Origin of the sequence: Coleofasciculus sp. G1-WW12-02 (assembly GCF_040219735.1) — a bacterium.
GTDB lineage: Bacteria > Cyanobacteriota > Cyanobacteriia > Cyanobacteriales > Coleofasciculaceae > Coleofasciculus.
This window is the reverse complement of the sequence record NZ_JAVJRX010000102.1, coordinates 1-56,547: the sequence shown is the minus strand read 5'-3', so window position 1 is coordinate 56,547 and position 56,547 is coordinate 1. Positions and strand designations below refer to the sequence as shown.

The following is a 56,547-nucleotide window of genomic DNA, read 5'->3' as shown; positions in this document are numbered from 1 at the left end:
GTCTCAGGCAAGACCTATTTTGGGAAAAGAGCCTGGGCGCACTCGCCGATGTGACTGAATTTCCTTTTCCACATTACTTTGGAAAGGCTCGTACACCCAGGCTAATTGATGAGCCAAACACAGACCTGAATCCTTACCTTTATAAATACTGCTTTTAAGATGCGCTGCTTATTGATTAGAGCAGCCTATAGAACCCAGTTTTCTTAATATCTGGGGGATCACCAACAGAACCGAAATACCTTGAATCCACTAGCTTTTGCTCGTCTGAAGTTTACAGAACGTGCAAAATTCACGCTGAAACTTCACTAAACCTTTACGGACATTCATCCGGTGTAAATGCCAGAGTAGTTGTAGGTAGATAACAAGTGGTTTAGTTGGTTTGTTGATAGCACAGGAAAGATTTATGAGTGTATCTGATTTTACAGCAAAGAAACTGATTTTTACGAAATGGGTTTGGATAGAGCCAAAACAGCCGTCCTCAACCCCAACCCAACCTCCCCAACCGAAAAAACGGTTTGATTTGCTCAAACCAATTAAACGGTGGATTGATGGGGTTGAAGTACACAATCCCCAACTGGCACACTTGATCTGCCATCTGATCCCCGCTCAATGTCCCTTTGAGCGCGACATTAAACTATTTGGGCGTACCCTATTTCACATTCCGCCTCTGTGTAAGCTGAATCCCTTCTATGAGGAAGTGGTAGGGTTACGCTTCCGGGCGCTGTGCTATTTGGCAGATGAATGTGGTGAAGATATTTCCGCTTATTGTTAAAATTCCAAGACTGGGAATTTTAATGTTAGGCGTCGAACCCTTTATCACACAGCATGGCAATCATTGCTCTGAAAGCCTGGTATCTCCAGCAATACGAACCGATTAAAGAACTGGAGAAACGCCCTCACGATCTGCGGTTAAGCAAAAACAGCTTGCTCAAGTCCGGGTTAAGGGCTGACTTCTTAGACGATAGTCAGGATGTCAAAGAATCGGAATGGTTTGGGCGCTACCTGGATGGGGAAACGGTAGAGTTTTACATCGAAGGTAGCGGCGGCTATGCCATTTCCAATATTGATTTGATCTCCCACGAGATTTACTTCACCAAGCAAGAGGTGATGGCGCAACTCGATCCGATTATCTTTTTGAGTCATCAAACTGAATGCTCTAGTGCAAGTGTTGCGCTACGGGATAGCCTCAATGACACCCTTGAGGGTTTCAATCAGCGATCGCGTCTCCCCCTAACCCTACAACAGTCCCGTCGCCCTGCGGGTGAACCGATGCGCCTCAGTAGTACCCAGATGCGCCACATCCGTAAGAGTTTGCTGTTTGTCGCCGATGGTACTGCGATCGCGAAATTGGACAGAGAACAGACACCCCTCGTGATCCCCAGCCCTCAAGTCTGTGTCGAAATCGGTTACGCCCTAACCAGCAAGCGCCGAGAACAAATTTTGCTGGTGCAGATGGAACGCCAAGACTTACCAGGACAGTTTCCCTTTGAGGTTCCCCAGCACCAGCAGCTATTATTTCGCCAACCTGAGGATTTACAAAAGACTTTGCCTGTGGTACTAGAAACATTACTGCAACGGTTTAATGTATTAACGTGATTTATCTAGTTGTGGGAGGAAAGGGGGAGCAATAAGACCCACGCCATAATTTTTAATGGGGCGTTGGGATACACTGGACTTCCCCAACCTCAATGTTGTAAATTGACATTGGCTTCGATATAGATGCTCACAAAGCTAGTTGAAATTGCTGCAGTGTGAGTTGAGTAACGAATTCGATAATCAACAACCAACGCAAATCAAACTAACTAGTACCGCGGGGCTCGCGGGAATGGAAACTGCCTGTACAGACGGTCTACCGGGGACTCAAATGTATTCGTCTGAGTCTAGGTAAGTGTCGAAATCCCGCAAGGCTTCCGCCGTGAGCGTCAGCCGAACGGGAAAAACCAGGAAATCCAAGTTGTGAAGCTTGGAAGCCCACACCAAATCCAAGATTCTGGTGTGGGAGGATGTCACCTCTCGTGGTCAAAGATAATAATTGGGATGGATTGAGGAGAAAATTTCATGCCAAGAACTCCAGATGAGTTTGCCGTTCACATTCTTATCGCTGGCGGACACCGGGAAGAGGTGCGCTTTACCACAATTCAAGAGTTTCAGAAATGGTATAGTAGCGAACTCATGCCCAAATCGACCTCGAACGACTTTATCAGCGTCCCGATTAAAAATATTCAGGGCGAGTATATGGTAGTACGCCCTTCCAGCGTTTTAGCGATTCGGGTGGAACCCATCTTCGGGGGTAGCGTAGAGCGATTTTTGGATTAAGTCTTTTGTCATTAGTCATTGGCAAAACCCAATGGCTAATGATTAATGATTGATGATACGACGTGACAGTTTTGACCAGCATGAGAAAACAACTGACGAGTCTATCCCTGAGTTTAGGGATAATGCTGTTCAGTGGCAGCAGTTTGGCTGTTCCTAATGTTCCTCTAGAACGAATAAACCCCGATACTTCATCGGTGACACTGGACTCTCTAGGGTTCGATGAACAACTCTGGGGGACTCCTGAACAGCCGGGGGATCGGCAAGCTTTACTTAAGTCGATTGACCATAGTCTGCGCTATCTGGCGACGCCTAAAGCGGCGGCGACGTACCAAACCTATCCCATCCCAGGGATAACCCTGGAACGAGTGCGCCGTTCCCTGGTACGATTTCGTCAACTCCTACTCACATCCAGTTCTCCAGCCCAACTACAAGCGGCGGTGAATCGTGAGTTTGAGGTTTACCAGTCGGTGGGCAATGATGATCAAGGAACAGTCTTATTTACGGGGTACTTTGAACCAATTTATGCTGCCAGTCGCACCCCTAGTGCAGAGTATAGCTATCCCCTTTACCGTTTACCGACGAACTTCAATAACTGGAGGAAGCCTCACCCGACTCGCGCTGATTTAGAAGGAGTCGATGGGTTTGGCGGAAGTAGTTCTCTGTCTGGATTAGAACTCGTCTGGTTGCGCGATCGCTTCCAGGCATTTTTAGTTCATGTTCAGGGTTCTGCCCGTCTGCAATTGTCAGATGGTAGTCTGATGACGGTTGGTTATGCGGGTAAAACTGATTACCCCTATACCAGTGTGGGGCGAGAATTGGTCAAAGATGGTAAGTTACCCCTTGAGGGGTTAACGCTACCGGTTTTGATTGATTATTTCAGTCAATTTCCGAGCGAACTGGATCAATATTTACCCCGGAATCAAAGTTTTGTCTTCTTCCGGGAAACCAATGGCGCACCTGCTACTGGAAGCCTGGGTGTGCCTGTAACAGCCGAACGCTCCATCGCCACCGATAAGTCCTTAATGCCTCCTGGCGCTTTGGCGTTAATTCAAACTCGGATTCCCTATCCTAACGTCCAAGGGCAACTCGAATCCCGTTGGGTGAGTCGCTATGTTCTGGATCAAGATACTGGGAGTGCGATTAAAGGACCTGGACGAGTGGATATATTTATGGGAACAGGTGTTCTCGCTGGCGATCGCGCAGGAGTAATTGGCGGTAATGGAAACCTATACTATTTATTGTTGAAAGATTCTCGGTAACTGGGGATTGAGACATAAGAAGCGACGTTCTATCCGAAGGTAGCCGCCGCTAAATCAATGTCCATATCTTCAGGTAGTTCAAAACGAGATAGAAAACGCTTGAGCGTAGCAAAGCGATAACCCACCAACAAGCCCAGATGCAAAGGATTTTCGGGATCACCGTTTCCTTTGAGTACCTCAACTAATGGTTTGGGGGGTTGGCTGGGGTGGAGAATACGATTATGAGATTTTCCCAAGGAACAGCCTTCCCAAAACTGGATGCGTTTTTCTGAATCGGGTGAAAAGTCTTGGATATATACCTCAATCGCGTTTTCCAAAAACTGTAGCATTTGCTGAACTTGCGATCGGTTTTGTTGCCAAAGTTGACTATCCGGGTCATAATCTTGAATCACTTGACAGGTCAACTGAAGACTTTGTAAAGTCGCTTTGAGTTGGTATTGCTGACTTAAAATAAATCCATCCAGATCAGGTGATGACATAACGGTTCATTAAGAGTTAGAGGGATCAGCGCTATGGTGTTGGGCACTGCCTATCCCAATTTTGGCAAATGGAAGAGGCAACAGGTAATATGTGATTTCAATCATCATAACTTGAGTAAGCAACCCCGGTCTAAAGACACGGAGCTTCAGCTAATTAGCTGAGGTTATGCTTACCAGCCTAAGTATGATACTAAATTCTAGTTGGATGGCACTGCCTTAAGCCCTGAACTAAAGGATACTGTTGGTTGATTAAATAGGGGGTCAAACCCCTCACCCAACCCCTGCCCGCCTTTACTAGGAGGGAAGCGGAATATATTTTTATTTGGAGGGGCTTTCAGGCACCCCCTTCCCACCCCTGTTCCCGATTAGATCCCCCTCCCGTCTCCCAACCCCCCTCGGGAGGACAGAGGATGCGGGAGCTTTTTTTGCACGGGGGAAGCCAGAGGATGCGGGAGCTAGGTTTTTCAACTTTGCCAACCGGATCATTTATTTCCTGGTGATACAAGTCACCCATATTCCTATACGAGTCAGCGACATTCAGCTTAAGTTAAACAGCACTGACTTTGGAGTAATCTTATGGTTCATTCAATAATAATCTGGTTTCATGAATACCAGCCAACCCCCCCGGACGAGAGCGCAACGAATTGACTATATCATCGAACAGCGTCAACCGCTAGCTCAGGAAATACAACGGGTAGAAAGCCATCTCGCTCAGCTTTCTTGTGCCCTGCGCGAATTAGAACTGTATCGCCAACGGCTGGAGGTATCTTTCGGTGAGAGTGAAATGCAAGAGAAATTAAATACAGTTCATCTATCTTATCTGCTCCAACAGCTTCAAATTGAATCAGAGAATCTGAATAATCTGCAAAAACGCTTCTCTCGTCCTACCTTAAATATTGGTGTTGTCGGATTGATGGGACAGGGGAAAAGTACGTTACTTAAAACATTGAGTGGACTCACCGATAATGAAATTCCAGCACTAGAAGGAGGCGCTTGCACGGCGGTTCGCAGTACAATTGAAAATTGGCAAAGGGAATCCTTACCTAACAAAGATTCAGAGAAAACAGGGATTCAAGTTAATGGGGTTAGCTCTAGTTTATATGGTATTCAAGACCAAATAGTTTTACCTAAACCCACAACCTCTGTTCAAGTCGAAGTTACGCTGCATTCTGAATCATCATTTTTAAACGAAGTCATTTATCCCTATTATGACGAACTCGGTTGGGCGGAGAAACCCCCTAGTTTAGATGAGTTTGCCAATCAGATATTTCCCGAACAAGAACTAGGAGGGGCGAGTGATGAAGAGATGTACAAACGCCTGTGCTATGATTATCATCGAAATCTCAGTCAGTATCGCTCGTTGATTCGGTCAGGAAATCCGCGATCGCTAAAAATTAAGGCTGAGGAAATTACCGATTATGTGACGCAAAAACGCGATGGTACTCAGCAGAATAACTTAACCACGTTCAAACACCTAGCGGTGAAAGAGGTTAAGATAGTTTGTCCCTTTAAAAATCCTGATGTTGGCAAAATTGCGCTAGTGGATGTTCCGGGTTTAGGCGACTCCAAGTTAGGCGATGAAACGCTGATGCTAGAAACTTTGGGCAATGAAGTTGATGTGGTTTTGTTTATCAAACGACCTGATCCTCAGCGTTATCAATGGCAACGCCTCGATACCCAATTGTATGATAAAGCGGCGCAAGCTCTCAATGATCTAGAAAAACGGTCATTTATGATTTTAAATTATAGTCGGAGAACGGAGAATCTGAGAGCTTGCCAACGTCTTCAGCAAAATATTGATACGATTCAGGTGGTACAAACAGGAATTGCTGATTGCTCTGATTCAGAAGACGCCAACCGAGTATTTAATCAGGTTTTGGATTATCTAACGGTTAATATTCAAGACTTAGATAGGCGATACGCAAGTCGTTGCCAAAGTAACCTGCAACAACTGCATGAGCAGATTAATCGTGAACTGGAAAAATCGACTCAAGCGTTGAGTTATTATTCGGGAGAATCTCGCCAATTTAGGCGATTATTCGAGCAACTGTCTCAGGAACTTATCCAGGGACTTTTAGAACTGAGAAATCAACTAAAAGAGCAATGTGAAGCGATTGATCCAGATTTTCAGGTAGCGGTGCAATCGGCATTGAAAAACTGCCAAACGGATAAAGGGATTCCAGATACGGATCAGGAGATTATCAGTCGGAGTTGTGAGTTTGAGTTTAAGGAATCCTATCAAGCTATCTACCGAGTTTACATTAGGGAACTGCGAATTCATTTATCTCGGCATTTTTTACAAGTCGATAAGGGATTGAGGTTGTCGATTGATAAAGTTAAATCGTTAGTTACTGATGTTTTTGTGAATCAAGGCAGGTTGGGTGAATTAACCTCAACCAGAGGGGCGGAGTTTCTCAAAGATATGGCAGATTTAATGGCACAACGGGGAAACCAACTGGAGTTAGGGTTTAGAACGCTTTGGGAGTTCGAGTTTTCTTATGGGAGTGTCCTTTTACATTTAATTCGGAAACAATTGGATGAGATACTGCAATCGGATATTGATTTAAGTATTGCGGAAGTTATCGGTATTTTACCTGATCCGTCTAATGCTTCAGATGTGCTAATAAATTTGGAAAAGTTGCATGATAAATCGGTTGCGGCTTGTCAGGAGACGTTAAATAGTTGGCTGACGGCGCCGAGTCAAGCTCGTTATTATATGGTGCAGGAATTTATTGATTTGGTGATTTATGCGAGAGATATGAAGCGGGAGTGGGAAATTTTTCTGAGTGATGAGGATATTCGCGCAAAGGTTTGGGTAGAATTTAAGGAGTTAGAAACACGGAAGCAAGATCAACAGATGTGGCGTCAGGCGGTGGCAAAGGTGGCGAGGATGAATCAGGCGTCAGCGATGGTGTTTTTAAGGTAGTAGATAATCCCTTTTTGCTGGGGCGATTAAAATCGCTGCTACACAAACAAAGTCCGCCTGCGCGGACTGAATTATAAAGGGGGTAGATAACCATAATTTGGTATCAATTGTAGAGGTAGGTTTAGCTACATATGCAAGAACTAAAGCCCTGAACTCAAGTACTCTAAGAGAAGCCGATCCGCGTCTACGGGTTAAAAGCTAAAATCCGTTAAAACAGGTTCAATTTATCCAGTAAGCTTTAGCTTACTTTAGCTTTCAGCCGGAAATTTATTTCCTGGCTATACAAGAGTCAGTGACAGTCATCAGCAGTAAATTGTAGGGGCGAGTTTAGGGAAAATTTTAGGGGCGGGTTTAGGGACTAAATTCAGCTCCCCACCGATAAATGAACACGGAATTAGAAGTGGCTGATGGTAATTTTGACCGGGCGAGGTAGTTTTTACAACAAGGATTGGCGTTGGTGCCGATGACTCGCCCTGAAAGGGAACAGCGCGATAGGTTAGAGTCTCGAATTCAAGCGATTCAAGCTCAATTTGATGCTTAAACGGATAGGATTGGGGCTGGATAAAGAAAGTCTACTTACCCAAGTTTAATAAAAGTCCGCGTAGGCGGACTTTGTTTGTATAGCTGCGAATTCTATTCGCCAAGCTTTAATAGTGCAAGGTGTGTATTATTGGTGGGTTACGGCGGATATCAAATTATAGGGGTATTTCCTGGATTTAATTCCGCCTAACCCACTCTATTCCATCCCCCCTAGCCCCCCTTTGAAAGGGGGGAATAAAGGTGGTAAAAGAAGGGGAACCATCACCTAAAGACGCTTCTGGTATCACATCTGAAACACCGCTTCCTTCTTGCTCCTTTCTTTGCTCCCCTCTCCCTTGGTGGGAGAGGCGATGGGGGTGAGGGGGTTTTACCTTAAGTTGACACCAATGCACGTCAGTGCGCCCCTACGTGTATTACATTTTTCGCTCCATCTGAGCAAAATGTTCCAACAGCAATCGGTGAATAAAAATATACCCGCCTCCTACCTTCTGTAAAAAAATCTGCTGCGTCGCATAATCCAGAAATCGCGCATAATTCCAGGGAATACAACCACTAAAATACAGCACTAACCGTAACGTAAAATGCTGAATGCAAGCAATCCCAGCAGGCGAAAATAACCCAAACAGCAATCCAATCACTGCACCAAATAAAATCGGTACTCCCACCATTTGCCCCAAAACTGCCATGGTAAACACCCCAATCAAGCCAAAAATTAGCGCATTTTGTGCCGACTGCCATATCCCTTGATTGGGAACTGTACTCGTTTCAATCCCGCCCCCAGTTAACCCGCGCAATAATATAAAAATTAATCCTGTCCCTACTCCACTTAATCCATAAGTTAGCCCCTCAATTATCGCACTCCCACTGGGCGAAATTAGCCAAAAAATTAGACCACTGCTGAAACCAAATATTAATCCCACCGTCAACCCAATTCGTAACCCCGGTAATATATTCCGTTTCGCTTTTACCCATGACCATTTTAATGTTTCCACGGGTTCAATCTGATTCATAATCAAAGCCACAATTAACCCCGCCATTAACCCACCGCCGATTCCCATAATTAACCCGGCTAAGACACCGACGCTCTGTCGAAAAATCATCTCGACATTTAGTCCCCCGCCTAACCCGATAACTAATCCCCCGATTAAACCAACTCCCATAGCATACAGCCATTTTTGCTCCTTTGTTTCTAACCAACTCGGCTGCAATCGCTCAATTAAAAATACGGTTTCTGAGGCTTGATGCATCCGCTTTGCCAGCCAAATTAACCAATTAATTACCTGGTCTTTTCTATACTTCCCTTGACCCCGTTTACGCTTAAACATCCGCTGAATGTAACTGTCAAATAAGTGCTTCCGCCACTCTTCTAAACCACTCATTTGCGGTAACTCGTCCAGAGATATTCCCTGATAAGCTAGGGTAATAATACTTAACATTAAAGGAGATTGTGCTAAGTCTTGCAATGTGGTATCCGATCGCAGAACTTGGCGCACCGCTGTAAGTTGCGTCCCAGCGCTGTTCAGGTAGCGATCAATTTGGGCTAAAGTAAGCGGTTGTAGACAAATCGCGGCTTGTAAGTTCAGGCGGTGCTGTAAGGCTTGATAATCCCGAATCCGACTACAAACTACGAGTTCAGTTGTGCCATGTTCGCTACTAAATTGATTGATGGCGGTGACACAAGCCTCTCTTAATGTAATACTTACTTCGTCTAAACCATCCAACAATAGTAACAATTCTCCGGAATCAATCCAGGTTTTACCAATATCTTTAGACACTTGATATTTCGTATAAAGTTCGTTAACTAACCAGTCAGCAATGGTTTGTTTCCCCCCTGTCCAAGAGGATAGATTGAAGACCACAGGAATCGGGTGATTACTATCGGTTTCTGCCTGATCCAATACATCGCGAGTTAATTCTAAAAGAGTCGTGGTTTTCCCACTTCCCGGTTCCCCTAAAATCAGGAGTGATCGCCCCTCGCCCATCGCCAGAAACTTGTCACTGACTCTGATTCCCGGTAATAGGGTTTGCTGGAACTCCCCGGAACCTTCCCAAACCAATTCCCAAGGGCGTTCGACTAAATCCAGGCGTTCTTCTAATCCCAGTTCAATTAAGACGCGACCATGCAATGAGGTTTCTAATACCCCTTTGATCCAATAGTTTCTCACTTTATTGAGTAATATATGGCGAAATTGAACATCCTGGCGAGTTTGTTTAGTTTGGGGTTTGGAGGGAGAACTTGAGCGTGGATATACCCTATTTCCAGAGGATACGGGTTGAATTAAATAACTCGGTACGGGTTCGGTAATATTTTTTAACGATAAGTTACCTAAAAATGTGGTGGGTAACTGTAAATGATTTTTTACCAAATCATAAACGAGCTGAGAAATACAAATCCCTCCCGGTTGTGCCTTTCCTTCTAAACGAGCAGCAATATTCACCCCATTGCCCATGACATCGCTTTCACTGACAAAGACATCGCCTAAGTGAATGCCAATTCGATGTAAAATGATGTCATTCTCTGATAAAGTTTGGGCGGCTTGAGCCAGGGATTGCTGAATTTCAATGGCACAATCCACCGCCAAAACCGCACTGGGAAAATACATCAACAAGCCATCCCCCGTAGACTTAATCGTCTGTCCAGAAAACTGCTGACATAATCGCCGCATTAACTCTAAATCCCGGTGAATTAAATCCAGGGTATGTTCTTCATCCGCCGACATCTTGGCACTAAATCCCACACCATCAGTAAACGCGATCGCGGCTAGGGTGCGCTGAGTCTGAAGCTGAGACGGTAAACTATTTACAGTTCTCATGGGACGGGGTAAAGTATTGCTAGGTAAGGGGATTGTCGCACTAGAAGGCAAGGATGCGATCGCGTCTAACACCTCCCTCACAGTTCCATAGCGATCGCGGATATCTTGACACACCATTTTCTCTAAAATGTCATGAAAACGTGAGGGTTCGGCTAACTGTTCCCGCCAAATCACCTCACCCGTTTTCGGATTCGCTGGCAAATGATGGGGTAATACTCCAGTTAAGGCTTGAATCCCCAACATTCCCACCGCATGAATATCGCTACTAAAACGCGGTTTGCCAGCACATTGTTCGGGAGGCATATAACCAGGTGTACCAATAGCAATCGTCACCACTCCTGGGGAACCTGTCGCCGTACTCACCTGTTTAACCGTACCAAAATCAATTAAAATAATCTTGCCATCCGCTGCCCGTCGAATTAAATTAGAGGGTTTAATATCACGATGAATAACTTGGTGTTGATGAACAAAGTTTAAGATCTCTAAGATATCCCAGACTAAACTGATAACCTGCATCTCATCCAATCGGCGTCTCGCCGATAATTCGTGCCGTAAATCATCCCCTTTTATATGTTCTTGAACTAAATAAAATTGCTGATTATCTTCAAAATGAGCCAAAAGCTGAGGAATCTGGTCATGATTCCCCAACTGATACAACACCCGTGCCTCGGTATCAAACAGGCGGCGAGACGCCTCTAACACAGATGGATTTGCCACCTGCGGCTTAAGTTGCTTGACCACACAATGGGGGTGTCCAGGTAAATCGCGATCGCGTGCCAGGTACGTTTCCCCAAACCCCCCACGTCCCAACGGTTGGATAATTTCATAACGCCCACGTAGTCGTGTCCCAATCATAAGATTTGTGTAGACTCTCAGCAGGTTTTATTGACCGCACAAGTGATATAATTTTGCCATAGACTTTCCCAAAATCACTTTCCGTCTCAATCGTAACGCCAACAAAATTTTCTGTTCCCCTCCGCTGCCATCTTCCACGCAGCATCTAAAAAAAATGAACATCCAATTTTTGGGTTTTTCAGTCAACGGCTTCACGGTTGCGGGGGCGACTGTAGGGGTTTGGTAACCAAACCCCTACGGTTTGGGTGCATTTGCCGTAAAATTACATAATATTTATTATATGTAGGGGCGGGTTTCACTATTATTTTTTCTGACTTCACAACAGATGCGACTAAACCCGCCCCGACTATTACGGAATGGCTGTATTCATCGTTGCTTCCTGTTCCCCGTTCCCTATCTAATCACAAATGACAAATGACGAAGGACGAATAACAAACCCAACCAATCTCTGGACATCGGCTTACCATGCGCTATCTTATTTAGAGCGATCTGATAATCTCCCCCATCGCACTGAAGGTGAAGCCGTCGTCTTGGAAGAGGTTCCTCAAACAGTCAAACGTATCCTCGACTTAGGCACTGGAAACGGGCGTCTGCTGGCACTTCTGAAAATTGACCGCCCCCATGTCGAAAGTATCGCGATCGATTTTTCGCCCACAATGCTTGACGCTGCTAAACAGCGGTTTGCTGGGGATGAGACAGTAAAAATCAAGGCACATAATTTAGATCATCCCTTGCCAGAGTTAGGTAAATTTGACGCAATCGTTTCTAGCTTTGCCATTCATCACCTAACTCATGAACGCAAGCGTTCCCTCTATGCTGAAGTCTTCAACTTCCTGGAACCCGGTGGTATTTTTTGTAACTTAGAACACGTTGCTTCTCCCACGCCAGAACTCCATGAACATTTCCGCGCTTGCATGGGGATTGCTGACAAACCCGATGATCCCTCGAATAAATTATTAGATGTAGAAACTCAACTGAAATGGCTACGGGAAATCGGTTATACTGATGTCGATTGTTACTGGAAATGGCTAGAACTGGCGCTTTTGATTGGCAAAAAAAGCATATAGCAACCGCCATAGCGGTTAGAACACATCATTTGTTCCAGACGTTCCGGCGGAACGTCTGGAACAACAGTTCGCTTGTCCTAATCGATGTGTCTACTGCTATACAATAGAAAAGCGAAAATAAACTTTTGTATAGGGGCGGGTTTTACCGATAACCTTTAGTCGTTATCTGATAACTTGACTAAACCCGCCCCTACCGAATGTTCCAGACTTAGCCTGCTACGTCTGGAACATCCCCATCTCCCCTATCTCCCCTATCAACGGTGAAAAGTCACAAGCATTTACTGGTTCCACACTTCATCAATAGGCGGTGGTTCAGGGGGTAGGGGACGCGATGAAAGGGGCTTTTCGTTCGTTTCTGAGGACTGATTTAAGGTGTGCATCGGATTGTTACCCCGGATAGTTCCCACCCAATTATTTTGATTCTGGGGTGTCAAGGTGGATAAGGCATTGCCTCGATCGAGCAAATAACTCAGATGATGTAACCCTTCACACAATCGGTGTAAATGGGCGCAACGATACTCCGCCGCTTGCCAATCTCCAGCTTCTAGGGCTTCAGCGTATCCGCGCTGTAAAGCTCTAATGAGTCTGAGTTGGGTTTCAATGATGGGATAGTTTAGAGTCATTCCTTTAGCTTATGTTCACAATTTTACCTGGTACATACTCCCTGATGCGAGCTAATCGCTTTGGACTAGGTTTTTATACTGAACGTGGTTCTTACTCTTGAGGAAATACACGAATTTATCCCTCATCTCCTATCTCTCATCCTTTTCCCATGAGCGGGGTGTACTTCATCGGCTTGAGAACCACTATATTCTGACTCAATAATAACCCAACAACTATTGGTCATATCAATGATTTGATTAAAGTTATTTTATGGATAAAACATGGTAATTTTATGAGTCTCACCTGTTGCAGGAGAGACGAATACTGTAGGCGAGCGCTGGGGATATTACAAATAAGGGAGATCAAGTTCTGAAGGCTTTGGCTTAACTTAGGTGTATTTCATCGTTCATGACTTTATAGGTTATAGCCGGATAATTTTTATCAATTTATCCAAAAATTTAAAAATATCTGATCTATTCTTTGCTCAGAGTGATTTAATGCGGCATAATCAAGCAAGTGGGATGGCAAATATACCATCTTTATTAATCTTAAACTGAATTTCTGATCTCGAATGCAGCGAGTTGTTTTTTGTGACTTCGACGGTACGATTACGGCAGTAGAAACCTTTGCCGGCATGTTAAAGGATTTTGCCCCTGAGTTATCTGCCGAAGTGATGCCCCAACTCTACACCAGACGGCTAACACTACGGGAAGGGGTACGCCGCATCCTGGAATCAATTCCGTCTTCGCGATATCCGGATATCCTTACCCATACCCAATCTAAACCGATTCGCCCAGGTTTGGTAGAATTACTTGATTTTCTCGACGATCGCGGCGTACCCTTTGTGGTTGTTTCTGGGGGATTGCGCGGTATGGTGGAGACGGTGCTGGGTCGAGAAAAGCGGGGAGGAACGTCGCTGCTCGAACGGGTGGCAGGGGTGTATGCTGTAGATGTGGATACGAGTGGTGATTACCTTCAGCCATTGTCCGAGTTTGAGGGGGATAGGGAACTGGTTGCCAAAGTTCAGGTGATGGCAAAATACCCCGCACAAGAACAGATTGCGATCGGGGATTCGGTGACGGATTTTAATATGGCATTGCACGCCTCTGTCGTCTTCGCCCGCGATCGCCTCAGCCAGTATCTCGATGAACGTCAAAAGCCCTACCTACCCTGGAATGACTTTTTTGATGTGCGTCAACAGCTATCCCAGCTTTGGGGGAAAACCTAAAGAATAGTAGGGCTGTAGGGGCGGGTTTTACCGATAACATTTTGGCACTGTTCCGAAACTTGACTAAACCCGCCCTTCTCAGGAAATAGGGGGAGAGAAGATTAAGTTTCAAAATGTAAAGTTTTATCAAATAAACTTTGCCAAAACTTTATTAAAAAGCCTGTTCAGCTTCATCGAATTAAAAAAATATTATTCGTATGATGAAATGGTTTACCTGAAAATTTACAAGTGCCAGTGGCATCATGCTCTACCAACAAAACGATCGCGTAAAAATAATTAAAGGTTCTCTCAAAGGTCATACAGGAAAAATCGCATCTTGTAGCCATGAAGGTAGCTATTTTATTGCCAGAGACTTGACCAATCAAAAAACCGATTCATCTAACCTATACGGGCCGCTTCTTGGCGACGAAATTTCACCATTAGCCTATTAAAGTGACTTCACTTAGACAAGGGGAAAACAGGGGGAGAAAAAAATCACCCCCTTTATAACTTGGATACTTTTTCCTTCTGACCTAGAGCCCTGGAGTCTTCTGCGATAGAGTTCTAACCAAGGGTTAATAGTTCAGGTTTAAATATCATCGCCAGACCAAAGAACAGCATGAATAGTCCGCCAACCAGTTTCAGCACTCTCCCTTGGTTTTCAGTGAGTCGAGTGGACTTAAACGAATAGATGAAGTTGCCTAAAATCGCCAACAGCGGAATAATGTAAATCACGGCATACAAACCTGTCCACGAGAGATGACACAAGCCAATCGTATCCGAGCAATACTGTAGCAGTGTTGTCATGTAAACAGCAGGCAGAATCGCTGTACAGCCAAGTTCGACAATATTGACGAAGACGGCTAATAAAACAGTCCCGGCTAATGCCGCGAGAAACATTTTGCGATCGCCTTTAGCATTTCTCAGATTTCTGACGATCTTTCCCGCTCGTTTATGTATCGTTGATTGTTGTTTTTCTGAGAGGGATAGGGAGATAGATTTTTTGAACCAAAAATAATCCTTGATATTGATCAAACCCGCCCCGGTAATCAGAATTCCCAGAATCAGCAGAAATTGAGTGCCATAGTTTTCCAGAAAGACTGAACCTGCCAAGACCATCAGCATGATAAATATAAAATACATCACCGCTGACGTGATAATAAAGGTTGTCCCCACCAAAGTCATATCCTTGCGACTGCGGGTATAAGTGAGTAACGACAGCAGAATCACTAAAACTGTGAACGCACAAGGATTAAATCCATCGGCAAGGGCAATAGTAGAGACAAACAGGGGGAAGGGAAGCCCTTGGGCAAAGGTTTTAATTACAGCATCAGGCGTGAGGGCAAGAAACACAAATAGACTGACGATAGTTGTTGCCAGTAACCCGCCAATCCAATAACGTTTACCTTGTCGTTTCTCAAGTTGGTCTTTCAAAAACGGATAACTACATAGATACCAGAACGGGATTAAAAAGACCCGCCACGGGGGGCTAGTCTGTTGCTGAGTCGTTTGATCCGTTGTGGGTAAATTGAGTGGAGATCCGACTTCTGTTTCTATCGCCGCAATAATTTGGTTTTTGTAGCCGATATAAGCTTGATGAACTGGATTGTATTCCAAGGGTCCTTCGGCTTCACTATAGCCAATGAACATTTTTTCCCCAATCACCGTCCTGGGAACAGCGCCGGACGAGATTCCCCGGGCTTTTCGGAATTCCTGCCATTCCCTGGGATTGTCGTTGACCTCAATGGACGTAATGTCAACATTTTTATTGTGTTGATCAATATAGGTCATTAAGGGTTTTTGCTTGAGGCAATGGGGGCAGGTTTTGCTTTGAAAGAAATAGACATCCACGACATCATCGCCAGCTTGGGCAACGGACTGAAGAGAAGTCACGAATATCAGACCAACCATGATGATAAAGGACAGGATCACTCGGCAGTAAGATTTAACTATCATTTTTTAGCGTCCTTTTTACATGAGGAGAAATTTAGGAGACGATACTTCTACTGTAAATCCATCACCCAGAGAAGATCTGCCTTTAGAAAAAAGACGTAATAGTTCTATAGGGGTAGGGTATGAATGACGTTTGATCAGACTCAGCAGATTTCACCTTTGGGAAGGGTGAGATATTCTCCCTTCGTCTCAATCCTGAGTTTTCCTCGTATTTCCTCAGATAGATCAACCAGAGTTGTATATCTTTTGCCCAAGTCAAATGTGTTATTTATACAGCCTGATCCCAAAAGCGCTCAACACCCCTGGATGCCTATTGATCAGACACCTGCGATACCAACGATTTCAATAAACCTGCTTAATTGTAAAGCATTGTAAAGTTTAAATTTTGCCAAAATATGCCGAAAGATTGTCGTTAATGGCGTATGGTTTTTGCCAAAATACTGTATATCTAAGAAAAGTTAATTTTTGACTAAATTTGAAACGGAGGCATCACAATGGTTTACAAGCAGAATGAACTCGTGCAAATCACCAAAGGCTCTTTAAAAGGTCACACGGGAAAAATCGCTGCTTCCTGCCAGGAGGGAATCTACTTTATTCAAGGAAACTGGAATAGTCACGAAACAGGAACATCCAATCTATATGGACCTCTGTTAGTTGACGAAATTATGCCAGTGGCTAACTATTGATCCCCAACTGACGCCACTAGCAGTACAGGAGAGACGAATTGGTCATAGTTTCTTGATTACCTCGATTAATCTAAACATTGTCAGACCCTTCGATTTTTACAGATCGCGAAAAAGGTGCCACCTTAATCAGGTTGCACCTTTGTCATCGATTGAGAATCTTTACTGTTCCCCGTTCCCTATTTCCTTGTGCCTTGCTTTGGTCATTTTTGAGGACGAAACTGTTGCTCGACAATCTGTACCAGGGTTTTTTTGGGCAAGAGTCGCGACAGATTAACCAGCAAATGATTCTGCCACCGCCCTGTCACTACTGTACAATCATCAGCGTCTAGAGCCTTGAGAATTTCCTGCACCACTACCTCTGGGGAATCGGTTTTTTGCTGCTTTAAACTCTCAGGAGCAGATTGGTCAAAATTAGCCGCTGCGAAAAAACTCGTTTCCGTAGGTCCAGGACAAGCCGCCAGAATTTTAACACCCGTGTGCTGATTTTCTGCCCAAAGCGCCTCACTGAAACTGATAATAAAGGCTTTAGTCGATGAATAAATTGATAGATAAGGGAGCGGTTGAAACCCAGAAATTGAAGAGACGTTAATAATACTTCCAGAACCTCGTTGTTGCATCTGGGGGAGGAAGTGATGAGTCAAGTCTACCAACGCCAGGATATTAAGCTGAATCATTTTTAGCTGCTTCTGTCGGGAACTCTGACTAAAGACGCCATAGTCGCCAAACCCAGCATTATTAATCAGTAAATCGATGGTAATATTTTTCTGGTTGATCCTTTCAAAGACTTTCGAGGCAGCATCAGGTTCGGTAAGATCTTGGGGAATCACTTCTACTTGAATCCCATAAGTGGCTTGTAAGTCTTGGGCAAGTTGCTGTAGTTTGTCGTGGGAACGAGCGACAAGAACTAAATCTGTTTGGCGTTTAGCGAGTTCCTGAGCAAAGCTAGCACCCAGTCCTGCCGACGCTCCAGTAATTAAAGCAGTGGACATTATCCTCTATTGTTTTTAGAGATGTTTGGGTTTAAATTCTTAACTTAATTATTAGTTTAACGCATAAAACTTAAATTGAGAGTCAAGGAAGAAACTCAGAAGAAAAGAATATCTGACAACGGATTGTGGTTGATTTGAAAAATAGCAGCTATAATTGATAACTGGAAAAAATGCCTAATTTGATTTAGATTTAAAATGCCCCGATTGAACAAAAAATTTTCAGTTTTGGTCGTAGTATTGCTGACGGTTATATTTACTGTAGCCTGGGGAATTAACCGTCCAGTTACTGGAGACGATCAAACAGAGATTCTTTGGGATACATGGGGCGTACCGCATATTTACGGGAATAATATAGAGAATCTATTCCAAGGGTTTGGCTGGGCGCAAGCGGCGAGTCATGGCAACCTGATTCTACAGTTATATGGACAGGCACGGGGTAAGGCAGCCGAGTATTGGGGTCAAGACTATTTGGACTCTGATAAGTATGTCCGAACCATGGGCATTCCCACTAGGGCGCAGGAATGGTACGAGGCGCAAGATCCAACGATGCGGCGTTATTTGGATAGCTTTGCGGCGGGGATTAATCGCTATGCCTCCGAACATGATGACCAAATTGACGATAAGGTCAAGGTGGTGTTGCCCGTGGATGGGGTGGATGTGTTGGCACATTTGCAACGGGTGACTCATTTTAACTTTGTGGTGAATCCCCAGCGCTTGGAATCGTTGAAATCGGGAGAGTCTCAAGCCGGTTCTAATGGATGGGCGATCGCACCGTCTCATTCGGCGAGTGGAAATGCCATGCTACTGGCGAATCCCCACTTACCCTGGTCGAATTTTTACCTGTGGTACGAAGCCCAGTTAACCGCCCCAGGAATTGATGCTTATGGGGCGGCGTTGGTGGGAATGCCTATGTTCTCGATCGCGTTTAATGATCACTTGGGTTGGACAGCGACAGTCAATACCCATCGGGGTTGGACGGCTTATCAACTCACTTTGGCTGATGGGGGATATGAGTTCGATGGGCAAGTTCGTCCCTTTGAAAGTGAAACCCAAACCCTGAAGGTGAAGCAGGAAAATGGGACGATAAAGGAACAGGAACTGGTGATTCGGCGGTCGATTCATGGTGCTGTCGTCACGCAACAAGAAGGGAATGCGATCGCGTTGCGGGTGGTGGGGTTAGATCAACCTCAGTTAATGGCACAGTTGTGGGATATGGTGCGATCGCGTAACCGCCAAGAGTTTGAGACAGCCGTCGCCCGTTTACAACTGCCCATGTTTACTATCCTGTATGCTGACCGAGACGGGCATATTTTGCATATATTCAATGGTCAAGTGGCAGTGCGTTCTCAGGGAGATTGGCAATATTGGCAGGGTGTAGTTCCCGGCGATACCTCCGAAACCTTATGGACAAGGTATCATCCATATTCAGATTTACCTCGTATTCTTGACCCAGAAACGGGTTGGTTACAAAATGCCAATGATCCACCCTGGACAACCACATTTCCCCAAGTGATTAACCCCGATGATTATCCGTCCTATATGGCACCCCAATCGATGAGTTTTCGCGCCCAGCGATCGGCGAAGATGCTGATGGCGGAGAATCCAATTAGTTTTGAGGAGATGATTGCTAAAAAATTCTCCTCGCGTCTAGAATTGGCAGATCGGATACTAGATGACTTAATTGCTGCAACACGACAGTCGGGGGATGAATTAGCCAATGAAGCAGTGAATGTCTTAGCCAACTGGGATCGACAGGCAAATGCAGACAGTCGGGGGACGGTTTTGTTTGCTACTTGGGTACAGTTAATGCCTAATAATAATCAGTTTGCGACGAGTTGGAACCCTCAATCGCCTCTGACTACTCCAGATAGTTTGGCAGATCCGGTGGCGGCGGTGAAGAGTTTAGCAGAAGCCGCCGCTAGGGTTAAGTCGGATTATGGCAGGTTAGATGTCCCTTGGGGTGAAAGGGCGCGATTGCAGTACGGGGACGTGGATTTACCCGGAAGTGGAGCTTCTGGGCAGTTAGGCAGTTTCCAGGTGATTGATTTCGCACCGATGGATGAGACAAAGTTGCGATCAGTGGCTGGGGATAGTTATATTGCCGCGATCGAATTTTCTGATCCGGTTAAAGCAAGGGTACTCACGGTTTATGGCAATGCCACACAACCGGGTTCTGGGCATATAGGGGATCAGTTAGCCTTGTATGCAAGGCATGAATTGCGACCCGTTTGGCGGACTCGTCAGGACATCGAGGCGCATCTGGAATCCCGGACGGTGTTTTAGGGTCAATGGTACGCTTCTGTCAGCCTTTTTGGATCGCTTCCACCCTTGATATATCGCTTTATCCTCGATAAAATTTACTTTCGTTTTTAGTGGCTTTTCGAGCAGAAATTATTCTAATTACTGATTCTTGTTCTCTGTAACAATGAACGATGAGTAATATTCGCATTCGATAGCTTCTGCCAAGAAGTCGGCGAGTAGCGAGTAGGGTGGGCAAATGGATATAATTTTTGGTGAAATTGTTAAATTAACATAATTTGCCCACCCTACCAGATTGGCGATCGCACTATTGATTAGCGAACCAGGTTTTCATCCGTTGTACAGCTTCTGTACGTTGTGCGGGTGTTGCTTCTGCATCATAGCCGATAGTTTGCCACCATTCACTCCAAACATCTAAGCCATCTGTTGCCCATTGTTGGCCATCAAAACCAAAATATAATTTACTAATCCATAAAACGGCTTTTTCCGCCCGCATTCGAGTCATTTCATCTTCTGAATTTAAATAGTCTAAAAGGGGAGGGAGTGCAGGTTTACCAATATTTCTGAGACATTGCACGCCTGGAGTCATATCTAAATGTAAAGGATCAGGGGCATCATTAATTGTTTTTAAACAAGCTTTTAATGCTTGAGGCTGTCCCATTTTTTGTAGGTTTTGTGCAGCTTGTACTCTTACATTTTCATCAGAACTGTTTAAATCTTGGAGATATTTTTGCACAGAATCAGAGGAATTTTCAGAAGTTGATGAATAAGAATGATTAGAAGGAGTTGAATTCATGGTTGTAGGTTCTTGAATTGTAGATGTGGGGGTGGATTTTGTTGCCTGAACTTGATTAGTGCAAGCACTATTTAGCAGGATGGTTAGGAATAGAAATCCTAAGCTAATTCTCCCGCATAATTTAGGATTTGTTTTGATCATACGCCCCCACTTACCCCAGGAATATTCAATTGCCAACCAGGTTCAATATGATTGGGATCTTTGATTTTATTTTTGTTAGCTTTAAAGATTTCATTCCATTTATTGGGTGTGCCATAATATTTCTGAGAAATGCTACTTAACGTTTCTCCTTTCATGACAACGTGTTGATTTTTATAGAATTTATTAAACTCATCTAAAGCTTCTTCAAAAGTATCAGAAACTCCAGGGGTAATATGGAAAGCTTCTTGAGAAACTTTATCGTTTTTAACTTCAAAATCCCAATGAATTGTTCCGTAATAAATGCCTAAATCTACAGATCTTGCTACAGTTTCAAAATTAAAGTGTAAAGCCCCTCCTGTACCGGGAAAATCTTTTAAACTTGCTGTTTTAATTGCTTTAGGTTTCTTAAAGCCATGTTCATTTTTAACTGGTATTTCTTCCCCTGGCCAAACGTAATCTTGAGGGACATTTGCATCAGCTTTATTCGCCCGAGGAGTGGCTCTGGCATCACCCGCTAAATGGTCAATAAAATAGCCACCTTCTACTGCTTTGGGAATTTTTATGGTTGTTCCTTTGGGGATATTAGCATCAGGATCAGCCAATTTTAAGACTTTTTTGTTTTCTGGATCATTGTAAATCTCTGCATGACGATTTGGATCGCCGTAGTAATTTCTTGCTAAGGATTTTAGAGTATCTCCAAACTTAGTAACATGAACTTTACCACTGTCTTTGGTCATCATTTTATTGCGATTTTCTTCACCAGGAACTTTTGACCAATCAAAATCTTTGTTAGTTCCTAAATCTAGAGTTTTAACAATTTGAGAAAGACGAATATCATTGGTATTTCTTCCTTTATTTTTATCCGGTGTAAACTTAACAACTCCATTTTCTCCTGATTTTCCTCCAGGGTTTTCTTTTTTCTTCATATCTATCTCAAATTCCCCTAAAGGAACATCTCCTTTTCCTTTAATATCTCGTTGAATGAGGGAAGAAAAAGGGCTATATAGAGGTTGAATGTGAGGCTGTATGCCTTTTTCCTGGGGAGTACCTTTTTCCCCGATTTCCAGATTTCTCTGAACTACACCCGTCTGATGCACAACATGAGTCAACTCATGAGCCGTCAACTCATTATTCCCCGGCGACTTCCCCGCCCCAAAATAAACATCACTCCCATGAGTAAACGCCTGAGCGCCCAACTCCTGATTCATCTGCACCGCTTCACCACCCGTATGCACCCGCACTCCACTAAAATCAGCACCAAAGCGCGGTTCCATAAACCCTCTCACCCCCTCCGATAATGGAGAACCTCCACCCTTAGACGCATTCAAACGACTCTCTAAATCCCCAGATGCTTGATTTCCATCTATTTGAGCTGCCCGTTGTATCATCTGCCCCATTTGCACACGCGGATCAATTAGCCTTTGTACCACAGGTGTAATTGACTGCGCTCTTTGCCATATTTGATTGGGGTTATTGGTGTCCAACCGACGCTGAACTGATGCTGAACTATCAGGAGGCGCTGACATTGAAATCACCTGAGACGCTACTCGGTCAGCTTCTTGCTCGTAAGCATCTCCTGGCGCTCCTATGGTCAACTTGGTTTGAATGCCAATTTCCTCTAAGTCTTTCCCTGCTTCTCCCGCCTGTTCTTTCTCTTCTTTGGCACAATCAGCACATTGGCGTTGAATCGGGTTTTCTGAGACTGGGGCAAAAGCTGTTCCCATCTGAGGAGTAGGAGTTTGTGTTGTGGGTGGGGCGACATCAAACCGGGCTGTCCATGGTGATTCAGACTTACGCTGTACTGTTGACTCTTCGGCTTGCTCCTGTTCCTTGGCTTGAAGTCCTCGCATCACATTCGCGGCGAGTCTATCGGCTGATGCTCTGGAATAGTCCCCGATTTCTTGGGGTGGGGCAGATGTCTGGTTGGGTTTGGGTTGAATTGAAAAATGTCCCATTTTAGCTGGACTCTTGCCCTTTTTCTGTACCTTCGCAGGAGTCCAGGATGAATTTTTCTTTTGTACAGGTTTATACTCCATGATGCCGCCTCAGTTGCCCGATAATGTAAGGATTGGAGCCGATTCCCTCAAGAATCCTGGGTGATTCTCCGAGAAGCCAATACCTGTCCATTCCGAGAAAACGCCGGAAAGCGGCTTGACCTAAGACATCTTGAGTTGTGGCTAAATTATAAACTATTTTGTCTAAACCGAATTCAACCGGAAATATGTTTTAACATAAGAGCCATCCAACCGGAGCAAGGGGAGAGATTGTTGAGTTTGTTGAACAATTACAAGTGCCATTAATTTTCAGCACCCAGGAACGACAACCGCAACGTCAACGCCCGATGATTACCTTAGATGTAGGTCAACTAACTCATGCTGAACAACGAGATATCTGGAAATCCCATCTCGGTTCACTGACAACAGAACTGAATGGACAACTTGATACCCTAGTCTCCCAATTTAATCTCAACGCCGCAACAATTCAAGCCGCCTGTTTATCGCTGAATAATATGGACTATATGCCTACATCAACGGATGAACAGCCTGATGATGAACAAAACAATAAAGAACTTGAAAAAACGTCCTCATCCTCAACCCGCCGTCGCTCATCGAAAACTCAAAAATCTCAACCCAAAATAGAAAGTAATTCATCTCCCCTGCAAACCTCACTTATGGGATTTCTGTAAGGTTCAAGCGCGTCCCCGTTTAGATGATTTGGCGCAACGGATTGATGCTGTAGCGACTTGGGAGGAGTTGATTCTACCTGACTTGGAAAAAAAGACGTTACATGAAGTTTCGACTCATGTTCAACAACGAGCGAAGGTTTATCAAGAATGGGGATTCGCGGGAAAAGGCGGGCGTGGATTAGGGATTAGCGCTCTTTTTTCCGGACCGAGTGGAACTGGGAAAACCATGGCGGCGGAAGTGTTGGCAAAGGAGTTAAGCCTTGACCTTTATCGGATTGATTTGAGTGCGGTGGTGAGTAAATATATTGGTGAAACGGAGAAGAATTTGCGACGAATCTTTGATATTGCGGAAACCAGTGGGGCGATTTTATTGTTTGATGAAGCGGATGCTTTGTTTGGTAAACGAACGCAAGTTAAAGATTCTCATGATCGCCACGCAAATGTGGAAGTTAGTTATTTATTGCAACGAATGGAAGCCTATCAAGGATTAGCAATTTTGACGACAAATTTGATTGAAGCCTTAGATCAAGCGTTTATGCGTCGAATCAATTTCTCGGTTAAGTTTCCCTTTCCAAATGCCGACGATAGATCCGCGATTTGGCAGCGCATTTTTCCCCAAGAAACACCGACTCAGAAATTAGAGATGCAAAAGTTGGGCAAGTTGAATATGGCGGGGGGAAATATCCGCAGTATTGCCTTAAATGCGGCGTTTATTGCGGCTGATGCGGGTGAACCTGTGATGATGAAACATATTTTACAAGCGACGAAAAGCGAATGTCTTAAGTTGGGGAAAATTTTAACCGATTCCGAAGTCAGGGGCTGGGTTTAAGTTGAATGGCACGCTCCAAGGCTGGTGGGCAGTGCCCACCCTACGGTATATTAAGGGTGGAGGCGATCCAAAAATGCTTATAGTGCCATTAAGCTTAAGTCAGTACCATTCAGTTTAAGTTGATGTTGGTTTATCGTATAGGCTGGGTTTTCTGTGCGATCGCGTCCCAAACTTTGACCTAATATGCATATAATACACAAAATGTCAACTCTGGCAATTTAGCTGTGCCAATTTTTGGGTCATCGAACCCCTTTCCGGGCATACCTCTATATTGATTGCTCCATCATCTCTTGCCAACAGCCATGGCGAATCTACTCATTATCGAATCAGGCGGTAAGGTCAAAAAACTCAAATCCATTCTCGGTGCTGGCTGGACGGTTAAAGCCAGTATGGGTCATGTTCGGGAATTAGCTGATGATGGTCAAGATTCTCTAGGGTTTGATTTGGAGGGTTCCCACATCCACTGTCGCTATGTTCCTCGCAGTTCACAAGCCAAGAAAATCTTATCGGAGTTGCGCTCTGCTGTCCGCCAAGCCGACCGAATTTACCTAGGGACTGACCCAGACCGAGAAGGAGAAACGATTGGTTGGCATTTGACCGAAGAATTACGATTGAAGCATCCCCTGCGGGTGACTTACACAGAGATTACTAAATCCGCCGTAGAACGCGCGATCGCACATCCGAAAACCATTGACTCAAACCTTATCGCCGCCGGACGTGCTAGGGATTGTTTGGATAAATTGGTGGGATATAAGGGAAGTCGATTAGTTTGGCGCTTGAATAACGGCTGCAAGTCCATGGGACGGGTGCAGAGTGCTACCTTACATCTACTGGTGAAGCGAGAACAAGAGATTCTGGCATTTAAACCCCAGGATTATTGGGTAGTGTGGGTAGAATATCAGGAGGGATTTAAAGCCCTTTACGCGGGTCGAAATCAGCCGCCCCAAAATGCGAGGAACACGAAGAATCAGCCGGATGATACGGGAGAAGATCATCCAGTATCGGAGGGGAAGCGGGTACTCTCTCAGGACGAGGCGGATCAATTAGTCACAATCGCGCGTTCTCATTCCCATCATGTCGTCACAGTAGAGGGGAAGACAGTTAAACAATCTCCCCCAGCCGCATTTACAACTTCTACGCTTCAGCAATCTGCTGGTGCTAAACTCAAGCTGAATCCGGAAGTGACGATGAAAATTGCCCAAAGCCTCTATGAAGCTGGGCATATTACCTATATGCGGACGGATTCCGTGGCGTTGTCTCCAGAGTTTTGTCGAGGGGCAAAACAGTGGCTTTTGCAGTATGACCCGGATAATGTACCCTCTAGAGTAGCCGCCCATCGCTCTAAATCCGGGGCGCAAGAAGCCCATGAAGCGATTCGTCCTACCCATGTTGAACGCACACCAGAGCAATTATCGGTTCAACTCCCCAGGGATGAGGCAAAACTGTATGATTTAATTTGGAATCGCGCGATCGCAACCCAATGCTGTCAAGCTCAATTATCCAAAACTCATATTCTTACGCAATCGGGAAACGTATTTTGGGAAGCTAGGGGACAGGTGTTACTCGTACCCGGTTATACTCGGTATTGGAATAATATTGCCGCCGATTCCCAATTACCACGGGTACAGCAGGGTCAACCGCTTAGCTTAGATAAGGCAGGTGCGGATAAGAAACAGACGCAGCCGCCACCCCGTTACAGCGAACCCAAACTGGTGCAGGCGATGGAACGTTCTGGAATTGGTCGTCCTAGCACCTATGCGCCGACAATTAAGACGTTGAAAGCGCGTAACTATGTTCAGTTAAGTAAAGGGAAATTGCAGCCAACCCAACTGGGGATGGAATTGGATGTATTTTTGGCACAGGTGTTACCTGATCTGATTCAGCCAGAATTTACGGCTAAGATGGAATCGGATTTAGATGCGATCGCGTCAGGTAAATTGGATTGGGAGTGTTATTTGACGGGGTGGAATCGGGATTATTTTGCTCCCGCGCTCAACTCGGCGTTTGCCCAAGTTCCAGAGATATCCAGTCAAACTCAGTCTACTCCGAAGGGTGAATCGAAACGGCGTCCGAGAACGGAATCCACGGATTATCCCTGTCCTAAATGTCAGCATTTGATGACTAAGGTGTTTTCTCAGTCTCAGAAGCTGAAAGCGGATCATTTCCTCAGTTGCGATAATCGCCAAGGGGGATGTGGGGTGGTAATGTTTTGGAATGCCAAGGCTGGGGAGTATGAGTTACCGCGTTCAGATCGCCCTGCACCGAAAGCGAAGCCAGCCAAGCCAGCCAAGCCAGACAAGTTAACGGAGTATGCTTGTCCGAGTTGTGGGAAGCCGTTGGAGTTGTATGAATATGAGAAAGAGGGTGAGTCTAAGAAGATGCTGCGTTGTGCGAATCCCAAGTCTCGCCAGGGGAAATGTAAAAATGTGGCTTATTTTTGGACGAAAAAGGGGACGTTTTGGAGTCCCAAGTTTGGGGAAGTGAAAACGTGATGGATGATGGCGATGCAGGGCTTGCTGTATTAAGGTGGAAACTATACAATAAAAGGCTTTCAAGCCATTTCTCGACAAAAACTGCTTTCGTTTTGACACCTAGATGGGCGATAAGCTTATTTTTAGTTTGTCCAAAGTCGCAAATTAAAGTGACATACCCCCGCCTCCGGTCATTACTGTTTCTCCAGTGGGCTGCGAGAATCCTTGTGATGGCTCGATAGTAACAAAAATTGAAGAGTCTCCGTTTGGCTTAGGACGTTCCCAACTCAGCAGCTTAGTGATGCCTTGGGTAACCTATACTGATCCAGAAATTGCACATGTGGGAATGTACGAACATGAGGCTCAGGAAAAGGGGATTGAGGTCAATACGATCAAGATTCCGTTTAGTAGTGTAGACCGCGCGATCGCAGATGGTGAAGAAGATGGATTTGTTAAGATTCATCACCAGAAAGGTTCCGATACAATTTTGGGAGCAACCATTGTCGCTCGTCATGCAGGTGAGATGATTAGTGAAGTGACTACAGCGATTGTGAATAAGGTGGGTTTGAGTGGGTTATCGGGTGTAATTCATCCCTATCCAACTCAAGCTGAAGGCATTAAGAAAGCAGCGGATGCTTATCGCCGTACACTGCTTACACCAACCTCGAAAAAAATCTTGGGATTGCTCACTAAGTTGTCTTAACGCTTTTTATCGAATTCTTGAGGACTATTAAAGGAACGTTTCACTGTTTAGGTATAGTTAGGAGTTGATAAAAGCCCGATGAATAGCGATCGCCGAATTCCAGTTGTATTACTCTTGCTACGACTGAGTGTGTTTCTGGTCATGCTGATGTGGACTTTAGATAAATTTGTGAACCCTGACCATGCCGCCGCAATTTTCCAGAATTTTTATCCTTCCCGTCCTGAGAAGACCCTCGCTTTCAGCGATGGGATGAATCAGGACATTCTTGCTCTTGGATATAGACCTTAAGCCTGTCTATCGTAACACCTCCGCAGCTAGAGACAAAATAAGAACCTGTCCATAAAACCTTCTTCTTGTAAACAGGAGCTAATGTCGGCTCAAATTCTCGCCACATCGTCTTGGATGATGTGGCTTTCAAATTAGCAATCAGGCTGCTCAGTAATTTGTGAGGCGGATAAGAAAGAAGGAGATGCACATGCTCCTCTTCTCCATTAAATTGAATGACTTCTGACTCCCAACTGCTCGCTACAGACTCGAATACCTCTGACAGCCTTACCAACATCTCCTTTGTGAACACGCTTCTACGGTATTTAGACACAAATACAACATGAACAGTAAGATTGTATACAGCCCTGCGAGTCCTCTTGTATCTACTTTCTGGATGCATTGACAATGAACGACTAGAGTGATACTCTTAAAATTAACACATCGATGGGTCGAGACGATGCTAGTTTACGAATTTAAAGCAAAAGCACCTAAAGCTCAACTTAGAGCTATAGATGAAGCCATAAGAATATGCCAGTTTATTCGCAACAAATGTTTGCGATATTGGCTCGACGCTCCGAGGGAGGAAAAGGTTGATCGGTATGCTTTAAACAAGTACACCAAGGTTTTAGCCGAAGACCCAGAGTATCCTTTTGCTGCTACTTTAAATTCAATGGCGCGTCAAGCTTCTGCTGTTGGCGAAGCCTTCCCGAAGGGTACGTGCTTGGGCTGGCATCAGTCGATTCTACGATAATTGCAAAAAGAAGATCAAAGGTAAGAAGGGCTTTCCAAAGTTTAAGAAAAACTGCCGCTCGGTCGAATATAAGACAAGTGGCTGGAAGCTCTCTGATGATAGAAAGTATCTGACTATCACCGACAAAACTGGTATTGGTCGCTTAAAACTGGTTGGAACACGAGACTTGCATTTCTACCAGCAGTCCCAGATCAAGCGGATTCGCTTGGTTAGACGGGCTGATGGTTACTATGCTCAGTTTTGTATTGATGTAGAGCGTTGTGAAAGCGTTGAACAGACGAATAGGCAAATTGGCTTAGATGTTGGACTCAACCATTTCTACACCGACTCAAATGGAGACCAGGTAGGTAACCCTCGTTTTCTCAGAAAGTCTGAGAGAAGGTTGAAACGACTGCAACGCCGACTCTCTAAATGTGAAAAAGGTAGTCAGAATCGGAAGAAAGCCCAGCAAAGGCTGGGTAGACAACATTTAAAAGTCAGTCGCCAGCGTAAAGATTTTGCGGTTAAGCTAGCAAGATGCGTAATGAAATCTAACGATTTCGTGGCGATTGAGGACTTAAATGTTCGAGGACTGGTTAAGAACCATAGATTAGCCAAGTCAATATCAGATGCTGGTTGGACAATATTTCGCGAATGGCTGGAATACTTTGCCAACCTGTTTGGTAGAGAATTGGTAGCAATAAACCCTAGCTTCACTTCGCAAGATTGCTCTTGCTGCGGCGCTAGGGTTAAGAAGTCTTTGAGTACCCGTACTCATGTTTGTAGCTGCGGCACTGTCCTTGATAGGGACTGGAATGCTGCCATAAATATTCTAATCAAGGCTAAGACTAGCGTAGGGCATACGCGAATCTCCCAGAAATACTGGGTAAACGCTTCTGGACAGTTAGCCCTCTGGAGTATTGATGAGAATCAATACTCTAAGGTTTCTGGATGAAAGAAGAATCCCTCGTCTCAGGCGAGGGAGTGTCAATAGCTATGTGTGGGAACCAGATAATCAAACCCCAAACAATCGCTTTTCTGGTATCAGTCATCAGTTTCCTCACCAAGAACTCAAGCAAGTGGGTACACAGATTGTAGATTTCAATGGTCGGCAAATTAGTGCCCGTTGGGACAATGAACTGGAAACCGTTAGGGTTGAAGAACTAGATGGAACCCCTATTCCCAGTTCGACGGCATTTGCTTTTGTGTATCCAGCATTTTTTACTGAGTAAGTGAGGTATAAACTTCAACTAATAGTCGCTCACTTTAGGGGCCACCAGGATACTTTATCCCTAGTCGCACTGTAGACTTCCTTTAACCCTTCTGGATCAGCAACGCGGACGATATCGCTAGAGGTATCCTTGGCGGTTGGGGAGGCTAATAATCCAACTTGTTGCATTCCCTTGAGTACCTGTTCTACGGTACGATGGTTAAGCTGACTGGCATGAGCAATCACATCCACAGGCAGATCAAATACATAAACACCATTGGCATCCGGTTGATTCCCTAGCGATCGCTCCTGATACACCAAGGCTCGCAACAGCGCCGCAACAGCTTGAGGGGGATAGGTGCTGCAATTGAGTAAATGGTACTGAAACTTCTCCCGCAACTCAAACAGCAAATCGTAGCGATCGCGAAATGTCTGGTTTTCTTTATAAATGGACTCAATCACGTCCAAGGGAATCTGGAATACATCTGTAGTTTTATAGGCTTCCACCAAACTCGGAAAGGATCTCGACACCTGTCCATAGCTAAATGCCAAGTTCCTCATCCCAAAACAACCACCGGGATAGCTAATGGATATCACCCGATCTAACGGCGTACTGCGAGTAATCACCGGTCCGCCATTGACAATTACATACAGGAAATCCAAGGAAACGCCGGGACGAAAGGCGGTATAGACGGGACGACTAGAGTAAAGCTTTTCTCCCTTGATATCTAAGGTTTTCAGATAATCATCCAACCAGTCGGCGTCTAATTCCTTAAATAGGTAATTACTCTGGAGTCGTGTTGTCAAGTCAGATTTAGGCGGTTTGGCTGCTTTTGCCATCTCTTAATCCGGGCTGCACATATATTACCAGCTTACCCAGCCTGCTCTTAAAATAGAAATTGATTGAAATTCATTTGAAATTCATTTGGCATCCCATCCCTAGTTCTCACCTAGAGGCGACCCGCTTCCACAAATGAACAACGAACGGGAGTCCGCTTAATTAACTCGGGTCGCCCTATCTATGCTCAACTTCCGCTGAACATGGTACGTAACCGTCCCGGAAGATTGCGGTGGTCTGAATCTTGATGGCGAAGCAGCTTTAACAACGGTTCTGGTACATTGGTACTGAGATTAATCTGCAATTGGGGACCCGAAAGGGCGAGTTGAATAATAATCTCATCGGGAATTTCCAATTCCGTAATCGGTTGACCATTCTTGTACGTCCCATTGTTGCCAAAATTAATCAGTTTCCATCGGTTCCCCACACACCGCAGTTCTAGATGGTAACGCGAGACAACCGAACTCCGTAGCACAATATGGTTATCCGCACATCGCCCAATTTTAATAATCGGTTGATCTGTAAAGTGCCATTGTTGAATTGGCACACTATAAGACGGTGATCGCAGTGATACCGTAATAACATTTGGAGCAAGATTTGCCCCAGACAAAGATTTATGATTCAATTGATGCACCCCTAAAAATCAAAACTTGATAGTTAGTTTAATAATGACATGCCCAAGAGGGATCGCAAAGAGGGATCTTAAAGTTGGATCGTATAGTGCAATTCACTTCCAGGACATGGCTTTTCGGGTAAACGTGACGAGAAGTCCCAGATATTCCGTGACTTCCCCTGATCTCCCGCTAAGAAAGAGAGTTTTACCGACAGAGTACGCGATCGCAAGAGCGATATTGCTGTTGGTTATCACCTGAAATAGGCTTAATCCACAATTGAGCTAGGAGGCTCACTATCACTAATTCGATAGCTGATATATTCAGTTTACAGAATCTGACCGAGTTTTTCACACCGTGTTATTACGGAGCCAGTCCAAACGCCATTGGAGTGAATTCCCCGATGCTAAAATACCCGTCCAATAATCAAAATCGAAGGAAAAATTTCTCCGCAATTGTAACAAAAGCTACCAAATCATCTCTGACTTAAGCAGAATGTCGCTATCCTTAGACGCCAGGGAATAAATGATCCTATTGGCTTGCTTCCCTCCACTCCCAGGGGAGAGCTAGGGAGGGGTCTGACCCCCCATTAAATAAATTTCATAATAAATTAGTAATACGCGCCGACAAAGCTGTAAATCAACCCAAACAGAACCAGCCACGTCAAAACAGTATAGATCCAATCTCGCTGTCGGATAAACATCATGCAGGAAAAAGCAACTCGGAGAATCGGAGTAGCAATGAGAACCAGTAATCCCAATTGAATAATACCCCGACGGCGACCGGACAACACCCCTTGGATGACACCAACAGGCGAGCGAAATTCAGCAGGTTCTCCTTGAAACATCCGGTAATTCACCGGTTCAAATCCGTGGCGAATTAAATAAAGAATTCCCCCCACCAAAACGAGACTGCTTGACAAAATTACGCCATAGTTCAGCAGATTACCAATCCACTGTTCAAGTTGTAGCGGATTAGCGGATTCCGTCGCCGATTCTTGATCATTAACCTGAAAATTACGGGATAAATCCGTTATCTCATATCCCTCTAAACCGTGATCATTTCCGGCGACATCGCCACATTCCTCCTTTTCTGAAACTCCTTTACCCTCTGACTTCTGTCTCACCTTTCGTTCACAGGTAGAATTCGCGATCGCAGGTTCGGGTTTCAGCAACTTGAAATTAACTCGATTCATTTTATCCCACCCCGATAAAACTCTGGTAGATCATCTTAAGCGCCATCACTAAAAGTACCAGACTAAAGACGATTCTCAAAATCTCTGTCTTGGCGCCGATAAGAACATTTGCCCCCAATAAAGCACCCGGTAATACCCCCAATATTACAGGCATTGCCAATCCAGGGTCAATATAACCCCTACTTAAATAAACTCCGGCTGACGCCGCCGCCGTTACCCCAATCATAAAATTGCTGGTAGTGGTAGACACTTTAAACGGTAAACCCATGACTTGATCCATGGCTAGCACTTTAAACGCCCCCGAACCAATACCCAGTAACCCCGATAATACGCCAGCAACCATCATCACACCAAAACCCATGGGAATAGAATTAGCGTGATACATCATCAATCCATCAGGGGTGGGATACGTTCCATTAAGTTTCAGATAAGTAGCCAGGGAATCAGGGGATTCAGGGGTGTCCGGCTTGGGTTGATTTTGCCAGGAAAAGTAGGCAGAATAAATCAGTGCGATCGCTAACACCAATGTCAAGGCTTTAACCGATACATAAGCGGCAATCAAGGCACCCATAATAGCACCCATTGTGGTGGCGACTTCCAGAAACATGCCAATTCGCAAATTCGCATATCCTTTTTTTAAATAAGAAGAAGCTGCACCACAAGACGTAGCAATCACTGACACCAAAGACGCACCCACCGCATATCGGATATCTACCCCAAATACGGACACCAACAGGGGAACAATAACTACACCACCCCCTAAGCCAGTAACCGCGCCTAAAAAACCAGCCGTGAATGAGCCAGCCCAAACCAGTACAGAAAATTCTAGGATATTCATAGGTTATTTGGTGGTTGTTCCAGACGTAGCATCCTACGTCTGGAACACAATGGGTTATCAGGTAGCAAATGTTGCAATTTTGGAGTTTAACCGGATTATGAAATAGGTATTCTAGTTTTTTTCAAGACGCTTGATAAATCATCGAGGTTAACTCTGGGAACGCCTTCACATCCTTGGGTTTAACAAACACCTGCTGACCGGGCTTTAGATTAAGTGTATCAAACTGTTCGCGACTCAAATGTGCCACAATCGTTTGTTCATCCATAAAGGCTAACTCAACCTGAATTTCCCAGCCCAAATGAATAACCCGTTTGACGATAGCCGGTGACGTAACTCCATTAGCCGAGGTTTGTACCTGAATATCATGGGGACGAACAAACATCTGAGTTTTTATCGCCGTCATATCATTATTTCGGAAAAGATGGGCGGTACTCGGTAGCACATTCACTGGACCAATAAAACTCATCACAAACGCATTAGCCGGATGATCATAAATTTGGTCAGGGGTGCCAATTTGCTCAATTCGTCCTTGATTCATCACCACAATTTCATCCGCCACTTCCATGGCTTCTTCTTGATCATGGGTAACAAAAATACTGGTAACGTGAACCTCTTCATGTAACCGCCGCAACCAAGCCCGAAGTTCTTTCCGCACCTTAGCATCTAAAGCACCAAAAGGTTCATCTAAAAGCAGTACCTGCGGCTGTACCGCCAAAGCCCGCGCCAATGCGACTCGCTGGCGTTGACCCCCCGACAATTGAGACGGATAGCGATCGCCTAATCCTTGCAACTGGACTAACTCTAATAATTCCTCAACCCGTTGCTTGACAAATCGTCGGGGACGCTTCCGAATTTCTAGACCAAAGGCAATATTTTGGCGAATGGTTAAATGTTTAAATAAGGCATAATGCTGGAACACAAAACCAATATTACGCCGACTGACATCTAAATGGGTTGTATCCTGACCATTAATTACAATTGACCCACTATCCGGAGGTTCCAATCCGGCGATCGCCCGTAACAGTGTAGATTTCCCGGAACCCGATGGACCCAATAGCGCCACCAAACTCCCTTCTTTTACCGTCAAATTAACTCGATCCAAGGCAACAAAATTACCAAACTGCTTAGAAACCTGTTCAACAATGATGCTCATAATAACTCCTGTAAATTTTTGATCCTTCGTTCAAGAACATAATTTTGGGTGTGTAGGGGCGGGTTTCACTACTATCCTTTCTTACCTCACCCTGATGTAACTAAACCCGCCCTGACTAACCTTTGCTGAGAAAACCATTTGACCAATGACCCCTTAATGATGAACCGGACGGCTTGTATTGCGCTCTAAAATCTCCTTGACAATCAGCGTCACAAATCCTAAAAGTGCCAAAATTGCCGCTGCACCAAAGGCGGCTTGGGTTTGATAATTTTTATAGGCTTGCTCCACAAAAATAGGTAACGTTTGAGTCCGACCTAAAATGCCACCAGAAACTACAGCAACCGCCCCAAATTCCCCCATCGCCCTAGCATTAGTTAGCAAAATACCATAGAGTAAACCCCAGCGAATATTGGGTAAAGTGACGCGCCAGAAAATTTGCCAGTCATTCGCCCCCAAGATACGCGCCGCTTCTTCTTGATCTGAACCCATATCTTCCATCACTGGAATAACTTCCCGCGCCACAAACGGTAACGTCACAAAAATCGTCGCCATTGCCATTCCAGGTATAGCAAAAAGAACGTTGATGTCTAAACTATTGAGTAGCGGCGCAAACCAGCCATTTCGTCCATAAAGTAAGACAATCATTAAACCCGCAACAACTGGAGAAATGGCAAAGGGTAAGTCAAGAATACTGATCAGTAAAGCACGTCCACGAAACTGATTACGGGCAATTACCCAAGCCGCACAGAGTCCAAACACCGTATTTAAAGGTAACGCGATCGCAGCCATAATCACAGTCATGCGGACAGCGTGTAAGAATTCCCGACTCCCCATCGCGGCGAACAATTCACCAATCCCTTGATGAAAGGCTTCATAGAACACAGCTAAGGCGGGAATGAATAAAACAAGGAACAGATAACCTAACGCGATCGCGATTAATAATTGTGTTTGGGGGTGGGTTTTACGATTCTCATTTTTTGTTACCTTGATGTTACTAAAATTTCCCCCATTTTCCTTAATGGAGACGCGAGAAAACAAATTACGCAGCATAACGACGCCCCCATTGTTGTAGTCCGTTAATCACCAGCAGTAGAAGTAATGAACCGACAAGCAAAACAGTACCAATTACAGTGGCTCCCCCATAGTCGTATTGTTCTAACCGTTGAAACACAAGTACTGGCGCAATTAAATCTTGGAAAGGAATACTCGATGAAACAATCACCACAGAACCATATTCTCCAACCGCCCGCGAAAAACCCAGCGCTACCCCCGTCAGAATGGGTGGAACTAGGGGAGGAAGTAAGACTCTGAAAAAGGTTTGATAGCTAGATGCACCCAAAGACCAAGCCGCTTCTTCGATTTCTTTTTCCATCTCTTGTAAAACAGGTTGTAATGTTCTGACAATAAACGGAAGCGAGATAAATACCATTGCCACAAATACACCCAAGCGAGTGAAAGCAATTTTGATGCCAAATGGAGCAAAGAATTGTCCAATCCAACCTTTATCACTGTAAACAGTAGCTAACACTAATCCAGCCACTGAAGTTGGGAGCGCAAAAGGCAAATCGACCGCCGCATCAACGAATTTTTTACCGGGGAAATCATGGCGGACTAAAACCCAAGCCACGAGAGTTCCCATCACACCATTTATCAGGGCGGCGAGGAGAGCGGTAACGAAGGTAACATTGTAAGCCGAGCGAGCCACGTCAGAAGTGGCAATCCGCCAAAACTCTGAGACTCCTAAGCTGAGGGACTTGCTCATCAATGCCGCGATCGGCAGTAATAAAACTAGACTGAGGTAAACGAAAGTGATCGTCCAGGGTATAGAAATGGTGGCAACCTTATTCCGCCCCCAGGTGGTTAAAGATTGAAAGTAATCTGCTGAATTAGTCATAGGAGGTGGAAGATTTATGATATTTCTCCAGGTAAGAAATGGGAACAACAATGAACCACAACAGAGGAGCTAATACGATAACCAGCCAAGATAAACGTAATTCCTCAGTCGATAAGTCAGTTTCTTGCTGAAACGTTTTCAAGTAAACGGCAAAACAGTAGAGGGCGACAGAACTGTAAAATCCTAGGAAAAGAATCATGATAGTTTTAATACTCCTTGACTACCAGCCATCTGGTTCCGCACTGGATTCATGCCAAACCTCGACATCCAAGTCCGAAAGGTAGATTAAGGCACTGTCAATTTGCTTAGCAGTACCCTGAAGTCTTAGGTCAAACCAACCATCTCCTTTTGCATTCCCTCCTAACAAGGCGGCATTAATCGTAATGTTTAATCCTTGTTGGGAAATTAGATTTGAGAGGAGGGGTTCCTGATGATATATCTGAGGAATGCGGACTCGGACACGAGTGTGAGTGAGTCTGTGGTTCTCAGAACTCTTGTCTGAGTTAATTGGAGTGGTGTAAGTGTTGTGAGTCATTGGAGTCGGTGGGCTTTAGGGGTTATTCTTTCTATTTGGATTGAGCGAGTTTTGCTTGCATTTTGTCGAAGGCGGCACCATCTTCAAAAAATTTGGCTTGAATTTGATCCCAGCCGCCCAAATCTTTCGCCGTAAACAAGTTTTCCACGGTGGGATATTTACTGGCAAACTCTTGAGCAACAGTTTCATCTACAGGACGGAAGCCGATTTTGGCAAATTCTCGCTGTGCTTCTGGAGTAAATAGAAATTTAACAAAGGCTTCGGCGATTTCGCGAGTCCCATGTTCATCGACATTGGCATCAACAACAGCGACGGGATTATCGATGGAAATGTTATAGTCCGTGGGAATAATAAAGGGGTGATTATCTCCCTGTTCCCTGGCGAGAAGGACTTCGTTTTCATAATTAATTAATACATTACCCTGACCTTGTTTAAAGAACACATCACTGGCTTCGCGAGCGTCTTTTGGCAAAACGGGGACATTTTTATAGACGCTTTCGACAAAGGTTTCGGCGTCCTTGTCGCTACCCCCGGCTTGGGTAATCACTCCCCATAGCGCCAGATAATTCCATCTGGCTCCCCCAGAGGTTTTGGGATTGGCGGTGATGACTTTGACGCCATCTTTCGTCAAATCAGACCATTGAGTCACGTTTACTTTCTCATCCCGTGTGACCAGAGCCGCCACCGATGTATGAACGATGGAATCATTGGGAAATTCTTGTTCCCAACCCGGCTCAATGAGTCCGGCTTTTTCAATCTTTTGCGTATCCAAAGCTAGAGCTAAGGCGACAACATCGGCTTCTAAGCCATCAATGACGGCGCGAGTTTGGGAGCCTGATCCGCCATAACTTTGGTCAAAGGTGACGGTTTGACCGGTCTTGGCTTTCCACTGTTCAACAAATTGGGGAATGATTTGTTCATAGGCTTTCTGGGTTACCGCATAGGATACCAGGGTTAACTTGACGGGACTGTCGGCGTCAGCGGTGTTACTGGGGGGATTGGAACAAGCTGCGATCGCGCTACTCATGGCTACCCCTGCTAGCACTAGAGCCATGAACCGTTGACGCGATCGCCAGAGGTGCTGAGTGGATTGGGTTCTCATAATGTAAAACTCCTATAACGAATCCGTAATTTTCGCTTTAATGTGCCTGCATTTTAATTCTAGTTGAATCTTAATTCATTTGCAATACATGTTTGATTTAAATTGACCGTGACCAGCGGTTAAAACCTTTATTGATACCCTTTTCACCAGCATTGGCAACAGGCGCAACACTAAGACTGGGTTACGCGATCGCGTAACTTCACCCCCTATGGCTATCTCTGCGGCGGTGTGCTAGTCATTCCCATCACTTAGTGTGGCATTTTGTTATAAAAAGTAGTTTTTTAGGCTATATCGCACTACTTGCCCGTTTATCTTACCAGGGGGTTTGGGGGAGTTGTAAGACCCACGCTGTAATTTTATTCAGCGTTGGGATATACAACTCCCCCAAGTTAATTTAGGTGGATCGCTGTCACCTAAATTAACATTTAACGGTGTTGCGTTAGCCTGTAAATGTTTTATAATCAGTTCATGCACCAATAAACACCGATGCTGACACTTAACTATCGCTACCGCATCTATCCAGACGCCAATCAACAGTTTATCCTGCTTGATTGGATGGAGATTTGCCGGAAAGCGTACAACTACGCTCTTAGGCAAATCAAAGATTGGTGCAATAGTAGAAAGTGTATAATCGATAGATGCTCTATCGAAAAAGAGTACATCATCCCGGCTGATGCTCTGTTCCCCAACGAAACCAGTCAGCTTAATAAGTTGCCCAAGGCAAAGAAGGAATTCCCTCGATTGAGCGAAGTTCCTTCTCAGGTTCTCCAGCAAGCTATTAAACAACTGCACACGGCTTGGAAACACTTCCAACACAGAGGGTTTGGTTTTCCCAGATTCAAAAAGGTTGGGCAGTTCAAATCGTTACTGTTTCCTCAGTTCAAGGAAAATCCGGTAACAAAGGAGCATATCAAGCTACCCAAGCTGGGGATAATCCCAATTAATCTGCACCGTCCTATCCCCTCTGGATTCACGGTGAAACAGGTTCGTATTATCAAGAAAGCCGATAAATGGTACGCATCTATCAATATTCAGTGTGATGTCTCTGTCCCAGACCATAAACCACATGGGTATCCCATCGGTGTTGATATTGGGTTAGAGAAGTTTTTAGCAACTTCTGAAGGCACTCTTGTAAGACCTCCCAGGTTTTTTGCCGAGCTACAAGGCAAGTTGAAATTACTGCAACGCAGGCTAAGCAGGAAACAAAAGAGGTCAAAAAATTACGAGAAAGCCCGAATTAAGGTGGCTCTATTACACCACAAAATCGACAACACTCGCAAAGACTTCCATTTCAAACAAGCTCATGCCTTGTGCGATGAGGGTGACATGATCTTCATGGAAGACATTGATTACCGCATCACCGCTAAAGGGTTCCTGGGAAAACAGATGTTAGATGGTGGCTTTGGTCAGTTCCGTGCCATCACTGAGTACATCTGCTTCAAACGTGGAAAGTTCTTTGCTGTTGTCGATGCTAGAGGCACATCAGGGGAGTGTCCTAATTGTGGTGGTGAAGTCAAAAAAGACCTGAGTGTAAGGATTCATCAATGTCCGAATTGTAACTATACGACGGACAGAGATGTTGCCAGTGGTCAGGTGATTAGAAATCGAGGGATAACCCTCATTAGTACTGTCGGGCAGACAGGAATGGAAACTGCCTGTGAAGTCGGTCTACTGGGGACGAAGTTCCCTTCGTCTAGGCAAGTGGCGAAACCCCGTAAGGGAACAAGCAGGAAAGCTAAGTCGTGAGGCTTGGAAGCCTACACCGTAATCTTGATTCGGTGTAGGAGGATGTCACGTTGTTCCCATTTGGCTGAATTAGTTAGACAATTAATCAAGCAGCAATAGTTCTAAACTCTAAAATCCAAGCTTCAAAATCTAAAAGCTACCCTGATTATCCCCAGGTTTAGAGGTAGAGTATTGGCATAATTGTCTACCAAAGGAGATTAGTTATGGTCGTGACTCGCGAAGTCATTATTCCCACGGGTATGGAAATCCTCTATGAAAAGTATCACTATTGTCCGGGTATTAGAATTGGAAATACCGTTTATGTCTCCGGTCAAGTGGGTCGCGACGAAAATTTACAGGTGGTTGAGGGGATAGAAGCTCAGTTTGTCCAGGCGTTTGAAAATGTCAATAAAGTTCTTTTAACCGCAGGCGTAACCTTTGAGGATGTTGTAGAAATGGTGACCTATCATGTCACAAGTCCCGCTTCGGTTCCAGGGGACAATGCGTCGAATATGGCTTCAGGATCACAATCGTTAATCATTCCCCATTTGTTACTTTTTATGGAAGTAAAAGATCGGTATTTCATTCACAAATATCCGACTTGGACAAAGGTGGGTGTAACCGCTTTATCTGACCCTAGACTCATCGTAGAAATAAAATGTACAGCACTGCGATGAAATAAATTTAATAAAAATCAAGTGTTTTGTAGGGGCGGGTTTTACGATTATCCTTTTTGACTTCACAGGAGATGCAACTAAACCCGCCCCAATTCTGGACTATCTCATAGTTACTGTACTACACCGTGTTGGTGGGCGCACGTCGGTGCGCCCCTACGGGTTCTGGGTATAAAACTAAGCCATCAAATTAGATTAAACACGCCCTGACTTTCTGCCCGGAAACCTTATTAACTATCCCAGGGAAATAATTTAATCAAAATTGATTTCACAACCCCAGAACTTCCCAGGATTTTTCGACGACTTCATCGGGATCAAAAGGCTTAGTCATATACAAATCTGCGCCGACTTGTTGACCTTTTTCTTTGTCAAACTCTTGCCCCTTTGCGGTTAGCATAATAATATAGACATCTTTGATATCCAGGTTATTTTTAACCGCATAACAAACATCAAAACCATTCATTTTAGGCATCATCACATCCAGGAAAACTAGATCAGGTTTTTCAGTCTTAATGGTTTCAATCGCCTCTTCACCATTTTCAGCAATCAGGATTTCTACCCCTTCGTCTTCCAACTCTTCTAAGGTTTGTGCCATTAACAGGCGAATGTGTGGTTCGTCATCAACAATCAAGACTTTTTTGTTCATATTAATAGATCACTTCAAACACATCTACGGGTTTTTTCTTGCCCTTAACTTGAACCGTGCCAACTTCCTTAAACTTAAACAGATTATGGGTAACTTCATAGACACTGCGACACACCAAAATTTGTTCCCCTTTGGCAATCGATTGTAAGCGAGAGGCAATATTGACCTTATCACCAATGGCGGTATAGTCCATGTGCTGAGGAGAGCCAACATTACCGACAATCACTTCCCCAGAACTGATACCAATTCCGGTGATAAAATTTTGTCGAATCCAATGGACAGGGATTTTTTTTATCCGCTTTTGCATTTCAATCGCCGTTTTAATCGCGCCTTGCTCACTATAAACTAAACGAGAGGGAGCGCCAAACATTGCCACAATCATATCACCCACAAACTTATTTACAGTTCCGCCATGGCTAAAAATTACATCAACCATGTGGGTAAAATACTCATTCAAGTATTCGACAATTAATTCCGGAGGTAATTCTTCGCATTTAGTGGTGAAATTTCTAATATCTGAAAATAAAATAGCAATATCTCGTTTAGCTGGCTCGAAGGAAAAATCATCTTTTTCTTCCAAAATTGCCTCAACTACTTTAGCGGATACATAACGTTCAAGATTACTTTTGATCCGCTCTTCTTTTAGTTTTTGTTCATGCAAAATCGCATTTTCAATGGCAGATGCTGCTTGGGAGGCGAGGGCAGTCAATAGCTTTAAATCAGCCGCCGTATAGTTAATCGGCTCTTGATGACTAATATTAATCACTCCAATTATACCATCTTTAGTTTTTAATGGAGCGCAAATTAGAGAATAAATTTGATTATAACCTTCAATAAATCGAATATCCGATTGTACATTATTAATAATTTCAGCTTTACCTGTCAAGATTAAATGACCCGCGATTCCTTTTCCCAAAGCCAAGGGTGCTTTTGGGTCATATTCTTGACCAATGGCGGCGATTAACTCAAACTCACTCGTGTCGGAATTTAATAACATAAGTGAACCACTGGTAGCTTTAATTAATCGGGTGGCTTCATCAATAATCAGATTAGCAACTTGTTTGAGATCGAGGCAAGCTGTTAACCGCCCTGAGATATTATAAAGCAAGTTAATTTCTTTATATTTATCCAAGGTTTCCCTTGCCAACATTTTTTCCTGAAGCTCTTTATTGGCAATATAACTCAGTAGAGATGCCAAAGATGATGCTTTTTCGCTACCTCTGATCCAACCAATAATATCATTAGCAAGTTTTACCGGATAGCTTTCCAGTTTCTCTTGGGTTGCTTCACCGAAAAGGAGACGACCTTGGGTATCCTGAATCAGAATGGGTGTCTCCATGACAGAACTCATCTCTTTGAGCAGAGATAAAACATCTTTTTTATTCAGCAACTTCTTTAGACTGATAGTAACCATCGGGTTTTTCATTCGCTAATAGGAGAAAAAAGACATTCTCCAGACCTTTCTCAAATCGCAGGGTTTTAACAATATTATATCGTTCAGATAGCTCAGAATTCACAATGATCATATCTGGCTTGACTGCAATGGCTTTTTCTTTAAAATCCTCTCCCTCAAAGACTTCAATCACATTATATCCTCGGGTGGTTAAAATATCAGCTAGAGTTTTAACAGTGGAGATATTTTCATCAATCACTAATATTTTCTTTTTTGAACTTCCTTGAGCGATTAAACAGTCGATTTCCTGAAGCAACTGTTCTGATTCAAATGGTTTAGTGATATATTTATCTATTCCTAACCGATATCCTCGTTCGTGGTCTTCAATAATGGATAAAATAATAATTGGAATATCCATTGTTGATGGGTCATTTTTTAATACGGCGGCAACATCAAAGCCATTCATTTCCGGCATCATTACATCTAGAGTGATAAGATCCGGTCGTTCTTGCTTGATGAGTTTGATCGCTTCTAGACCATCTTTTGCTTCTCGGACTTGATATCCCCGTGACTCTAGTTCTTGTCGCAAGAGTTGACGAATTAATGCTTCATTATCGACAACGAGTACAGTTTTATTAGCAGTGTTTTTAGTTGATGAGGGTTGGGTGGTGACGGTGCGTTGAAGCTGCTTAACTAACGTATCCATATCCATCATATTCACTTGAACGGGTAGATCAGTATGAATAGGAAGTGTAAAAGAAAACTTACTTCCTTTTTTTAGCTCACTTTCAACCCAAATTCTGCCGCCATGATGTTCGACAATTTGCTTGCAAATGGGTAATCCTAGACCTGTTCCTTTAGGCTTGTCAGTTAGTGTATCGCCGACTTGCTTAAATTTTTCAAATACTTTAGGCTGATCGGCAGGAGAAATACCCATACCCGTGTCAATAACACTAATAATAATTTCACTATGCCTTTTTCTAGCACGGCAAGTTATCGAACCTTTTTCAGTAAATTTAACAGCATTAGAAATTAAATTAATGAGGACTTGAATCAGTCTGTCTTTATCTCCAGAAATTTCCGGTAGATTGCTATCTACATTTTTAATAAATTGTATTTGTTTATCCTCAAATAAAGAGCTTGTCGCGGCTATTGCCCGTTCAATGATATCTTTGACTGATAAAGGCTGCATGTTCCAATCAACTTTTCCTGCCTCCATTTTAGCAATATCAAGAACATCATTAATTAATGCGGTCAATCGTTCTCCTTCAGATACAATAATATTCACATTATCTTTCACTTGGCGAACCGTGCGCTGAATTTTCTTATTTTCGGTCTGGATTTGGGGGAAAATTACCTCTTCAAGTTTTTTCTTGATAATTTTAGTAAATCCCAGTACAGAAGTCAGCGGTGTTCTCAGTTCATGGGAAACGGTAGAGATAAAATCCGTTTTCATCTGATCCACTTCTTTTTCAACAGTGATATCTCGGATCATAATAACTGATCCAAGAAACTCCTCAACTGCACCATCAGCCGAGGACACTTTATCAATAGCCGTGGCTACAGCTTTACCGACACGTCCCTCCGCAAGCTCAATTTCTGCGGTAAAGACTTCCCGATGGTGGTTCTGGGTTTGGGTAATTAATTCCACTAACTTACGGCTTAATACATCTTGACCATTTTTATCTGTAATATCGAGTTCTCCTAACCCTAACATTCTTAAGAGAGCGGGATTAAACTGGGATATTTTTCCTTGGGTATCGGTAACAAGTAAACCATCGACTAAATTATTAATAATCGCCGTTAAATGAGCGGTTCGTTCTTCGACTCTACCTTCGAGAACTTGATTAATACTTTCAACCCGCTGCCGGGTATCGGCTTCGGTTTTTTGTAAGCGCTTCGCTTCCGATTCGGCTTGTTTTAAGAATTGCTCACGGACGTAAACTTTAATCGCCATTGAGTTAAATAGATTGGCTAAACGTCCTAACTCATCTTTCCGAGTATCATCCAGTTGAATATTCAAATCGCCAGCAGCAATTCGTTCAGTTGCTCCCATCAACTCAATTAAGGGATCAGTAACTTGGCGACGCAGGACAAAATAGAGGACTAATAGTTCAATGACAAGTGCTAAAATTCCTAACCCCAGAATAAATCCGGCTGTGTTCCAGGCTGGCTTAGCTAAGATTGACTGGGGGAAAACGGTGACTAAATACCAATCTGGTTCATCAATTTTGGCGATAGCCAAGTATTCATTGTCTTTGGTATTTTCAATAATATATTGATTGGAGTTTCTCTGTTTTACCAATTGAAAAATACGCTGTAAATGAGGATCATCGGATTCCAAAACATTGAAGTTTCCTTTTTTTTGTTTGATTTCATCAATTTTATCTGGATGAAGAATCAGACGACCATCCCCGCTAAAAAGGATATTATAACCGCCCTCAATGTTATCCTCAATCAGGCGCTCCATCAGTTGATTTAGAGTCACATCATGTCCAATTGTGGCGATATGTTCACCGTCTAAGTTAACAGGCGTTTTCACAGAGACGAGCCAATCTTTAGCCTGAGGATCGTAGTAAAGTCCTGTCCATACCGTCTTTGACGCTGCATTCGGTTGCGTTTTGCCATGATAGGTTTTTTCCTCGTCTTGGAGATTGAGCTCAGTAGAAGCTCGTTGCACCCAAGGCGTTTTGGGCCAATAGATCGCGATAATATTATCAGGGCTGGTAATATAAGTATTGATAAAACGATGATGCCATACTGCGCCATAAGTTGTGGTTAAGTTGTAAAAGGCAAGAACTCGCTGTCGAACCTCGGCGTCGATGACCAGGTTTTTATCAATATAAACCCCCGCCTGCTCAAGGGTGTCAAACTTCTCCGGAGGCTGATCTGGAGGTCGATTGCGGATAACACCATCAGACCACTGGACGAAGAGCTGATTAAATTCACTGTAGGAGTTAGAATTCGGTTCTTGAAGTTGTTTTATTAATTCTTGCTTGAGGAGAGTATGATTGTCTACAGCGATAGAAGATAGAATACGTTCCCGTTCCCCTCGTTCCTCTACATATTTTTTGACCCGTTCTAATGCTTCCGATTCAAGAAATGATAAAGTGTGAAAGTAACTCCAAGTCGTTAATACAACGATAACTCCAGCCATCCTCAATGCTACATTAACCAGGGTTCGCCGGGTGATAGATTGTTGCCTGAAAAAGATAGGGAAAGCCATTTTAAAATTAGGTAAAAGTTTAAGACGGACAGTTCTGATGTTGATGAGAGGGATGGCAAAAGTGAGGCAGAAGGGAGCAGAGGGAGCAGAGGGAGCAGAAGGAGCAGAGGGAGCAGAAGGAGCAGAGGGAGCAGAGGGAGCAGAGGGAGCAGAGGCGTAGAGATTTAACCGGATTTTTCACGACTTTGGATATATTTTCATTTTGGATTTCGCCCTGCTCCTTAAGTTAGCAATTTACTGAATAAGATTCTGATGTTTTTTTAAAAAGAATTTTTTAACAACAAAGAATCAAGAAAATTTATTAACATCTACATCATCTTGATGAAATATCCGGATGAGTGACCTGTTCAATCTATTTCACTCTCGTCATTGCTAAAACATGGGTCAGCTAAGACGCAGGTCAATTACGTATTGCCAATTCCCTGTTCCCTGACAAACCCTCAGATGAGCTGAACTGAGGACGTGTCCCCATGTCGTGGGTTAAATTAAGGAATAGAAGATTAGACCACTAACAACGACGGCTGCCGAACTGGGCGCAAGACTACTATGAAACGCTATTTATCCCGCCAAATCTTATTTATACTCCTCGCGATCGCAGGAATTGTCTCACCTACCTCTGTCTCCCATTCCCAGAGTGATTTGCCCTGCTACTTGGAAGACAGCAATGGCAATGTCATTGATCTGGGTCACCTGTGTGGTAGTGGTAGCGGTACACCTTCGGTGATTCAAGTTCCCATCAAACGCCGGATGTCTGGGATTCCGGTCGTTGATGTCCAATTTAATGGCAACCGCCGCTTTGAAATGCTCTTCGATACAGGTGCTTCCGGGATTGCGATTACCCCCCCAATGGCACAAGTCTTAAACGTTAAGCCACAAGGCGTCGTCACCACCTCCACTGCGGGTGGTCAAGTTGAAGTTCCGCGAGGTCGCGTTAATTCTGTCGCCGTCGGGGGTATTGAAGTCACGAATCCGGAGGTGACGATTAATCAATACCTCGATATCGGACTATTAGGACAAGGATTTTTTGGTATCTATGATGTGACCATTAAAGAAAATGTCATCGAACTTAGATATCGGTAGAGAGGAGTTTTGAGTTTTGATCCTCCCCTTGGCTCAAGGACATGGTTTGTAGGAGTGGGTTTAGGGACTTTATGCTTGGCTATTGAGGTAAATTTTGGACAAAACCTGCCCTAACCAAGTTTTGAGTGCGATAATTATTTAACAAATGACCAATGACAAAGGACTAATGACCGATGATGTGGCAATCTTTCTGGAGTCGTAGCGTCTGGATCGCATTATTGAGTACATTAACCCTACTCAATAGTGCATGTAGTAAGAGTGAGGCGGAGAGTGTTTCGAGTCCTACTCCGACTCAAGCCGCCAGTCCGGTTTCCACCTCTTCTGCTTCTGTCTCCCCAGAACCGCAAGCGTCAAAACCCCTACCGCCCCCACCTCCTGAATCGGACACCTATGAAGAAGCCGTTGATGTAGCAACAAGTGCGGTTACGATCAGTCAATCGGCGGTGAGTCGGGAGGATTGGAAATTAGTGGCGAATCGTTGGGAAGAAGCGATTCAGTTATTAAAAGCTGTACCGGCTTCGAGTAAAAACCACTCAACCGCCCAACAAAAGCTATCTCAATACCAGAACCTGCTAGCGGATGCCAAACAGCGCTCCACACCGCCACCGCCTAAACCGAAACAAGGTGATAGTAGTCCCCAGTTTTTCTCAGTGCCGATTAAAAGCAAACTTCGGAATATTCCAATTATCGAAGTGACCTTTAATGACAAGCGGCAATTTAGCATGCTGTTTGATACAGGGGCGACTAATACCCTCATCACCCAAGAGATCGCGTCCACGTTGAATTTAAAACCTGTCGGGATCACTGAGATAAGTGTAGCAGACGGTGCGACTGTCCCAATGGCAGTAGCGATCCTGGAGTCCATGGAAGTTGATGGTCGCCTGAAACGAAAGATCGAGGTCGTGATCGCACCGCCATCAATGCCTGTTGGACTCTTGGGACAAGACTTCTTTGACGGCTATGACATTACGATCAAAGATGAGGTGATTGAATTTCGCAAACGTTCATAATTTTTTATGATTGATGACTTATGACTTATCCAGAATTCCTAATGAATTTCTGGGTAAACAAATAAACTTCATCCTGCTGATAAGTTAATTGAAACGTGGGTGTATTTTGTAACCGTTCTAACAAATAGTTGACCACCTCTGGACTACTTGCCCAACCCGGATGACGCCTATTCAATACTACATAATCAAATTCCCCTAACTCAGTCGTTTCTGCACCAGCTATCGCCAGCTTAACCACAGGGCGGTGGGTTAAATGGGGAGCAACTTGGGCAGGAACTAAAACAGCACCCTTGGTCTGAATTTGAGCAATTGCTTCCCTTGTGGCTTGCCAAGTATCGATGGATTCCAAATATATCGACCCAAAATAACCAAATTTTGCTAATCCTAAAAACGCAACGAATGCCCAAATAATCATGCCTCGTTTGTGGCGTAACCATCCCTTTCCGGCTGCTAATGTGGAAATAACGGCTAATAAGAGAAAAGGCAGTGCAGGTAGAGAGTATTGATGAACTAAATCTTTTTGAGGTTGGTAGTCGGTAATCAGGTTAATCACCAACGTGGGGACTGCACCGACTAAAGGAGTTAGATGCTGGGGTGAAAGTCCCCACATCAAGGGTAAGAACAACAAAGCCAAATATTCCAAGTTGGGTAAGGTAAAAATTCTACCCAGTATTAACCCTGGCTTGAGGAGCAGATTTTTGGCGATTTCTAGAACAGAGTCTCCTAAAAAAGCATAGCGCCAGACAGCCTCAACGCCATCGGGTCTAAATGCGGGAATAATCACCTGAGTAGCAATCAAAAACCAGGCAATTCCTGCCACTAAAGCCATCCCACCACACCACCGCTTTTTCTCAAAAACTAACAACCAAAACCCCATGGCGGCTACCGTGAGGGATAAAGCATCCCGACAAGCCAAAATCAAAAGAATTGCCCCACAAAACCAACCCTTCTGATTCAGCCGCGCCGCCAAAACTGCACCTAAAAAAGCGGGCAAGGCGATGACTTCTGCATGGAAATCAAATAGATTGAGATTAAAAATTAACGGATACAGGAGATAGACGATTGCCATTGCTGTTGCTTGTGACTCCTTTAACCCCGCTTGACGGGCGAGATAAAAAGTTGGTAAAGCACCGACGGTTAAAGCAATGGCTTGCACCGCAAACAGCCAATGAACATCGGGATGGATTTTGTACAGCAAAGCGAGTCCATAGAGAATCCAATCCGCGTGACCGCCCATAAAATGGTAACCCCAGAAGGAAACAACGGGGGTTTGTCTTTGGCTAATCAGGTAAGCCGCCTGGTCAAAATACCCCAAATCAAAAGCAGAGGATTGAAATAGGGCGTGCCGTAAGCTGCTGCATATCAATAAGATTAAAGCACTTACCGCGATCGCCAACCTAACCGTATCAAGCGACCTACCTGTTGCCATACTACTCCCAGGGAGTTAGAGTTTGCTTCTCCACTATTCCCCTAGAAGGGCAGGTTTCGTCAAGTTATCGAACTTAGCGGTAAAATCCGCCCTGACATCTCATAGCCTACACCCTAAACCCTGCCTACTATTCAAGTCGCTTTCCCATCCCTTCAGATGACTCAAAATCCCCTGAATAGGAGTAATCCCGTCTGAAATAGTCCGATAATTACACCCAAAATCCCGCCTAAATTAACAATCGCTTGTAATTCATTTTTGACAATCACTTTAACGGCAACTTCCAAGGATTCCGGCGACGTACCTCTTACCCGCTCAACAATAACCTGATCAATTGATAAAATTGGAATAATCTCAGTCACCAATTTTTCTAAATCTTCTTCTAGATAACGCTCCAAAACTAATGCCAGTTCTTGACTAATCAGTTCCATTGAGCTAGTCATAATCGCCGACTCTCGCAATCGATTTAAGATCAATACCGCCACCTTTTCCCAGTCAATGGATTGACTTAAACCCTGCAAAAAGTCGCTGCCCCGCTCTCGAATATAAGTGCGAACCGCATCTCGCATAGTTTTGCGTAACTGTCGCACCGTAGACACGGGCAAATTTTGTAGAGATAGAGTTTGCAGCCATAACTGTAACCGCTCACGGGCGCCCAAAGCCGTCAACAATTCTCTCAGACGCGCATTGCTTTCCTCTTTCTCGTCTAAGCAATAGGTTCGCAAACGGGTTAGAGTATTGCGTAGCCCAAATAAATTGGCGACAATCCAATAAGTGCCGCTTGTCTTCTCGCGAAACCCTTCATCAATGACTTGGATATTGCGATCCGTTAAGAAATCAATAATCCCTTGACGCAAAACATCAGGGGGTAATGCCACTTGGATAATCCACTGCGAAAGCTGTTGCGCTTGTTGATCATTCAGTTGAAACTCCAGCAAAATCTGGTCAAAAATTTGGTTAAGCTGGGCTTCTAAAAAATCCTCTCGACGGGATAAAACTTTCAGCAAGCGTGGTAGGGATTCTCCCAATAAGTCGTGGAGGATAGCCGCGAGAATCTTAGCCGTTTTCTGTTCCTTATCCAACTGGACTTGTTCCAAAGTCAGATTGAGCATCCACAGAATTGCCCCACGCACCCGTTCCCGATGCAGTAGACGCCGTGCTAGTCGTTGCATCTCCGAAGGGGTTAACAAAGAACCCATAATTGTATCGGCTACCCGTTTCGCCAAGCGTTCCTGGTTATGGGGAATTAAACCGGGTGTAAATGGCAACCGCCGCTTACCGATATAAATAGGGCGGTAGGGACGGAATAGCATTTTGATGGCTAAATCATTGGTGAAATAGCCAATAATTCCCCCTGCGATTGGAGGCAACAATAGCAGCCACAGGTTCGATAAATTCAAAACAGCAATCGGCGTAATACAGAACGGTTGACACTCCTACGGCTCAAAGCGCGTGGGATTCTGTATTCAACGTCAAAACTTGCTCTACCAGGCTTGCACCAAGTAGCGTAGAGGTTCCAACTCCTACAGCGTGACTTTGGGGATGCCCTCCCCTAGATTTTGCTTTGAGCAAAATGTTTATAGCCGCATTCCAATCTCTTTGCAGAATCAATCCACACTTACAAACGTGGGTTCTTGTGCTGAGAGATTTTTTCACAATCACTTTGCATTGACTGCATTCAACAGATGTGTATTGAGGTGGAACAGCAACAGCCAATCTTCCAAACTTGATGGCAAAGTGTTCAATCCACTGCCTAAATTGATACCAGCTAGCATCAGCAATTGACTTAGCCAGACAGTGATTTTTGAGCATATTGGCAACCCTCAAGTCTAGCCTTCGGCAAGCCGCTGGCGCGTCTACATAGGCTACTAAGTCGTTAGACTTGCAAACGTGAAGCGCTAGTCTTTTAGCGTGTTCGGTACGTTGCCTACTTACTCTTAAGTGTTTTCTGGAATACTGAGCTACTGCTTTACGGCGACCTGATGAACCCTTTTTCTTCTTGTAGATGGCTCGTTGGCTGTGCTTGATAGCAGTTTCCGCCTTACGCAGAAACTTTGGGTTAGGTTCCTGGTGTCCGTTTGAGTCAGTATAGAAAGACTCCAACCCGACATCGAGCCCAATTTCTTGACCTGTTGGCGGTTGAATATCAAGACACTCAACGTCAACAGCAAATTGACAGTAATACCCGTCAGCCCGACGCACAAGCCTAACCCGCTTAATGGACTTGACTGGATACTGATGGATATCCCATTTACCCAATAGCTTGAGTTCACCAATTCCCTTTTTATCGGTAATAGCGATACGGCGTTTTGTTGGATGAAGTTTCCAGCCGCTAGTTTTATACTCAACTGAGCGGTTATCGCGCTGAAACCTCGGATATCCTTTTTTGCCAGCTTTTTTAGACTTGCAGTTATCGTAAAACCGAGAGATGGCTTGCCATCCCCGTTCTGCTGATGCCTGTACAGCCATTGAGTTAAGGTCTTTGACAAAGGAGAATTCCTGGCGTAGTGCTGTTGAATACTTATTCAAGGCAAAACGGTCAATTTTGGCGTCTTTTGGCCCATCAATCCAATAACGAATTGCTTTGTTACGGATGAACTGCACCGTTGTGATGGCTTCATCAATAGCTTTGTCTTGCTGCGGCTTGGCTTTGATTTTGTATTCAAGAACTAGCATTGAATCGACCTCTCAATGTGCTTTTTCCATTATAGTAGATGTGTGTGTAATCAATTGTGTGTACTGATGAAAACACAAAGACTAGATATCAGATTAACTAAGTATGAAATGCGACAACTAAAGGAAGAGGCTACCAGGCGGGGAATGAGCAAGTCTGAGTTGATCACAAGCTTGATAGCTCGTTTAAGAGCACCTTTGTAATTTGGTCATCTACGTCCCTCCGATGACCCGCCTCATATCCCACGCTTAAAAGACGTGGGTTTTACGGCGCTTCTATAATCCCCAATCCCTGATCCCCATTTTAGGCTCTACAGCTCAAAGGGCGGTAAAAAAGCTAAATGACACCCCACACCTCCAACTCTGCCTAGGTTTCAAGCAGCTTACCCGCCCCATCAAGACTCTCCGGTTTCCTGAGGACCAAAACGCCCATCATCCCCCCAGCGATGGGATAGTGAGTGGCGTGGGCAAATCCAGCCTGGTGGGCAAGTTTAACTTGCTGCTTTCCGTTAGGAAATCGCTCTAAGCTGGGAGTGATGTAGGCATATTCTTGTTCTAAGCCCAAGGATTTGGCACGGGGTACGACAATTGTGTCTAGATACCATTGCTGAAACTGACGCAGGGGTGAGTGTTGGGGACGATGAAAGTCTAAGATAGCCGCCTTCGCACCCGGTTTGAGGACTCGGTACAGTTGTCGCAAACAACGGGGAATATCGGTAACGTTCCGCAAACCATACCCCATGGTGGCGCCGTGGAAAAAATTATCCTCGAAGGGTAAATCTAGAGCATCTGCTTCAATCCAGTGGATGGTTAAGGGGGGATAATGATGGGTAACTCTAGCTTTAGCGATCGCGAGTAGCCCAGGAGAAAAATCAACCCCATACACCTGACCCGTTACACCCACGTATCGGGCTAAAAGTTCAGCTAAATCGCCACTACCACAGCATAAATCCAAACCAATCTCACCGGGCTTTAGGTCACACCACTTTACCGCCATCCGTTTCCAGATCCGGTGTTGACCCAAACTTAACCACTGGTTGAGTTGGTCGTAAACCGGGGCGATGCGATCAAATAAATGGCGGATCTCTGATGGGGAATGGTCATTTGTCATGGGTCATTTGTCCAAATAATTCTCGCACTCAGTCGGTTTAGTGACATCCGGGTGAGACAAAAAAGATCATGGTGAAACCCGCCCCGACAACCTTCAAAACTCAAAACTCAACGACTTGTCGCGATCGCTAAACCCACCTGCTGGGCTGATAGGTGGATGAGTTTTAGCTCATCTTCACTCAGTTTACACGCCTGTTCTCGCCATTGGAGTGAGAGTAGCCCTAGAAGTTCGCTGCGGTGGATAATCGGAATCAGCAGGTGGGCTTGAATGCCGATATCCTGATAATAGTCTGTGGCAACTTTTGGAGTTGCACCAGGGGCGTTGATCCAGACTTGTAGCTGGTGGTTGGCGATCGCGTCTGGCAAGAGGGGATCGGAGTTTAGGGGGTTGACAGGAAATGCCTCTTTGGTGTAATAACCTTGCAAATCCATCAAGCGATCGCCCTCTACAAGTTGCAGGATACAGACATCTGTGCCAAAGCTGTCGCTAAATACTTGGGCGATTTGGGGCAAGCTGGTTTCTAGGCTATCTGATCTTTGTGCCATCTGCACCAGAGTTTCCATCAGTGCCATTTGAGCATGAGCTCGCTGCAATTCCTCGGTGCGTTGCTTCAGGAGTTCGTAAGTTTGAACTGCCCGTTCCACAACGGTTTTGAGTTCATTCGGGTCCCACGGCTTGGTGATATAGCGGTAGACTTGTCCGGCATTAATGGCTTCGACTAAGTCTTCGACATCCGTAAACCCGGTTAAGATAATCCGCATGGTATCAGGAAACTGGGGGACGGTTTTGCTCAAAAACTCCGTTCCCTTCATTTCTGGCATCCGCTGATCAGAAATAATCACGGCGACTTCTCCCTGATTAGCCAGAATAGAGAGGGCTTGAGCGCCACTTTCGGCTCTGAATACACTAAACTGACGCCGGAAGGTGCGGTAGAGGAGATCCAGGTTATCGGGTTCATCATCTACCACAAGCATTTTAGGTTTTTGCGATCGCTCCAAACTCATGAACTGACGAGTGATACTATCAAAATTAGGGTTCACCTTGTCCATAACACTACAACAAACTCCAAGTGTGAGTTTGAACGGGCGAGCCACAAGGGGAAGGCGATTTTTGCTTTTAGAGCTGCCCAATGATGTAAACTGTTCTAACTCGAATGTCAATGACTTAAGGGTTTATCGTCAGGAGGCGAGGGTTTCTAGAAAACTCTGTACCGACGACAAACTCATGTTAGGTCAATGCCATTTACGTTTATTTTTTTTATCTGCCCCTAGCTCAATATTAATTGGTTCGAGAAATTCAAGACATCTGGTAACTCAAAAACACGGCAACTTCTTCTTCCCATCATGACTGAAATATCACCCGCAAATCCTCACCATAACCCTCAAGCTAACTCAGAGACAGTAGATGCTGATGCACTGATTCAGTTGCTCAGGCGCAAAGAACGTAACTGGGTGGAGTGGGGAAAAGCTTGTCAACAACTCCAAAGCGCTGGCTATAGCTCCCAAGCCCTTTTTGAACAAACGGGCTTTGAGCCAATCCAACAGAATCAAGTCATTGTAGCATTTCAGGTCTATGAAACGTTAGTCAAAGCTGGGGTATCGGAGGCGGTGCGATCGCGCTTTGAACGGACAGGGAGCGATATCCTATATGAGTTGCGGATTCTCACTCAACCTGAACGGGCTGCAGCGGCTGAGTTTATTGTTGCTAGAAATCTGGATTCTGATGGCGCCCGTGAGGTGGCAAAAGCGATGAAAGAGTTATCCCGTCGCCGTAACCCACCCGAAGGATTTTCTAACCATCCTGGTGATGCTGTGGCGTACCAATACTGGAAACTTGCCCAACAACAGCAGAATTTACAGGAACGCTCGCGGTTAGTTGCACGGGGGTTAATGTTTGCTCATAGCCAATCCTCGCGTCAAGAAATTGAGCAGTTACTCACAGAACCCTTTGGGGGTAGCCGCCGTCGGGCACCCCGTTTGCCTTTCTATCGCGTCGAAGATAGTGAACAGTTACCGCGACTGCTCTCCTTGGTGGGTCAATTTCCGGTAACCACCGCCGAGTTCCAGCAAGTGGAGGCGGTTGAGACAAAGGGGGCTTTTCATATTATGGACGCTTCCCATCAGCAACAGATTGTCGCCATTCCTGGTTGGCAAATCGTCTCAAAGGCACAAGAACCTGTAGCAATTTTGTGTAACAGCACTCAGCTTCCCAAGCAAGAGAATGAAAAATCAGAAGCGGTGTTGCTCATTGTTGACCGAAAAAACACACAATGGGATGCCGATAGTTATTTTATGGTCGATCAATCGGGAACCTTAGCGATCGAGTGGTTTTCTGAACAGCCCGATATACCGTTATTGGGACAGATAATTCTCGTGTTGCGTCCTAAGAAAATTCTCGATGAACCCTTGAGTCGGGATCTGTGGCAAATTGATGAATGAAGGTTTAAGGGGGTGTAGGGTGTAGGGGGGAGTGATCGGTATCACCGATCTACCGGAGAATTATCACGTTATGTTGGTGAATTTTGAGGAATATTAACTTAACTTGACTTGATCGATGTTGTGCTGCAGTTGTCTATGCAATCTCCTATTCTTCTTCCGGGCGCTCTCTCGGAACTCTTTGCACAAGCGACCAGTTCTGGCTACATGACGAAAGCTGACCGTTACGGACTGATGGCAGCGATTTTAGGCGAAGATCTCACCACAGAGGACAAATGTGTCATCGATCGCTTACTGCGGGCGGTACGGCGAGGACGGCTGCATTTGGCAGATGAACTGTCTGCTGTGCTGGCGGATTCCCAGGTACCGTTCTCGGCGATGATTTTAGCTGGCGGAAAAAGTTCTCGCATGGGTCAGGACAAAGCCTTGATTCCTATTCAAGGTATGCCGTTACTGAGACAGGTTTGTACAATTGCCCTTAAATGTACTCGTGAAGTTTTTGTGGTCACTCCTTGGCCCGAACGATATCGGGAAATTTTGCCGAAAAATTGTCATCTCATCCAAGAAATGCTCCTGCTAGGAGAGGCTCAATCCCACGGTCCTTTGGTCGGCTTTGCTCAAGGATTGACTCAAGTGAAAAGGGATTGGGTTCTTTTACTTGCCTGTGACTTGCCCCAACTTCAAGTTGATGTTTTGCAAGGTTGGGTCACTGACTTGACAAATACTCCCAAAGATGCAATTGCTTTGCTGCCCCGAAGTCCCAAAGGGTGGGAACCTCTGTGCGGTTTTTACCGACGCCGATGTTTACCCCAATTGATTGAGTATATTAATCAAGGAGGGCGCTCCTTTCAAAAATGGCTCGCACAGCATCCCGTTCAGGAACTTCCGGTTCGCGATCGCCATGTTTTATTTAACTGTAATACACCAGAAGATCTGAAAATTGTGAATTAAGGGAACAGGGAACTCTCATACCCCCTTGACAAATTGCGTACAAGTTTAACTTGTCACCAATGGACTCCTCCAGTAATAAAACCTCTCAACCTGCGCTTATGGAGCTTTATAGGGTAGCGATGGTGAAAACCTCTGCGTTTTAACCAGAGGATGAAACTTTCGCGTTGCGTTCAGCAAAGCGACTAAAGTCGCCAGTCTAATCTATCCTGACAACACTCAACTAATAGTGTAGTATAGTGTTAGAAA

General features: G+C 44.6%; 43 protein-coding genes and 5 pseudogenes. 20 read left to right on the top strand and 28 right to left on the bottom strand.

All coding sequences use genetic code 11. The features are described from left to right. The first annotated feature begins 403 nt into the window (after nucleotides 1-403). The 4 genes from RID09_RS17215 to mltA all read left to right on the top strand — a co-directional run bounded on the left by RID09_RS17215 (nucleotide 404) and on the right by mltA (nucleotide 3,575). Nucleotides 404-772 carry a Mo-dependent nitrogenase C-terminal domain-containing protein gene (locus RID09_RS17215; protein ID WP_446337153.1) on the top strand — a complete coding sequence of 123 codons (369 nt, stop codon included), beginning with the start codon at nucleotides 404-406 and terminating at the stop codon, nucleotides 770-772. Between the two features lie 53 nt (nucleotides 773-825). Continuing rightward, the gene (locus RID09_RS17210) at nucleotides 826-1,596 is read left to right on the top strand and encodes a hypothetical protein (RefSeq protein WP_446337152.1); all 771 of its coding nucleotides are present in this window, start codon (nucleotides 826-828) and stop codon (nucleotides 1,594-1,596) included. 462 nt (nucleotides 1,597-2,058) lie between these two features. Next, entirely contained in the window at nucleotides 2,059-2,316 is a 258-nt protein-coding gene (locus tag RID09_RS17205; RefSeq protein ID WP_446337151.1) for a hypothetical protein, read from the top strand. Between the two features lie 80 nt (nucleotides 2,317-2,396). After that, nucleotides 2,397-3,575, top strand: coding sequence for a murein transglycosylase A (gene mltA / locus RID09_RS17200; protein WP_446337150.1), 1,179 nt, complete (start codon nucleotides 2,397-2,399; stop codon nucleotides 3,573-3,575). Nucleotides 3,576-3,604: 29 nt separating this feature from the next. On the opposite strand, the gene RID09_RS17195 is transcribed toward mltA, so the two are convergent. After that, complete coding sequence (locus RID09_RS17195; protein ID WP_446337149.1) at nucleotides 3,605-4,054, bottom strand: hypothetical protein; 450 nt, start codon at nucleotides 4,052-4,054, stop codon at nucleotides 3,605-3,607. Nucleotides 4,055-4,658: 604 nt separating this feature from the next. On the opposite strand from RID09_RS17195, the gene RID09_RS17190 reads away from it, so the two are divergent. Continuing rightward, entirely contained in the window at nucleotides 4,659-6,980 is a 2,322-nt protein-coding gene (locus tag RID09_RS17190; protein ID WP_446337148.1) for a dynamin family protein, read from the top strand. Nucleotides 6,981-7,933: 953 nt separating this feature from the next. Here RID09_RS17190 and RID09_RS17185 read toward each other — a convergent pair. Next, complete coding sequence (locus RID09_RS17185; protein WP_446337147.1) at nucleotides 7,934-11,188, bottom strand: protein kinase domain-containing protein; 3,255 nt, start codon at nucleotides 11,186-11,188, stop codon at nucleotides 7,934-7,936. A gap of 407 nt (nucleotides 11,189-11,595) precedes the next feature. Here RID09_RS17185 and RID09_RS17180 point away from each other — a divergent pair, with 407 nt between their 5' ends. Further along, nucleotides 11,596-12,255: a class I SAM-dependent methyltransferase gene (locus RID09_RS17180; protein WP_446337146.1), complete on the top strand. Its 660-nt coding sequence runs from the start codon at nucleotides 11,596-11,598 to the stop codon at nucleotides 12,253-12,255. 278 nt (nucleotides 12,256-12,533) lie between these two features. On the opposite strand, the gene RID09_RS17175 is transcribed toward RID09_RS17180, so the two are convergent. Further along, complete coding sequence (locus RID09_RS17175) at nucleotides 12,534-12,878, bottom strand: hypothetical protein (protein ID WP_446337145.1); 345 nt, start codon at nucleotides 12,876-12,878, stop codon at nucleotides 12,534-12,536. A 551-nt stretch (nucleotides 12,879-13,429) separates the two neighbouring features. On the opposite strand from RID09_RS17175, the gene RID09_RS17170 reads away from it, so the two are divergent. Next, complete coding sequence (locus tag RID09_RS17170; RefSeq protein ID WP_446337144.1) at nucleotides 13,430-14,086, top strand: HAD-IB family phosphatase; 657 nt, start codon at nucleotides 13,430-13,432, stop codon at nucleotides 14,084-14,086. A gap of 543 nt (nucleotides 14,087-14,629) precedes the next feature. On the opposite strand, the gene RID09_RS17165 is transcribed toward RID09_RS17170, so the two are convergent. Then, nucleotides 14,630-15,958 carry a glutaredoxin family protein gene (locus RID09_RS17165; RefSeq protein WP_446337143.1) on the bottom strand — a complete coding sequence of 443 codons (1,329 nt, stop codon included), beginning with the start codon at nucleotides 15,956-15,958 and terminating at the stop codon, nucleotides 14,630-14,632. A 554-nt stretch (nucleotides 15,959-16,512) separates the two neighbouring features. Between RID09_RS17165 and RID09_RS17160 the strand changes: the two genes are divergently transcribed. Next, on the top strand, nucleotides 16,513-16,704 hold the full coding sequence (locus RID09_RS17160) for a hypothetical protein (RefSeq protein ID WP_446337142.1): 192 nt from the start codon (nucleotides 16,513-16,515) through the stop codon (nucleotides 16,702-16,704). Nucleotides 16,705-16,904: 200 nt separating this feature from the next. Here RID09_RS17160 and RID09_RS17155 read toward each other — a convergent pair whose 3' ends face one another. After that, the gene (locus RID09_RS17155; protein WP_446337141.1) at nucleotides 16,905-17,693 is read right to left on the bottom strand and encodes an SDR family NAD(P)-dependent oxidoreductase; all 789 of its coding nucleotides are present in this window, start codon (nucleotides 17,691-17,693) and stop codon (nucleotides 16,905-16,907) included. A 195-nt stretch (nucleotides 17,694-17,888) separates the two neighbouring features. On the opposite strand from RID09_RS17155, the gene RID09_RS17150 reads away from it, so the two are divergent. Then, entirely contained in the window at nucleotides 17,889-19,976 is a 2,088-nt protein-coding gene (locus tag RID09_RS17150; RefSeq protein ID WP_446337140.1) for an acylase, read from the top strand. 58 nt (nucleotides 19,977-20,034) lie between these two features. On the opposite strand, the pseudogene RID09_RS17145 reads toward RID09_RS17150, so the two are convergent. From RID09_RS17145 to RID09_RS17135, 3 genes and pseudogenes are all read right to left on the bottom strand, one after another. Continuing rightward, nucleotides 20,035-20,163: pseudogene (locus RID09_RS17145) on the bottom strand (BrnT family toxin); the annotation flags it as partial. A 96-nt stretch (nucleotides 20,164-20,259) separates the two neighbouring features. Next, a complete protein-coding gene (locus RID09_RS17140; RefSeq protein WP_446337139.1) occupies nucleotides 20,260-20,889 on the bottom strand; it encodes a HEAT repeat domain-containing protein in 630 nt (209 codons plus the stop codon). After that, entirely contained in the window at nucleotides 20,886-22,925 is a 2,040-nt protein-coding gene (locus RID09_RS17135) for an eCIS core domain-containing protein (protein ID WP_446337138.1), read from the bottom strand. The genes RID09_RS17140 and RID09_RS17135 overlap by 4 nt, the downstream gene beginning before the upstream one ends. Nucleotides 22,926-23,152: 227 nt before the next feature. On the opposite strand from RID09_RS17135, the pseudogene RID09_RS17130 reads away from it, so the two are divergent. Next, nucleotides 23,153-24,404 (top strand): annotated as a pseudogene (locus tag RID09_RS17130) (ATP-binding protein); the annotation flags it as partial. Nucleotides 24,405-24,481: 77 nt separating this feature from the next. Here the strand turns inward: RID09_RS17130 and RID09_RS17125 are convergent. Further along, nucleotides 24,482-24,604: a hypothetical protein gene (locus RID09_RS17125; RefSeq protein ID WP_446337137.1), complete on the bottom strand. Its 123-nt coding sequence runs from the start codon at nucleotides 24,602-24,604 to the stop codon at nucleotides 24,482-24,484. A gap of 102 nt (nucleotides 24,605-24,706) precedes the next feature. On the opposite strand from RID09_RS17125, the gene topA reads away from it, so the two are divergent. Both topA and RID09_RS17115 read left to right on the top strand, forming a co-directional pair. After that, nucleotides 24,707-26,896 (top strand): type I DNA topoisomerase, encoded by a 2,190-nt coding sequence (gene topA, locus RID09_RS17120; RefSeq protein WP_446337136.1) that lies wholly within the window; start codon nucleotides 24,707-24,709, stop codon nucleotides 26,894-26,896. Nucleotides 26,897-27,134: 238 nt separating this feature from the next. Then, nucleotides 27,135-27,578: pseudogene (locus RID09_RS17115) on the top strand (FAD-containing oxidoreductase); the annotation flags it as partial. 238 nt (nucleotides 27,579-27,816) lie between these two features. Here RID09_RS17115 and tnpA read toward each other — a convergent pair. After that, complete coding sequence (gene tnpA, locus RID09_RS17110; RefSeq protein ID WP_446337135.1) at nucleotides 27,817-28,245, bottom strand: IS200/IS605 family transposase; 429 nt, start codon at nucleotides 28,243-28,245, stop codon at nucleotides 27,817-27,819. Nucleotides 28,246-28,302: 57 nt separating this feature from the next. On the opposite strand from tnpA, the pseudogene RID09_RS17105 reads away from it, so the two are divergent. Continuing rightward, nucleotides 28,303-29,530 (top strand): annotated as a pseudogene (locus tag RID09_RS17105) (RNA-guided endonuclease InsQ/TnpB family protein). A 28-nt stretch (nucleotides 29,531-29,558) separates the two neighbouring features. Beyond that, nucleotides 29,559-29,807 (top strand): annotated as a pseudogene (locus RID09_RS17100) (hypothetical protein); the annotation flags it as partial. A gap of 29 nt (nucleotides 29,808-29,836) precedes the next feature. Here the strand turns inward: RID09_RS17100 and RID09_RS17095 are convergent. From RID09_RS17095 to RID09_RS17050, 10 genes are all read right to left on the bottom strand, one after another. Next, nucleotides 29,837-30,625 (bottom strand): Crp/Fnr family transcriptional regulator, encoded by a 789-nt coding sequence (locus RID09_RS17095; RefSeq protein ID WP_446337134.1) that lies wholly within the window; start codon nucleotides 30,623-30,625, stop codon nucleotides 29,837-29,839. A gap of 185 nt (nucleotides 30,626-30,810) precedes the next feature. Continuing rightward, nucleotides 30,811-31,248, bottom strand: coding sequence for an FHA domain-containing protein (locus RID09_RS17090; protein ID WP_446337133.1), 438 nt, complete (start codon nucleotides 31,246-31,248; stop codon nucleotides 30,811-30,813). 596 nt (nucleotides 31,249-31,844) lie between these two features. Then, the gene (locus tag RID09_RS17085) at nucleotides 31,845-32,429 is read right to left on the bottom strand and encodes a DUF1634 domain-containing protein (RefSeq protein ID WP_446337132.1); all 585 of its coding nucleotides are present in this window, start codon (nucleotides 32,427-32,429) and stop codon (nucleotides 31,845-31,847) included. Nucleotide 32,430: 1 nt separating this feature from the next. Continuing rightward, on the bottom strand, nucleotides 32,431-33,267 hold the full coding sequence (locus tag RID09_RS17080) for a sulfite exporter TauE/SafE family protein (RefSeq protein WP_446337131.1): 837 nt from the start codon (nucleotides 33,265-33,267) through the stop codon (nucleotides 32,431-32,433). A gap of 121 nt (nucleotides 33,268-33,388) precedes the next feature. Further along, nucleotides 33,389-34,420 carry a sulfate/molybdate ABC transporter ATP-binding protein gene (locus RID09_RS17075; protein WP_446337130.1) on the bottom strand — a complete coding sequence of 344 codons (1,032 nt, stop codon included), beginning with the start codon at nucleotides 34,418-34,420 and terminating at the stop codon, nucleotides 33,389-33,391. A gap of 153 nt (nucleotides 34,421-34,573) precedes the next feature. Beyond that, entirely contained in the window at nucleotides 34,574-35,470 is an 897-nt protein-coding gene (gene cysW, locus RID09_RS17070) for a sulfate ABC transporter permease subunit CysW (RefSeq protein ID WP_446337129.1), read from the bottom strand. Next, nucleotides 35,460-36,314, bottom strand: a complete 855-nt coding sequence (gene cysT / locus RID09_RS17065) for a sulfate ABC transporter permease subunit CysT (protein ID WP_446337128.1) — start codon at nucleotides 36,312-36,314, stop codon at nucleotides 35,460-35,462. The genes cysW and cysT overlap by 11 nt, the downstream gene beginning before the upstream one ends. Then, the gene (locus tag RID09_RS17060) at nucleotides 36,307-36,513 is read right to left on the bottom strand and encodes a hypothetical protein (protein ID WP_446337127.1); all 207 of its coding nucleotides are present in this window, start codon (nucleotides 36,511-36,513) and stop codon (nucleotides 36,307-36,309) included. The genes cysT and RID09_RS17060 overlap by 8 nt, the downstream gene beginning before the upstream one ends. A gap of 21 nt (nucleotides 36,514-36,534) precedes the next feature. Next, nucleotides 36,535-36,849: an NIL domain-containing protein gene (locus RID09_RS17055; RefSeq protein ID WP_446337126.1), complete on the bottom strand. Its 315-nt coding sequence runs from the start codon at nucleotides 36,847-36,849 to the stop codon at nucleotides 36,535-36,537. Nucleotides 36,850-36,880: 31 nt separating this feature from the next. After that, nucleotides 36,881-37,951 carry a sulfate ABC transporter substrate-binding protein gene (locus RID09_RS17050; RefSeq protein ID WP_446337125.1) on the bottom strand — a complete coding sequence of 357 codons (1,071 nt, stop codon included), beginning with the start codon at nucleotides 37,949-37,951 and terminating at the stop codon, nucleotides 36,881-36,883. A 486-nt stretch (nucleotides 37,952-38,437) separates the two neighbouring features. Between RID09_RS17050 and RID09_RS17045 the strand changes: the two genes are divergently transcribed. After that, nucleotides 38,438-39,697, top strand: coding sequence for an RNA-guided endonuclease InsQ/TnpB family protein (locus RID09_RS17045; protein ID WP_446337124.1), 1,260 nt, complete (start codon nucleotides 38,438-38,440; stop codon nucleotides 39,695-39,697). A 203-nt stretch (nucleotides 39,698-39,900) separates the two neighbouring features. Then, nucleotides 39,901-40,353, top strand: a complete 453-nt coding sequence (locus RID09_RS17040; RefSeq protein ID WP_446337123.1) for a RidA family protein — start codon at nucleotides 39,901-39,903, stop codon at nucleotides 40,351-40,353. A gap of 265 nt (nucleotides 40,354-40,618) precedes the next feature. Here the strand turns inward: RID09_RS17040 and RID09_RS17035 are convergent, their stop codons facing one another. Genes RID09_RS17035 through RID09_RS17025 form a run of 3 tightly spaced genes read right to left on the bottom strand, consistent with a single transcriptional unit; the run spans nucleotide 40,619 to nucleotide 45,546 of the window. Beyond that, nucleotides 40,619-40,996 (bottom strand): response regulator transcription factor, encoded by a 378-nt coding sequence (locus RID09_RS17035; RefSeq protein WP_446337122.1) that lies wholly within the window; start codon nucleotides 40,994-40,996, stop codon nucleotides 40,619-40,621. Nucleotide 40,997: 1 nt separating this feature from the next. Then, a complete protein-coding gene (locus tag RID09_RS17030; protein WP_446337121.1) occupies nucleotides 40,998-42,410 on the bottom strand; it encodes an adenylate/guanylate cyclase domain-containing protein in 1,413 nt (470 codons plus the stop codon). Then, entirely contained in the window at nucleotides 42,376-45,546 is a 3,171-nt protein-coding gene (locus RID09_RS17025) for a response regulator (RefSeq protein WP_446337120.1), read from the bottom strand. The genes RID09_RS17030 and RID09_RS17025 overlap by 35 nt, the downstream gene beginning before the upstream one ends. 615 nt (nucleotides 45,547-46,161) lie before the next feature. Between RID09_RS17025 and RID09_RS17020 the strand changes: the two genes are divergently transcribed. Both RID09_RS17020 and RID09_RS17015 read left to right on the top strand, forming a co-directional pair. Next, nucleotides 46,162-46,695, top strand: coding sequence for a retropepsin-like aspartic protease family protein (locus RID09_RS17020; protein ID WP_446337119.1), 534 nt, complete (start codon nucleotides 46,162-46,164; stop codon nucleotides 46,693-46,695). Nucleotides 46,696-46,868: 173 nt separating this feature from the next. Beyond that, the gene (locus RID09_RS17015; protein WP_446337118.1) at nucleotides 46,869-47,705 is read left to right on the top strand and encodes a retropepsin-like aspartic protease family protein; all 837 of its coding nucleotides are present in this window, start codon (nucleotides 46,869-46,871) and stop codon (nucleotides 47,703-47,705) included. A gap of 25 nt (nucleotides 47,706-47,730) precedes the next feature. Here the strand turns inward: RID09_RS17015 and RID09_RS17010 are convergent, their stop codons facing one another. From RID09_RS17010 to RID09_RS16990, 5 genes are all read right to left on the bottom strand, one after another. Then, the gene (locus tag RID09_RS17010) at nucleotides 47,731-49,134 is read right to left on the bottom strand and encodes a DUF2079 domain-containing protein (protein ID WP_446337117.1); all 1,404 of its coding nucleotides are present in this window, start codon (nucleotides 49,132-49,134) and stop codon (nucleotides 47,731-47,733) included. A gap of 161 nt (nucleotides 49,135-49,295) precedes the next feature. Then, on the bottom strand, nucleotides 49,296-50,531 hold the full coding sequence (locus RID09_RS17005) for a DUF445 domain-containing protein (protein WP_446337116.1): 1,236 nt from the start codon (nucleotides 50,529-50,531) through the stop codon (nucleotides 49,296-49,298). A 43-nt stretch (nucleotides 50,532-50,574) separates the two neighbouring features. Beyond that, nucleotides 50,575-51,807, bottom strand: a complete 1,233-nt coding sequence (locus tag RID09_RS17000) for an RNA-guided endonuclease InsQ/TnpB family protein (protein ID WP_446337115.1) — start codon at nucleotides 51,805-51,807, stop codon at nucleotides 50,575-50,577. A gap of 364 nt (nucleotides 51,808-52,171) precedes the next feature. Beyond that, complete coding sequence (gene ubiE, locus RID09_RS16995; RefSeq protein WP_446337114.1) at nucleotides 52,172-52,915, bottom strand: bifunctional demethylmenaquinone methyltransferase/2-methoxy-6-polyprenyl-1,4-benzoquinol methylase UbiE; 744 nt, start codon at nucleotides 52,913-52,915, stop codon at nucleotides 52,172-52,174. Nucleotides 52,916-53,022: 107 nt separating this feature from the next. Beyond that, entirely contained in the window at nucleotides 53,023-53,964 is a 942-nt protein-coding gene (locus RID09_RS16990; protein WP_446337113.1) for a response regulator, read from the bottom strand. A 294-nt stretch (nucleotides 53,965-54,258) separates the two neighbouring features. Between RID09_RS16990 and RID09_RS16985 the strand changes: the two genes are divergently transcribed. Further along, nucleotides 54,259-55,353, top strand: a complete 1,095-nt coding sequence (locus RID09_RS16985; protein WP_446337112.1) for a RuBisCO accumulation factor 1 — start codon at nucleotides 54,259-54,261, stop codon at nucleotides 55,351-55,353. Between the two features lie 345 nt (nucleotides 55,354-55,698). Then, on the top strand, nucleotides 55,699-56,301 hold the full coding sequence (locus RID09_RS16980; RefSeq protein WP_446337154.1) for a molybdenum cofactor guanylyltransferase: 603 nt from the start codon (nucleotides 55,699-55,701) through the stop codon (nucleotides 56,299-56,301). Nucleotides 56,302-56,547 lie beyond the last annotated feature (246 nt).

Coding starts and splice junctions, on each gene's coding strand:
- RID09_RS17215 (WP_446337153.1), top strand. CDS start 404: ATGAGTGTATCTGATTTTACAGCAAAGAAACTGATTTTTACGAAATGG.
- RID09_RS17210 (WP_446337152.1), top strand. CDS start 826: ATGGCAATCATTGCTCTGAAAGCCTGGTATCTCCAGCAATACGAACCG.
- RID09_RS17205 (WP_446337151.1), top strand. CDS start 2,059: ATGCCAAGAACTCCAGATGAGTTTGCCGTTCACATTCTTATCGCTGGC.
- mltA (WP_446337150.1), top strand. CDS start 2,397: ATGAGAAAACAACTGACGAGTCTATCCCTGAGTTTAGGGATAATGCTG.
- RID09_RS17195 (WP_446337149.1), bottom strand. CDS start 4,054: ATGTCATCACCTGATCTGGATGGATTTATTTTAAGTCAGCAATACCAA.
- RID09_RS17190 (WP_446337148.1), top strand. CDS start 4,659: ATGAATACCAGCCAACCCCCCCGGACGAGAGCGCAACGAATTGACTAT.
- RID09_RS17185 (WP_446337147.1), bottom strand. CDS start 11,188: ATGATTGGGACACGACTACGTGGGCGTTATGAAATTATCCAACCGTTG.
- RID09_RS17180 (WP_446337146.1), top strand. CDS start 11,596: ATGACAAATGACGAAGGACGAATAACAAACCCAACCAATCTCTGGACA.
- RID09_RS17175 (WP_446337145.1), bottom strand. CDS start 12,878: ATGACTCTAAACTATCCCATCATTGAAACCCAACTCAGACTCATTAGA.
- RID09_RS17170 (WP_446337144.1), top strand. CDS start 13,430: ATGCAGCGAGTTGTTTTTTGTGACTTCGACGGTACGATTACGGCAGTA.
- RID09_RS17160 (WP_446337142.1), top strand. CDS start 16,513: ATGGTTTACAAGCAGAATGAACTCGTGCAAATCACCAAAGGCTCTTTA.
- RID09_RS17155 (WP_446337141.1), bottom strand. CDS start 17,693: ATGTCCACTGCTTTAATTACTGGAGCGTCGGCAGGACTGGGTGCTAGC.
- RID09_RS17150 (WP_446337140.1), top strand. CDS start 17,889: ATGCCCCGATTGAACAAAAAATTTTCAGTTTTGGTCGTAGTATTGCTG.
- RID09_RS17140 (WP_446337139.1), bottom strand. CDS start 20,889: ATGATCAAAACAAATCCTAAATTATGCGGGAGAATTAGCTTAGGATTT.
- RID09_RS17135 (WP_446337138.1), bottom strand. CDS start 22,925: ATGGAGTATAAACCTGTACAAAAGAAAAATTCATCCTGGACTCCTGCG.
- topA (WP_446337136.1), top strand. CDS start 24,707: ATGGCGAATCTACTCATTATCGAATCAGGCGGTAAGGTCAAAAAACTC.
- tnpA (WP_446337135.1), bottom strand. CDS start 28,245: ATGCATCCAGAAAGTAGATACAAGAGGACTCGCAGGGCTGTATACAAT.
- RID09_RS17095 (WP_446337134.1), bottom strand. CDS start 30,625: ATGGCAAAAGCAGCCAAACCGCCTAAATCTGACTTGACAACACGACTC.
- RID09_RS17085 (WP_446337132.1), bottom strand. CDS start 32,429: ATGAATCGAGTTAATTTCAAGTTGCTGAAACCCGAACCTGCGATCGCG.
- RID09_RS17080 (WP_446337131.1), bottom strand. CDS start 33,267: ATGAATATCCTAGAATTTTCTGTACTGGTTTGGGCTGGCTCATTCACG.
- RID09_RS17075 (WP_446337130.1), bottom strand. CDS start 34,420: ATGAGCATCATTGTTGAACAGGTTTCTAAGCAGTTTGGTAATTTTGTT.
- cysW (WP_446337129.1), bottom strand. CDS start 35,470: ATGCTGCGTAATTTGTTTTCTCGCGTCTCCATTAAGGAAAATGGGGGA.
- cysT (WP_446337128.1), bottom strand. CDS start 36,314: ATGACTAATTCAGCAGATTACTTTCAATCTTTAACCACCTGGGGGCGG.
- RID09_RS17060 (WP_446337127.1), bottom strand. CDS start 36,513: ATGATTCTTTTCCTAGGATTTTACAGTTCTGTCGCCCTCTACTGTTTT.
- RID09_RS17055 (WP_446337126.1), bottom strand. CDS start 36,849: ATGACTCACAACACTTACACCACTCCAATTAACTCAGACAAGAGTTCT.
- RID09_RS17050 (WP_446337125.1), bottom strand. CDS start 37,951: ATGAGAACCCAATCCACTCAGCACCTCTGGCGATCGCGTCAACGGTTC.
- RID09_RS17045 (WP_446337124.1), top strand. CDS start 38,438: ATGCTGACACTTAACTATCGCTACCGCATCTATCCAGACGCCAATCAA.
- RID09_RS17040 (WP_446337123.1), top strand. CDS start 39,901: ATGGTCGTGACTCGCGAAGTCATTATTCCCACGGGTATGGAAATCCTC.
- RID09_RS17035 (WP_446337122.1), bottom strand. CDS start 40,996: ATGAACAAAAAAGTCTTGATTGTTGATGACGAACCACACATTCGCCTG.
- RID09_RS17030 (WP_446337121.1), bottom strand. CDS start 42,410: ATGGTTACTATCAGTCTAAAGAAGTTGCTGAATAAAAAAGATGTTTTA.
- RID09_RS17025 (WP_446337120.1), bottom strand. CDS start 45,546: ATGGCTGGAGTTATCGTTGTATTAACGACTTGGAGTTACTTTCACACT.
- RID09_RS17020 (WP_446337119.1), top strand. CDS start 46,162: ATGAAACGCTATTTATCCCGCCAAATCTTATTTATACTCCTCGCGATC.
- RID09_RS17015 (WP_446337118.1), top strand. CDS start 46,869: ATGATGTGGCAATCTTTCTGGAGTCGTAGCGTCTGGATCGCATTATTG.
- RID09_RS17010 (WP_446337117.1), bottom strand. CDS start 49,134: ATGGCAACAGGTAGGTCGCTTGATACGGTTAGGTTGGCGATCGCGGTA.
- RID09_RS17000 (WP_446337115.1), bottom strand. CDS start 51,807: ATGCTAGTTCTTGAATACAAAATCAAAGCCAAGCCGCAGCAAGACAAA.
- ubiE (WP_446337114.1), bottom strand. CDS start 52,915: ATGACAAATGACCATTCCCCATCAGAGATCCGCCATTTATTTGATCGC.
- RID09_RS16990 (WP_446337113.1), bottom strand. CDS start 53,964: ATGGACAAGGTGAACCCTAATTTTGATAGTATCACTCGTCAGTTCATG.
- RID09_RS16985 (WP_446337112.1), top strand. CDS start 54,259: ATGACTGAAATATCACCCGCAAATCCTCACCATAACCCTCAAGCTAAC.